The following is a 57,671-nucleotide window of genomic DNA, read 5'->3' on the forward strand; positions in this document are numbered from 1 at the left end:
TTGAAAAGGCGCAATCGGATGTGGTGAAGGCAAAGGCGAAGTACGATGCGGCGCTTGCAACATTAAAAGATTTGATGGACAAACGCGATGCGATAAAACGTGATGAACTTATCAATGCCATAATGAAAAGTGATAAATCCTATGACCAAATCCTTCAATTTATACAACCAATTGATCAAGAAAAAGAATAGGCTGAAAACAACAAAAAACTCCTACAGCGATCACTGTGCAGGAGTTTTAGTCACATTTTTTCTGGAAGTTGACGTTAACGGGTGCCAGTTGCAGAGTTGAATTCTGTCCGTCCCCAAATATATTACGGTCCGCGTCCCCGGTTAAATTACTGTCCGCGTCACCAATTCTAAATTGGTGACGCGGACAGATATTTTTTCGGTGCCAGAGCATGCGAAAACGACTTTCATTCTCGCGCCCACCCCCGCCCGAACTCAACCCACTCAGCCTTACTCCCTTATCGCCTCCTTCAGCGCCTTCACAAATGCGCCAACCGGCGCCACCGCCCCTGTGCCGTGCTTCCCAACCAGGTCCACCACGGCGCTGCCGACTATGACACCGTCGGCATAATGCGCCAGCGCCTTCGCCTGCTCCGGCGTGGAAATACCAAAGCCCACCGCTGTTGGAACCGTCGCGTGCCTCTGAATCTCCCCAAAGAACGCGTCAAAATCCGTCGCGAACCCAGCCCGCGTGCCCGTCACCCCCAGGGAAGACACGCAGTACAGGAAACCCTCGCTGTTCTGGGCAATAGCATCGATCCGGTCCCGGGACGTCGGCGCCACCAGGCTGATCAGGTGAACCCTGTGCGCCCTGGCCTCCCCGGAAATCTCCACCTGCTCCCCGTAAGGCAGATCCGGCACAATCACCCCGTCAATCCCCACACGGGCACAGGCCTCAAAAAACCGGTCCTTCCCATAATGCAAAATACAATTCAAATACATCATCAGCAGCAGCGGCGTCTCCGCCACACCTCCAGCCCGAAGCCGCGCCACCAGATCAAAAATCCCCGGCAGCGTCGCCCCCGCCTCCAAAGCCCTGGCGCTGGCCGCCTGAATGATCGGCCCCTCCGCCATGGGATCCGAAAACGGCACTCCAAGCTCTACCAAATCCGCGCCCTGAGCAATCATCTCCCACACTAAAACCTCCGTCGTCGCCATGTCCGGGTCGCCCGCCGTCACAAAGGTGATCAGCGCCTTCTCCCTGCGATGTCTGAGCGCCTCAAAAGTCACATCAATCCTATTCATGGATGTTTTCCCCCCTGTACTTCGCCACCGACTGCACGTCCTTGTCCCCGCGCCCGGACAGACAGATCACCAGAATCTCCTCCGGCCCCATCTCAGGCGCGATCTTCCTCGCCAGCGCCACCGCGTGGGCCGACTCAATGGCCGGAATGATCCCCTCCACCTTCGCCAGGTACTCGAAGGCATCCACCGCCTCCGCGTCTGTCACCGGCAAGTACTCCGCCCTGCCGATGGAAGCCAAATAAGCATGCTCAGGCCCAATACCCGGATAATCCAAACCGGCGGAGATGGAGTACACCGGCATGATCTGCCCGCCGTCATCCTGCAGAAACAGCGATTTCATCCCGTGAAAAACCCCCGTCTCCCCCATGGTCACCGTAGCCGCGTGCATCCGCGTGTCGACGCCAAGCCCCGCTGCCTCCGCGCCGACCAGCCGAACGCCCGGAGAATCAATAAAGTCGTAAAACGCCCCCATGGCATTGGACCCGCCGCCCACGCAAGCAATCACGCAATCCGGCAGCCGCCCGGATTCCACAGCAAGCTGCGCCCGAACCTCCTCGCCAATGACCTTCTGGAAATCCCGTACAATCATTGGAAACGGATGGGGCCCCATCACAGAACCAATCATGTAAAACGTCGTATCCGCCTCCCCGGCCCAGCACCTGAACGCCTCATTGACCGCGTCCTTCAGGGTCCCAGTTCCGCTGGACACCCCCGTGACCTTCGTCCCCAGGAGCTTCATCCGGTAGACGTTGAGCTGCTGGCGCTCCATGTCCTCAACACCCATGAACACCTCGCACTCCATGCCCAGGAGCGCCGCCGCCGTCGCCGCGGCGACCCCGTGCTGGCCCGCCCCCGTCTCCGCGATCAGCCTCTTCTTGCCCATCTTCTTCGCAAGGAGCGCCTGCCCCAGAACGTTGTTGATCTTGTGGGACCCCGTATGGTTCAGGTCCTCCCGCTTCAGGTAAATCTGCGCGCCCCCCAGATCCTGGGTCATCTTCCGCGCCGGATACAGCATGGACGGCCGCCCCGCGTACCCTTCCAGCAACGCCTTCAGCTCCGCCCTGAACTCCGGATCCTGAGAAAACTTCGTGTATGCCGCCTCTAACTCAATCAAAGCGTTCATCAGCGTCTCGGGGACATATTGTCCCCCAAACTCACCGTATCTTCCTGGCTTTGTCATGCTCTTTTCCCCCCGACTCGTTCAATAATTTCTATGATCCCTTCCATCTTTGACAGATCCTTAAACCCGTCCGTCTCAATGCCGCTGGACAAGTCGATCCCATAAGGCTCGACCGCCCTCATAGCCTCTTCCAGGTTCCCGGCGTTCAGCCCGCCGGCCAGGAAAAAGGGCTTCGCAAGCTGCTCTTTCACGCCGCGAATCATGTTCCAATCCGCGACCACACCCGTGCCCCCGGCCATGCCCGGCGTAAAGGCGTCCAGCAGCAGCCGGTCCACCTCCAGCCCGTCCGCCGCCAGCAGCACCGCCGCGTCTGTCGTCCTCACGGCCTTCCAAATCTCATGGCATTTGCCGATGGTTCCAGAACACACACCCGACAGCGCCTCTTTAACTGCCCGAATCTCCTCAGGACCCTCATCGCCATGCAGCTGCACCACGTCGAGTTTCGCCAGCCGCACCGCCTCAAGGATTTCCTCCAAGGGCGCGTTGACGAACACGCCGACTTTCTTCATGCCTTCCGCCAGCCCAAGCCCCAGCTGCCCCGCCAGTTCAGGACTCACCTGCCGTTTGCTCTTCGCGAAGACAAAGCCAATATAATCCGGCCGAGTCTGATTCGCGTATTCAATATCCTCAGGACGTCTAAGTCCGCAGAATTTAATTTTCATTGTATGTCAACTCACTTTCTAATGAGGGAAACCGGGGGTGATGAAACTGGGTGTCTGACACTGAGTTTCATCACCCCCGGTTTCCTTCCTTTTTATCCACGATTTCTATTACAGCCCCTTCAGTCCCTTCAGCGTCCCTTCGACGTCCTTGCTTCGCATCAAGGTCTCGCCTATCAGCACCGCGTCGGCGCCCCAGGCCCGTACCAGCTCCATGTCTGCAGCATCGCGGATGCCGCTTTCTGAGATGCAGAGGCAGTTTTTAGGGACCATCGGCAGAAGTCTTTGGGTGGTGGAGAGCTCCACATTGAAGGTTTTGAGATCCCGGTTGTTAATACCAATTAATTCAGCGCCGCAGGCAATGGCCCGTGTCATCTCCGCTTCGTCGTGAACCTCCACCAGGGCATCCAGTCCAAGGGAGGCCGCCAGGTCCATGAAGGACCGGATCTCCTCGTCGGTGAGGATCGCGACTATGAGGAGAATCGCGTCCGCGCCAATCACCCTGGCCTCGTAAATCTGGTAGTCGTCAAAGATGAAGTCCTTTCGGATGATGGGGAGGGACACCGCTTGGCGCACCTGCCTCAAATAGTCGGAGCCGCCCTGGAAATAAGCTTCCTCCGTCAACACAGAAATGGCGCTGGCGCCGCTGCGCTCATAGGCCGCCGCGACTTCCGCCGGGCGGAAATCCGGCTGGATCAGACCCTTGGAAGGGGAGGCCTTTTTGACCTCCGCAATAATGGACAGGCCGTCCGCTGCCAGCGCCTTCGCAAAGCCCTTGGTGGCCCGCAACCGGGAAGCCGTATCAGCGGTCATCTCCAGCGCCAGGCGCTTCATCTCCTCACGACCGACCGCCGAGATCTCCCGGGCCAACTGAATTTTCCGTTTTTCAACAATCTCATCCAAAATCATGGTTGTCCTCCTAGTGTATCTTATCTCCCATACTGCTGGGTCGTCTCCGCCAGCGCCTTCAGCTTCGCCAGAGCACGCCCGCTGTCTATGGAGTCTCGGGCTGCTGCTACACCTTCCTTAAAGCTTTCCACCTTACCGGAGGCTACCAAGGCTGCTGCCGCATTCATGAGCACCACATCCCGCTTCGGACCCTGCATGCCATTTAAAATGTCCAGCGTGATCCGGGCATTCTCCTCAGGCGTTCCCCCTACCAGGTTCACGAGCTCTGTCGAAGTCAGCCCGACCTCTTCCGGGGTAATTTTGTAGGTGCGGGTCTGACCCCGCCTGATCTCACAGATCGTTGTCGCGCCTGTCAGAGTGACCTCATCGAGTCCGTCGGAGCCGTGAACCACAAGGGCCCCCTGGACGCCAAGCTGAACAAGGACATTCGCCAAAACCTCAACCAACTTTTCATCGTAGACCCCAAGGAGCATATAAGGCGCCCCTGCCGGATTGGAGAGGGGGCCCAGAATATTGAAGACACTTCGCAGTCCCAGTTCCCGCCGCGGCGTCGCCGCATGGCGCATGGAGCCGTGGAACGCCGGCGCGAACATGAAGGTCACATCCGTCTTCTCCAGACAGTCCAGGGCCTGCTCCGGCGTCAGATTGAGCCGGACCCCCAGCTGCTCCAGAACGTCCGCACTGCCGGAGCGGCTGGAAACGCTGCGGTTGCCGTGCTTGGCCACCGGCTGCCCGGCACCAGCCACCACAAAGGCGGTGGTCGTCGAAATGTTGAAGGTATTGCTGAGGTCTCCGCCAGTGCCCACTATATCCACTGCCGGCACCTCGGTCTTAACCGTGGCCGCCTTGCTGATCATAGCCCTGGCAAAGCCCGTAATCTCATCCACGGATTCGCCCTTCATCCGCAGCGCCGTCATGAACGCCGCGATCTGGGCGTCCGTCGCGCCGCCGTCCATGATGCAGCCCATGGCGTTTTCCGCCTCAGAGGCACTCAGGGACTCTCCCTCCGCCACCGTCAGAAGATAGCGCTTCAGCGCCGACTTCTCTTCGCTGGACACCGGCATTTGGAGGACCTGGCTGGTAGCCTGCACCCCCGCCACCTTTGTAACAAACTTGTACAGCATGGACTTGCCATGTGGCGTCAGCACGGACTCCGGATGGAACTGAACCCCGTAAACCCGCAGTGCTTCATTTTCCGCCGCCATGATTTCACCCTTAGCGGTCTTTGCGGTCACTTTCAGGGTCTCGGGCAAGGTCAATGGATCCAGCACCAACGAGTGATAGCGTGCCACTTCAAGTTTTACCGGCAGCCCTTCAAAGAGCTTAGAAGACGGATCCACCTCAATCACACTGGACTTTCCGTGGACCTGCTCAGAGGCGTGAACCACCCGGCCTCCAAAGGCCTCACCCATGGCCTGCAGTCCCAGGCAGACGCCCAGCATTGGAATCTTGCCCGCGAAGTGCCGGATCGCCTCAATGGTAATTCCCGCGCTGGCAGGAAAGCCAGGCCCCGGCGACAGGATCAGCGCCTCAGGCCCTAAAGCTTCAATCTCCGCCAAAGTAATCTGGTCGTTGCGGACCACTTTCAAATCCGGATAAAAGGACCCGATCTCCTGGTACAGGTTGTAAGTAAACGAATCGTAGTTGTCTATGATCAAGATCATTGGAGATCCCCCGCTTCCACAATAGCTTGAACGACGGCCTTCGCCTTGTTGACCGTCTCCTCGTATTCCTTCTCAGGCACAGAGTCCGCCACAATCCCGGCTCCCGCCTGGACATAGGCCTTCCCGCCTGTAAACAGCGCCGTCCGAATGGCAATGCACGTATCCATGTCCCCATTCAGCGCCAGGTAACCCGCCGTGCCGCCATAAATCCCCCGGCGGCTGCTTTCCAAAGAATCTATAATTTCCATAGCTCTGACCTTGGGCGCTCCGGACAGCGTCCCCGCCGGCAGTACCGACTTCAGGACATCCAGGCCGCCCAGACCAGGCATCAGATTGCCTTCCACGTCGCTCACCAGGTGCATGACCTTGGAGTACCGCTCCACCTTCATCAGCGTCGTCACTTCCACGGAACCGAAGGCGGCGACCCTGCCTACATCGTTTCGTCCCAGGTCCACCAGCATCATGTGCTCCGCCCGCTCCTTGGGATCGTTCAGCAGCTGGGCCTCCAGCTGCAGGTCCTCCGCCGCGTCCAGCCCCCGGCGGATCGTGCCGGCGATAGGCCGCGTCATGATCCGCTCGTCCGTCACGCTGGCCAGCCGCTCGGGGGACGCCCCGGCAATCTCGTAAGACGGAAACTTGAAGTAATACATGTAAGGCGACGGGTTCTGCACCCTCAGCACCCTGTAAACGTCGAAGGCCGGCGGCGGGTTGTCCACCTCAAACCGCTGGGACAGCACGATCTGGAACGCGTCCCCGTCGTAAATGTGATGCTGGGCTCGCCGCACCTTCTCCATAAATGCCTCCCGCGTTGTGTCGCTGGTGGCCACAGTCTCACGCTCATGTGGCTTTCGGCCATTAAAGAACCTCTGGCCCCCTGCTCTGCCGATGGCCCCTGAAAGCCCCTCCGACAAGTCCCGCAGCCTCTGAACCGCCGCCGCGTATTCTGCCTCGAAGCCGGCGTCGCTCTGCGTTCTGACATGGGTCATCAAAATGACCTTGTGCTTCAGGTGGTCGAAGGCAATGATCTCTTCGAAATACATCAGGTGGATCTCAGGCAGACCAATCGTGTCTTCTGGACCGGGGCCCAGTGTCGTCTCCACGTATCTTGCCGCGTCATACCCGAAGACGCCCACCAGACCTCCCGTCAGAGGTGGGAGATGGAGGAGCTTGGGGCTGCGTCTCGTCGAGAGAAAGTCGCCTATGACGGCGAAAGGGTCGGTGATACGACCATCGGCCACTCTCTGTCCGTTAATGGTCATGATCCCCTCCCTGAGCAAAATCTCAGCCTCCGGACAGCGGCCTATAAAAGAGTAGCGGCCCCACTGGGCGCCGTTCTCAACACTTTCCAGCAGGAAGCAGTGGGACGCGTCGTCCTTGATGGCGTTGAAGAGCTGGATGGGGGTCATCATGTCCGCCATCAGCTCAACGGCAACCGGTACAAGGTCATAGCCCTCTGAGATGCGCTTGGCCTTTTCAAGTTCTGGGTAAATCATGGTCGTCACTCCTTGAGTAAAGTCATTTTGGTGGAAGCGGGGGTCTGAGGTTGGAAGATGGTGTCAGACACCTTCTTCCACTTTAGAGGCGCAACTCGGTGTCTGACACCAAGTTCCACCCAGATTTTCATACAAAAAAAGAGCCTATCCTCCCGGTTTGGGACGATAGACTCGTGGTGCCACCCAATTTTAAGAAATAGTGCTCTCCTTGTTTCAGATACAGCACGCGGCCTTCCCGGGTCTTTTGCTGCGACGTCCGGCTATATGTTCAACCTGTGCGATATCCTGTCCCTGTAACGCGAGACACGCGGCTATGGATACTTCAGCTGTCCATTTCAACCGGCCAATCAAACGAGCCAGACCAAAACAAACACGGTTCACCATGCTCCTCACAAACCCATTCGTACGCGGCGTCTGTGCCGGCATCCCACCACCGCCGGCTCTCTGTGACATTCGCTGATGCCTACTACTTACTTTTGCTTCAGGATCAAATATAAACAATCAAATAGTGATAATCGATTTTTAGAATTATACTGCTGAGGCCGCCGCTTTGTCAAGGCCATCTTTTTTAGTCTTTTCAAATTTTTCATAATTTTTTCTAAATCTCTCCGCAAGCGCATGTGCCGCCACATCATACTCAGCCGGATCCGCCCAAGTGGATCGTGGATCCAGAATTTCAGATGGCACCCCCGGACAAGCCTTGGGAATACTGAGCCCAAAGAACGGTTCCGTCTCAAACGCCACCGAGTCCAGCTCGCCGTTCATGGCCGCGTTGACCATAGCCCTGGTATAGGCCAGCTTGATGCGGTCCCCGGTGCCATAGGCGCCGCCCACCCAGCCGGTGTTGACCAGATAAGCTTTCGTGCCATAGGTCTCCATGCGCTTTTTAAGCAGACCCGCATAGACCATGGGGTCCCTTGGCAGAAACGGTTCACCAAACCCCGTCGAGAAGGTCGCTTCCGGCTCCGTGATGCCCCGTTCTGTGCCCGCCAGCTTGCTCGTGTAGCCCGAGAGGAAGTGGTAGAGGGCCTGTTCCGTGGTCAGCCTTGAGATTGGCGGCATGACGCCAAAGGCGTCCGCTGTCAAAAACAAAATAGTTTTTGGATGTCCGCCCCTGCCGCTAGGCACGGCCCCCGGTATGAACTCCAGCGGATACGCCGCACGGGTGTTCTCCGTCACCTGGTCCGTTGAAAAGTCGCTGATCCGCGTCAGCGGATCCATAATGACGTTCTCCAGAACTGCCCCAAAGCGCACGGCGTCGAAGATCTCCGGCTCCTTGTCTCTAGTCAGCCCTATACACTTGGCATAGCAGCCGCCCTCGAAGTTAAACACGCCGTCGTCGCTCCAGCCGTGCTCGTCATCTCCGATCAGCTGACAGTGCGGATCCGCGGACAGGGTCGTCTTGCCCGTCCCCGACAGTCCAAAGAACAGCGTGGTGTCCCCCGCGGCGTTGATGTTGGCAGAGCAGTGCATAGGAAAGACGCCGGCTTCCGGCAGCAGGTAGTTCATCACCGTAAAGACCGCCTTCTTCATTTCCCCCGCGTACCGCGTCCCGCCTATGATGACCGTCTTTTCCTTGAGGTTCAGAATGACGAATGCTTCCGAGCGGGTCCTGTCCACGTTGGTGAACGCGTTGAAGCCAGGCACACACAGCAGCGTGTACTCCGGCACATGGCTCTCCAGTTCCTCTGCCGATGGTCTCACAAACAGCTGCCGGGCAAACAGATTCTGCCACGCGTATTGATTGATGACCGAAATGGGAATCCGGTGCTTCGGATCCGTCCCGCAGTAGCCTTGGAAAATATAGAGATCCCTGTCCTCAAGATACGCCGTCAGGCGGTAATAGATCCGCCAGTACACATCCTCCGTCATGGGCTGGTTGATTTTTCCCCAGGAAATCTTGTCATGTACATCCGGTGAATCCACGATAAACCGGTCCAGCGGCGAGCGCCCCGTATATTTTCCCGTACGAATGGCCAGCGCCCCTGTGCTCGAGAGGACGCCCTCTCTGTGAATCAGCGCCTGCTCCACCAGCCTCGCTGCCGGCAGATTGTCAAACACATCCCCCACGTTGTAAATGGCCAAATTCTTTAAATATGCTGTATAGTCCATATGTACCTTCCTTCTTGTGATGCCCTTCCAGAAGGGCCCAGTTCTCTCAACATGACTATATCAGGATTATTCCCTTTCCGACAATGCAAGAAACAAGGCATTTGACTGAAAATTTTAAAACAAAAAAGGAATTACCTGCAAATGGGCATAAAAAGCTCCGAAAGACTGAAAGGCGGGGTTGATAAGCGCCAGCTCCAGACGCTCGCTCTCTTCCTATATTGAACAAAAACCATCGGCAGAGCCTCTGAAAAGCTTTGCCGATGGTTCCCAATCTCTCATCCCGCATTACGCCACCGGACGAATCGAAATCTTCCGGTTTTGACCGGTCGAAAGACTTGGAAGAAATGCGTATTCGAATTCTCTTAAACCCTTGAATAATCCGGACCAGTTTGAGCCACCATTCCGACGAGCCAGAGCCACTTGTCCGATGTTTTAGAGCCACCATTCCGATCAACGGAGCCATCCGATAGAATAGTCATGGCACAAAAATGTGACCAAATATTCTAAGGAGGTTCTAATGAAGAACATCAGAGAAATTCTACGGCTGAAAAGCCAAGGGATCAGCGAACGAAACATCGCATCAAGCCTGAAGTGCTCAAGGAATACGGTGTCCAAAGTATTGCTAAGAGCCAATGAATTAAATATCAGGTGGCCACTGGAAGTCGATTATACAAATGGAGAACTGGAAGAGCTGCTTTTTCCGAAAGAAAGTGCTCCGGCAAGTACCCATCGTCCTCCTAATGTTGAGTACATCCACTCGGAAATGAAAAAACCCTCAGTTAATTTGAGGTTGCTTTGGGTCGAGTACTGCGAAACCTGTAAACAGTCTAAGGAACTACCGTTGATGTATTCTCAGTTCTGCAATGTCTACCAGAAGTATGCACGTCGAAAACGTGCAACGATGCATATACCCAGAAAACCAACTGAAGCGATTGAAGTAGATTGGGCAGGGCAAACAGCATACATCTATGATCGCGAGACTGGTGAGGAAATAGATGTCTATCTGTTTGTTGGCGTCCTCTCGTATAGCCTATATGCTTACGCAGAAGCCTTCTATGATCAGTCAAAAGTGAGTTGGATAAACGCTCATATCAATATGTACAACTTCTATGGCGGATCAACACGGATCCTTATACCGGATAATCTAAAAGCAGGCGTTACTAAGCCTGATACTTATGATCCGGTGATCAACAAAACTTATGCAGAGATGGCAGAGTACTACAACGCTGCTGTACTACCAGCCAGGGTTAGGCGTCCCAAAGATAAGCCTGGCGTAGAAGGTGTCGTTGGGAATGTCTCAACATGGATCCTAGCCGCGCTTAGAAACGAAAAGTTCTTTTCTCTTGGAGAGTTAAACCAGGCTATCAAAGAGAAACTCTGCAAATTCAACCATAATCCATTTCAAAAGAAAGATGGCAGCAGATTCAGCTATTACCTCGAGGAAAAGGACATGCTGATTCCACTGCCAAAAGCGCCGTATGAACTAGCCGAATGGAAAAAAGCTAAAGTTCAGTACAACTACCATATTAGCATAAATCGCATGAACTATTCAGTCCCCTGTGAGTACATTGGCTATGAAGTCGATGTTAAAATAACTAGTCGTGTGATAGAAGTCTTTTACAAGAATCATAGACTTACCACACATCCACTGCTGTATGGGCGTCCTGGACAATACCATACGATTGAAGAACACATGCCTGCAAAGCATCAGGAATACAATAAATGGGACGCTAATAGATTTATTAAATGGGCTGCTACTATTGGTCCTAACACTGCCATTGTCATCAAATGCATCTTGGAATCCCATAAGATTGAACAACAGGCTTACAAGAGCTGTATGGGATTGATCAAACTATCTGAAAAGCATACCATTGCAAGATTGGAAGCTGCTTGTACCCGCGCGCTAACCTATACATCTTCACCGAGTTATAAATCAGTGAAGACGATATTGGCCACTGGACAAGATAAGGTAGATGATCAACCAGTTCAATCTAAACAATCCGCTCCTGAACACAGTTTTACACGCGGAGCCAGATTCTATGGGGGTAAATAGCGATGACAAATGAAATTACACTACAAAAGCTCAAGGAAATGAGACTTTCAGCAATGGCAGACGCCTTTTCACAGCAATTATCAGATCCTCAATTGCTCAACCTAACATTTGAGGAAAGGCTCTCACTCCTCGTTGACACCGAATACCTCAGCAGAAAGAACAACAAGGTCTACCGACTAATTCGTAATGCAACATTTGATCAGTCACACGCGTGTATTGCCGATGTTAATTACACAAACGGCAGAAATCTGAACAAATCGATGATACAGCAGTTGGCAACCTGTAAATTTATCGTGGCTAATAACAATGTCATTATTATGGGTGCCTCAGGGGCTGGGAAGTCGTACCTGGCTTGTGCAATTGGAATGGAAGCATGTAAGCACCACTTCACAGTCAGGTATATCCGAATGCCAGAGCTGCTTTTGGAGCTAGCCGTTGCACGAGGAGAAGGTATTTACCAGAAGTATTTAAAACAACTAAGGAAACTTAAACTTCTGATCATTGACGACTGGATGCTCCATACCTTAAATGAGATGGAATCACGTGACCTTCTTGAGATAATCCATGCGAGGCACAAGAGGGTATCCACCATATTTTGTTCTCAATTTACGCCTGAGGGATGGCATGCACGGATACCTGAAGCTCCATTAGCTGATGCAATACTTGATCGGATTGTCCATGATTCTTACACGGTTAAAATTGAAAGCACTAATAACGATAAATCAATGCGCGAAATATATGGGATCAACCTCTAGTCTCAACTGGCTCTCTGAGATCGGATAGGTTGCTCCCGGCCGCCGGATGGGTGGCTCACCACCCATCGGAACGGTGGCTCTTTCGAGTCGTAATAAACACCCTGTCGATACGGGCTTTCGACGACTGGTGTGCTGTATAATAAGACACTTTTTTCATCCGGCGATACCGGACGATTTGTTTTCTTCCGGTATTATAACTTGTTATTTTTCATATTAAATTAAAAACCATCGGCAAAAATATCGCCGATGGCCACTTTCCTTTCATCTTATAAATTGCGGCAATAATTAGATGCCCTGACCCCGCCGTTACACAAATCTCCGATTCCGTTCCTGTCATTCTGCATTTACGACCATTCTCCACAGTGCCTCAAGCATATCCGGCGCGTTTTCCAATGAGAAATCAGGATCAAATCCTAGCTCAGGTTCGTTCAAGCACTGGTCTCTTAAGATCTCGAGATACCTGAGCGCCTCTTTCTCATTCCTGAGCCTGAGCTGAATCTCAGCCAACTTTAAAACAGTCTCAGGTGTGGATCGACCATTCTGCATGCCCTTCGTCAAGATCAATCTAAGTGACTCTTCAGCTTTGTTTTCTTTTAGCAGCGCGTTCGCCTCCGAAAGAATCGCCATGGATTCCAGATCATCCGGCGCTAATTCCAAATACTGTGTCTTGATTTCCATAGGTTTACCATCTTGAAGGATCTTAACACTTTCATTCAGCGCGTAAACACCACCGTCTATGAGCGCTTCGAGGGCTTGATGCTTGACAGGCAGCCCCACCATATCTGATTGGAGAAGACGCTTGCCAAAATCAAAGCCCCATGGCCCTGTCTGCAGGATAAGCATTCGGGTAATTTGACTGAGTTCGTGATCCGTCGTCCCCTTCATCAAAAGCAGTTCGAGCAGTGCTAAAATAACGTCCCCGGTAAATGGTTCCTCCCTGTCATTTAACTCTAGTACCCGATCCATGGGATGTGACAAGTGGACTGCTTCCTGTTCAGAGTAAGTAATCAAAAAGTGAGGAATCTCCCCCATCGCTGCCCGCTGCGCGACAAGCGCCGCGGGATGCGTCGCCTCACCCTCTGGTGTCATCCGTGTCCAATAAGCAGCGGCCTGAGGAAAGCGCTTTAAATTAAAGGCGCTGATCCCGGCAAGTCGATGAATTTCACCAAGATCATATTTTTTTAAATGCGACCTATAAAATTCACAGACTTGTTTATGGGCCTGCGCCACCACGCCGGCTCTCATCAGCATCAACGCATATTCAGGCTCCGATCCGGCAAATTCCCCCCTATTGGTTTCCACTTCAAAACGCAGCACACCCTGTTTGAATAAACTCTGACCTTTGGCTCGTTCCCCGCAAGCGCTCTGCAGCAGAGACATCAATCCGAGGAAATATGAACTCATTGCCTTATTAACGGCGATATTAGGCTCCAGCGCCGCTTTTGCCTCAGAAAATTTGCCTTGATACACAAGCGCTGTAGCGAGGTTGTTGCGAATATAGTATTCATAGGCGCCCGGTTCATTCAGCGCTTGCACGAGAACATGGGCTGCCTGCTCAAACTGTTGTTTATAGATTAGCTGCACTCCTAAATCCAGTTGATTTCGAGCTGTTTCGTGGGATGTTGGCATGAGGCAGCACTCCTTATAGTTTTTTTGTGCAGCGGGTTTACAGTCGTGAAAAGAAATGTAACTTTAACCTGGTGTCGTTGTTATTTACTTGTGGTACGGCTCACCGTACCAAGGTCCGTACAACCGCATTGAGTCTACGGGATGCAACAAGGCTTATAAAGAACTTAATGCGATACCGTGCAACTCATGTATTTGATGTAGATTTGTGTTTTACAATTACTTTTACGGTTGAAGAGATTAACCATTTATAAAATTAATGAATTATAAAGCTATATTGTTAAAGAGGGTTAACCTGATAATCCTCTTTAATACACAAATCATCATTAATCTTGATACATATAATAATAAAAAGCTTCAGAATCAAATAATAATCTGCTTTATACTGGTTCTCATCGCTTCCATTAGTTCCGTGTAAATACCTATTTCTTATATCAAAGCCATTTGTAAATTTGGATTTATTCAGATAATAATCCAAATAATCTTGTTCATTTCTTGATAGTAAGGTGCTTTCAAATACAACGTATTTCTTTCTTTCAAAATCATCTATTAAGCTTCTAATCGCTTCACTATAATGCCAATAACTTAATACATCTTCATAGTATAATTCTTTCAGAATATAAACAGTATTAATATCAACAAGTTTAATAAAACCATCATCATTTTCAATAATCAGTTCATTATCAAACAACCACTGCATTCGTTGCAATTGGTATTCATGAAAATCGCTTTTTTTAACAAAATCATTAACCACTAAATCAACAAAATTCCTATATTTTTCTTCCTTACCTTGTATATAAAATATACGGCTTTGGTCAGAAAATAATAAATATGATGCAGTTTTATACCAACCTTCTAGTGGATAAACGTATTTGTTACAACTGAATGACTTGATTTCATTAATTTTACAACTAGATGAAGAAAGCTGAATTAACTCTTGGTCAATCTCACCGTCTTCTACTAAGGCATTGTATTGTTTAAATATCCTGTCAATTTCCGGAAGAATTGACCTGCATTTTTCAAAGAAAGGGGTAACATCTGAAGGCATCTTAACTACGAAATTCATAATTGAAAATTCATCTTTCAAATACTTCGTAAAGAACCATTCAATCATGTTCTCAATTCTGATATTAAATGTGTTCATCACCATTATATAACTATACACTTCAGCGTTAGCCATCATTTCTATGAAGTCAAATCCAAATGATGTCTTATATAAATGACTTCCTGATGGTCTAAAAACTGACTCTAACGCAGTCATACCATTTGTTTTGGATGCTAATGTTAATCTACATTTATCGTCTACAATATTAAAAAGGTATATAAAATTATTCCAAAGTGTTGGAAAATCTTGATTTTCTTCAATCCATTTACGATTGACCTTAATATCTACTTTAGTACCCGTTCTATTTATAATTATTTCCTTATCAAGGTCTTCAGGATATGCAATCGAAACACTGGATTCCATGCCAGTTCCGTTACTGAAAATTTTGTCATTTTCGATTGATTCTTGTCGTTTGGCATGTAACTTCACTTTATCTGAAATTATTAGCCCTTTATTTGTTGGAAACGTAATAATACTTCTAAGATAATTGATGTTTACCTCTGGAGACTCAATATACCTGTCTACTAATTCTACAATTTCAGCATTTGACAAAGAAGGAGGTAAAAACAATGAGGTCTCACCAAGGTATTTTGAAATAATTGTCTCAGCATTTTTAGGGTCTTCAAGAATTTTCTCTTTGATGAGAGAATCATAATACTCTGTTAGCCTTTTAAATTGTAGAACCATATAGATATGAACATATTCTTTATTTAGCAACTCTTTAAAATCGTGTTCATCAATTTTTTCGTATAATTTATAAGTCTCGATTAGTTCTAAATAATCTTCAGTTTCAATAAAGTCAATCTCGTCATACAACTTTGAATAAATAGAACCATGTACACCGAGAAAATGCCCTATCATTTTGTGTAATTTTTTCTCTAACACTTTAATATCACAATGAATTAACTCTTCAACATAGTCTGAAAACCTTTTAATACTGATGTATTTAAGGATATTATGATATTCGATTATATCTGAAATCTTGCAATCGCAATCAAAAGCATTAGCATTAATTCTATCGATAATTTTGCCTAACTCCATACCGCAAGTCATATCATGTTCAGAGTAAAACTTGACCCTATCCAAGTATTTCACCTCCGTTCTTAATCACCATCTACAAATCATACTTAATCCCATTATTCCGAAGCCACTCATTGAGACTTTCATAATCAGGTAATATCCGCTTTAACAAACTCAAACTCGTTCAAATTGTTAATATATCAAATATACAATTAACTTTCGTTTAAATTTCACTCAAACAGTTTACAGGTGCCAGTTTATAGTGGATTCCGTCCAAAAACTTAATTATAGAAACTGTAGATTTGCAAAACTTCATTAACTCAGTATCAGTTGTTGCTGGTTCGTCATTCTCAACAGAAGAAGGATTCCCATGAGAAAACATGTTTGTATAATGAATAAAAATGTAGTCTAGTTCATCTTTCCAGTTATCCTTATTTATCCCATCAACTTCAACTAAATTTGAGAATACTGAATCATCTTCCTTCTTAACTGCTTCAAATAACTCTTTCATACCTGGTGTTATACCGTATTTATCCCCTTTCAAGTATCCGAACTTAAAACTCAAATAACTTTCAAGGACAATTCTAACACTATTAGGTATAGATTTCTTTTCATCTTCAGTTATTGCATCATTTGCAATAAATTTTAAAATCAGTTGAAGTTTAGAATAGTATAATGTTGTAAAAAATGCTATATCATCAGGCAAATTCAAAATTTCAGACCCTTGATTATCTCTAATTTTATAAGAATTCAATTTTCTATTAGCAGTTTTTGGACTTCTATTATAAAACTTCAAAAAATTATTCATAATCCTTAGAAATTTAAAACTGTGACTACTTATAAACAACTGTTTAATTTCTTCAAATTCTTCATAAATCAAATTAGCAGTATTGAACATTCTATCCTCATCAATACTTGAAATTGGGTCATCTAAGTAAACAATATAGTCTTTATATTTATCTTTACCCACTTCATATGCCATTTTACTTAAGAAATAGGCAAACGCAAGTGTTGTTTTTTCGCCCTCACTTAACGAATGCTTTAAAGTATTTTTTGTAATTCCTTCTGTATAGACGATACTAAGCTTATCTTCAAGACTTACTTTAAATTTGGTGATATTTAATTTTTGAAGATAAATGTTGATATTTTCTGACTCGATTTGCATTTTTATGATTTCTTCATTAATTTTACGTAAATTCTCTTCTTTTTCTTTTTCCTTTACCGTTTGACTCTCTTTAAGCTTGTTCAATTCAGCAATTGGATTAGAAATTTTAGTATTTTTTATTACTAGCGAACTGAATTTCTCATAAAATAAATTTCTGATAATTGAATCTAGTTTAGATGAAGATATCCTGTTTAGTAAATACTTGTTCATTATCTCTTTATTTTTATTGAATTCTTCGACTTTCTGGTTATACATATCGATTGAATTTAAGACATCACTGACTATGACAGATGAGGAGTAATTATAATCATTTTTCTTTTTATCAATTTCACTTTTTAAAGTAGTCAAATAGTTTTTTAATTCATCAAGCACGGAAAACGAAATCTCATTAATTTCTTCTTCTACAACATCTTTATACTTAGAAACAAATTTATTCAAAATAATTTCATCTCTATTTTCAATGTCAGCTATCGTTTTATTTACAGCATTTAAGTGTACATCGAGTTTCGTATTTAAAATCTTAAGTGTCTCATCAAAGTATCCTTGATAATCGACTATCAAATCATCTAAGACGTAATCTATTGGAGAATTACATAGTGGGCAGGTATAATTAGCATTGTCTTTTTGCAAAATCAGTAATTTAAGACCATTATCAAACCATGTTTGGGGGTTCTCTATAGCCTTTTGAGTAATATAATTCTGTATTTTATCAATAACATTTTCTTTTGCTACTGTACTTATTACTAAATTAATATCACCTAAAACATCAGCAAAGTTGAGAGTAATTATGCCTTTATTAATAACTCGAAGTGCATCCATATCTACTGAGTAATCATCTTTTCGCATCAATTCAATTTCTTTTAAATACTTTTCAATATCTTTTTGAATTTGAGAAATTGTTCTCGGTTTTTCAACAAAGTTGTTTTCTGGTTTAACAATATTTTTCCCTTTCAATACATCTTTTGAATTCCATTCATCACGTATCAACTGCGATGAAGTTTCAATTTTTTTTGATAATTCAGTTATACTTTTTTTAATTCCACTTTTTTCTGTTTCGCCAATTTCATTAATCAATTCGATATTTCTATCCTTTAATCTTTTTATCTCAGGCGATTCAATCCTTGCAACTACACTTTCACTTGTTTTAAAACGTTTTGCATTTGAAGTATTTCCGTCATGTAAATAATTAGATACGAACAAAGAATTAAATATGTATATTTTCTCCTTTGGAAAATTTGCTTTTTTTAACTTTACTGGACTATCGTTAAAAAGAACTTCAACTACTGATTTATCAGAAAATAAGTTTGTATAAATATCTTCTTTAATCGTTGGGTCTTCCACTTCACTAAACAAAGAAATTAATTTTGATAAAACTGTTTTTCCCGACCCATTCTCGCCGTATATAATATTAAATTGATTAAACTCATTAATTGTATTGCCTTTATAATCCTTATATGATGCGACATCTTTAATTCTATTAATCCTTTTTATCATCTTTTTTCTCCCTTTATGTTTATTAAAAACTACGATTACTTTTATCACTCAGCGAATATTTTAAAATCATTTTTCCAATTATATTGCCATCTAACTGAAGAGTAAAATACGTATTACAAACATTTCGAGTGCTAAAAACATTATATCTTATTTCCAATTTTTATTCTATTTATTAACAAAACATTGAACTTCCGTATAAAAAAAACTCACAGAATGAACCGTGAGTCTTAAGTATCATATTTTGGTTGGTTACTTGATACGGTCCACCGTATCATTCTCTATACAACCGCCTTAACACATCCAGAGTCTTGTGTTATCAAGGGTTCAAAAAAGCGGTTGTACTTACTTGTGGTACGGCTCCCCCCTCATAATCCTGAACGCCCTATACACCTGCTCCAGCAGGATCACACGCATCAACTGATGGGGAAAGGTCATCTTCGAAAAGGACAGCTTGAAGTCTGCCCGCTCCAGGATGCTGTCCGCAAGCCCCAGAGAGCCGCCTATGATAAACGCCACATGGCTGTCGCCCTGAAGGCCCAGTTCAGCCAGCTTATCCGATAGGCCCTCGCTGCTCAGCATTTTGCCCTCAATGGCAAGGGGGATCACATAAGCGCCGTTTGGAAGTTTTGCCAGGATCCGCTGCGCCTCTTTGTCGAGGATTTGGGATTTCTCCCGCTCGGAGGTTTGGTCGGGGGTCTTTTCATCGGCTACCTCAATCACTTCAAGCTTTACATATTTCGAAAGGCGCTTCGAATATTCCGAAAGCGCCTCAGTATAAAACTTTTCTTTAATTTTGCCAACGGCAATCAATGTGATTCTCAAACTCTACCTCCATGGCGTCCCTGTGACGCTTGACTGATGCCGCGTCAGCGTGCCTGCCTCAGCGGCCTATGCTGTAAACGCGGCCGACCCGGTCCCTGTAGCTCAGATCAAGACACACGTCCGTTCCCACATGAATGTGGTTTTCCCTCAAAACGCCGCTGACTGTTTCAAAGGCGAGCTCCGGGAAATTGTTTTCTTTGCTGAGATGGCCCAGCAGGATATTTTGAACCCGGCCGCCCTGAACGGCCAAAGTGGCAATCTCACCGGCGTTGTCATTGGAGAGGTGGCCAATTTCAGACAGGATTCTGCGCTTCAGATAATAAGGGTAGGAGCCCATTTTGAGCATCTCAATGTCATGGTTGGATTCCAGCATCAAAAAATCGACCTGAAGCAGCTCCTGGAGGATCTCCTCTGTCACGGTACCGAGATCTGTTGCCACAGCCAGTCGGGAAATGCCGTCAGAAAAGCGGTAGGCAACAGGATCCGCAGCGTCATGGGAAACTGCTATCGATTTGACTTCCAGATCGCCAATTGAGAATGGCACCCCATTCTGGATGATCTTGACCCGCTCCGGATCCACTTTGCCTATTTTGGGCATCATGGCATCCCAGGTGCTTTGATTGGCGTAAACGTCGAGATTATAGCGCCGCATCAGCACGCCGACGCCTTGTATATGATCACTGTGCTCGTGGGTGACGAGAATGCCGCTCAGTGTCGAAATATCTTCCGAAATGCTGTCTATGGCGTTTTTTATATATTTACCGCTGAGACCAGCGTCCAGCAGCACCCGGCTTGAATTCGCCGCTATGAACTGACAGTTGCCGCTGCTTCCGCTGGCCAGGGAGCAAAATTTTAAACTCATTGGGACAACCCCTTAATGACATGATATCCATTATACCTCAAAATGACCTCGTGGTGAAAGATTATGTTGTTATGTCAACTTACTCTACCGCTTCCACAAAGATGACGCGGCCATCGGACAGCCTCATCCGCCAGTAAGGCGATGCTTCACCGGAAGTGATCTCGCTGGTCAAAGATCCTGTCTCCAGTTGATACCCCAATTCGATGGAATCGATTTTTACAGACGGCTCCGGCCCCGTACTGGTCACAGCGATTTCCTCTGCGGCTATAAACAAAGCTTTTGAAGGCTGTATGACTTTGTGAACGTTTTCCTGGGGTTGTGGCTCATTAAACCATCGGCGCTCAAAGGACACCACTTTGTCCCCGGTCAAGCGAATGCGCATGAAGGCCTCCTCCAGAAAGTAGCTGCCATACTTCTGGCGCCATTCCAGGATGACGTGATCAGGTTCAACGCTGAGCTCCCAACGCTGGCGGTCAGCCTGGTCAAAGCCGTGAGCGGCAAGAAACGCTTCGCCAACCTGCCAAGCCTCTTCTTCTTCAAGGGGATCAGAGACTATCCACTGATCTATGGGAAGCTCAAAACGGATCTCACGCTCCAGCGCAACGACCAGGAGTGCGCCGTCGCGTCCGACGAACAAACCGTTGATCTCCTCATAACCCTCTGTGAGAAGCTCTTCGGCGAGCTGAGCCGCTTCTATTTCATTGTACTCAAGATCAATTGCCCTGATGTTCAGCGGAATCGCGGGAATAATCGCGTTGATGCCTATACCGCGACCATTTAAAAGTGCTATAACTGATGGCAGCAAGGGATCCTGAGTCTGATCTCTTTGGATCAGCTTATCCAACCCGCCAGTCATGGCAAATAAAGCAATGTTGGTCAGGATCAGAGCAAAAATAAGAATGTTTTTCGATTTTTTCCAGTCCATAATTACTTCACCGCCTGTGTCGGAACGCGCTGAAGCAGCTCGCCGGTGTATAGGTCAAAATAATAGTGGTTGCTGCCAATTCCCAGGTGCCATGCAGGTAAATACGTGAGCACGTTATTGTCGTGGGAGAGGAAATAAACCAGCTCGTATTCTGTAATGTCATGCAAAATCTGATAAACAAAGCCGAAGTCATCTTTTGATGCTGCCGCTTCAGGATTCAGCGTCAGATAGTCTTTCAAAATAAGGTCAAATTGACTTTCGATCAATCTGTCCAAACTGAGAATCTGATTTGAAGACTCTGTTGTTGGCAATAGACGTTGAATGTCCTTGTAGTTCTTCATCAGGTAAGTCACCTGGTCGTTTGTAATTTCAACAGTCGCCGTATACGGCATCTCCTGATCCGACAAGTCAACTGTTAGCCCCTCGTGCCGATGGCTAAAATGAAAGGTTTTGACTCGGACGCCCGGCGCATCCTCTGTTTCAGTGAAATATCTGAGATAAAATCCCTCCGGAAATTCGCCGTATTTTCTGAGCTCAGAAACCGCTTTTGTCAGGCTGTCTTTGAAACTCAGGATTTCATCTGAGGTACTTCCACCCCGGAAACGCTCTTGATATTCCAGACGCCCTTGAGCGCCAAATCTGAGCGCCCGGTCCCCGTAGCCGTAAAGATAAACGACGGATCCGTCAACTTCCCGAACGCGCTTGACAAAGTCGAATCGAGCTCCAAAGGCAATATCTGCGTAATAGCGCTCTTGTTCCTCACTCAGGGTTTCCAAGCTGAATTCGTTTTGAACACGTACCTTTTCAAAGGTTGGCATGGCCACAATGGGTTCAATAATATGATTTTCTCTATACGCTTGACCGGACTTCTCCAAAATGGTCCTGAGGGAAAACGTGTCTTCGATCCGTTTATATTCAACCGTCTTTTCGTCCTGTTCAATTTCTGTCAGAAGCGCGGCTAAATCCTCGCTCTGTGTGATTTGAGCGGTAACGGCACCAGTAGTGGTGCCTACGCTATAACTGAAGCTGACAAATCTCGCCTCTGATCGATTCCCCAATAAGACGATGCCCGGCTCAGCGGTTGGAATAATAACCACATCGAACGCTGCTGTGCCAAGAAGATCGCGAGACACATCAGAGCCAGCGGCGACAAGAATCTGGTCCATTGTCATGGCGAAAGGCAGCTTTATTGTCACGCTGCGCTGAGTCACAGCTTCATCCCAGATAACCTGATCTGCCTCGGTGTAATCAGAAGTTTCAAGGGCACTGCGAATAAGCCCCTTGGCGCTTGACCAGAGGCTGTTTTTCAGACCGGAATCGAAGTGGCCTGAATACAAGCCACCCCCAAAGCTGACCTGATAGCCTTGGGGGTTTAAAAGGTCTTCGATATTCACACTCACCTGAACGTTTCCGCCAGCGGAACCGGCCCGAGCACTTATGGAACTGGTGTCCAGCAGGAATTGTCCTGCCAGATAGGCGCAGATGGCGAACAGCACCATCAGTATTGCGGATTTCGCTTTTTCCAGAAGCATCCGACACCCTCCATAGTTTCTCAGCTTGCTTGATACACTAAACATTTCCATGTAAAATCGACAACCCCACGTCTGCTCTGAGCGTGGGGTCATAGGCTTATTGGGACAAACTGCTCTTGATGACATTATAGGCATTGTTAGGAAGATCTTGCGCGGAGTCCATAGCGCGAACAGTAACACGCTCGACCTTGATGGTCCGGTTTACGTCATTGCGCCTGAAGTTGATCAGGTAAGTTCCAACAGCAGGCTTCTCAAGGGTCACTCTAAAGGTTGGAATAGCCCCCACTTTGATATCCTGCCAGCTGTATACCGTCACTTGCGCAATCCTTCTGAACTGATACGCCGCTGCATCATAGTCAATCATTATGGCGCTCAAATCACGGGATGCCTTGTTGCGGCGTTCCACAAGGAGGTCCATTTCGTATTGGCTGATGAACCCTGTCTTCATTTTGATCTCTTCCTGAATTCGGTTGAGATCAAACTCAGCTCGGATTCGCTTTTCGTATGCACTTACAAAAGCGTCAATCACCTGACCGCGATAGTCTGTCGTTCTGTATTCGCTCGCAAAACTGTCAGCTAACTTGACAGGCCTCAATCTTTCAAGATTTCTGACAATATCATAGCCATCCCAGCGCACAATACTCATAGAAACGTCCATGTCCTTGAGCAGGCGCACAGAAAGAAACAGATTGTCCCGAATGAAGACCTCGTTGCTGATGCCATATTTAGGTTCCAAAATTTCGATCGATCCCGCCAATTCACGATCCGTTACAGCTGTGGCATATCCTGGGACACCGACAAATGCCGCCAGCAGCACAAATACCGCTGCCGCCCTGACTATTGCCATGCCCTGTGATCTGATCGCTGGCAGGATCAGCGGAAGAACACGCATGCTCATATTTTTCACCTCAAGTGCTAAGCATTTATCCAGAAAGAAGTCCACCTTTAGATTTCCATGCACTTCAAAATCACCGGCGCACTTCGACACTTTCAACTTGGATAAATTCATTATAACGCATGCATGTTACAGTTCCATTACATCAGTTTTAAGAACTCTTTACACAATTATGACGTTAACAGCAAACTGTCCTCTTTTTCACCATGTTTAGCGCTAATCAGCTTATTAAATAAAACAGTTTATGCCGATGGTGCCGCAACCGGCAACCGAATCGTCACAGTCGTCCCAATATCAACTGTCGATTCAATGGCAATACTTCCCCCATGGGCTTCCACAAACTGCTGCGCGATTGAAAGGCCGAGTCCGGTGCCGCCAAGCGCTCTTGATCTGGCTTTATCCACTCTGTAAAATCTCTCAAAGATTCTGGACAAGTCTTTCTCAGGAATGCCCATACCGTTGTCGCAAACTCGCAAAACAAGTTCTTTAGGCAGCTTGGAAGCAAAAATCGTGATCTTGCCCTCCTCTGGTGTATACTTGACCGCATTGCCAATAACATTGATCAGCACCTGCTCCATGCGGTCATAATCAAAGGTTGAAACCATGGACTCTTCCTGGGCGTTTATTTTGATCCACTGCCTTTTCGGCTTATACGCCGTTTCGAGCTTTTTGATACTTTGACGAATCAAATGCAGCATATCGTGCTCTTCCATATGGAGGTTGGCTGTGCGTGCATCAAAATTTGACAGCTGAAGCAAGTCTCTGACCAGACGCGCCATGCGGTCCGCCTCGCCATCAATGACTCCGAGAAATTGCTGTACGGTTTCAGGGTCGTCAATACCGCCGTCCAGGAGTGTTTCGGTATAGGATTTAATGCTCGTGAGAGGCGTCTTCAGCTCGTGGGACACATTAGCCACGAAGTCCCGTCTCATACGGTCGAGCTTCTCCTGCTCCGTGACGTCCTGAAGCACGAAGACAAACCCGGACTTAATGCCCCTGACATTTTCAAAAGGCGCGTAGTTTACCCTTAAGGTGGAGCCTTTGTAATCTACGATTCTGCTGCCCGACCAGCGCATTCCGTCTTCAACAATCTGGTTCATAGTCAGATTTGGATCAATTTCCTTCAAAATCTGATCGATTCGTTCCGCACGATATGGTAATTCCAACATTTCCAGGGCTTTAGGATTTAAATGGATGATATCACCGTCCCGATCCACCGCAACCAGACCATCATCCATATAGTGTAGAATGGCTTCAAGTTTGCTCTTTTCCCGGGAGATTTCATCCATACTGGTTTTTAATTCACTGGTTAAAACGTTGAACATCTCGGCGAGTTTCCCTATTTCGTCATTGGATTTAACATCGACTTTCTGGTCAAAATCACCTGCGGCCATTTTAGCTGCCTTTTCAGTCACATCGTTAATAGGCTCCGTAATCGTACGCGCGATCATAAAGCCCAGGAGAATGGTGATCCCGAGGGCTGCCAGTGTCGCGCGGACAATGGTCGCCTTGGATTCCGAAAGGCTCTTGTAGACATCTGTAAGATCATACCTGATATAGAGAAGCCCGGCGACCGCCTGTCCCCCATTACGAACAGGTTCTACACGGTCCATGGTCCTGATCAGGTAACCTTCATCCTCAATAGTGATGCTTTTTTCAGCAGTTTTTCCGTTAAGCCCTTCAACCAGCAGCTCAAAATCCAAAAATTCCTCGGCACTTCTGCCAACATTCTGCGTACTGGTCGCCGCAATTTTATAGTCCGAGCCATTTATTACGAAAATCTCTTCCCTAAAGCCCAATTCACTCTGATTTTGAATAATCGTTCTGATTTCAGCACTGTCAAAACCCTGATCCACATAGCGCTCAATTTGAGGCTTGATCAGCTCTGTCAGATTCAGCAAGCGTCTTGAAACGTCATCCATGTGATAGCGCTCAAAGGACTCCACAATAATGACGCCCGCTATGATCATGCCAATAAAAACCAACATAAAATAAATGGTGGTAAACTTCCAACGTATGCTTTTGAACATAAGCTTTAAAACCTTTTAAAATAGTAACCGACACCGCGCTTGGTCAAAATATATTTTGGATTGCTGGAATCATCTTCAACCTTTTCTCTCAAACGGCGCACAGTGACGTCCACTGTACGGATGTCGCCAAAGTATTCATATCCCCAAACATCTTTAAGCAGCTGCTCACGGGTGAAAATCTGATTATCTTGAGTTGCCAGAAATTTCAGGAGCTCAAACTCACGCAGCGTCAGTTCAATAATCGCGGCTCTCTTGGTAACTTCATAGCGCTCAAAATCAATTTTCAGCTCACCGGCTTCAAGCATTTGATTTTGAACGGATGCCCCTGTGGCGACATCCGCCCCTGCAGGCTCCATTCGTCTCAGATTGGCTTTGACTCGCGCGATCAACTCTCTCATGCCAAACGGCTTGGTGATGTAATCATCCGCTCCGAGCTCAAGTCCAAGAACCTTATCTACTTCTTCCTCTTTCGCCGTCAGCATAATCACGGGGACTTGGCTGCCCTCTCTGATTTTCTTCAAGACCTGAAAACCGTCCAGCCGCGGAAGCATAACATCCAGCAGCACTAAATCCGGCTGTTCTGCCTTCATTTGCTGCAGCGCTTCTTCACCGTCAAAAGCGGTTATAATCTGATAACCCTCCTTGGTCAGGTTAAAACGTATGATATCCGAAATCGGTTTTTCGTCGTCTACAACTAGCACTTTGCGTGGATTCATTGGTGCCACCCCGTTTCTCTAGGATTAATATCATTCTAACGTACAAATGTTCAATTGTCCACAAGGTCAAAAAACGGACTTGGTGCATGTCGTTCCAAAGAAAAAAGCTTCCTGAAGGCGTACTCCGGGAAGCTTTCGTACAATTTTACATTCTAATATAATTTAAAGGATTCTTGGGAACGCCATTTATTCTGACTTCAAAATGAAGATGAGGTCCTGTGCTGCTTCCTGAATTGCCGCTCAGCGCGATTTGTTGGCCTTTATAGACCTTGTCGCCCTTTTTAACCTGAAGCTTTGAATTGTGTGCATACACAGTGACAACGCCGTCTCCATGACTTATGCGAATCGTATAGCCGTAGCCGCCGTCATAACCGGAAAAGGTGACCGTTCCACCATCCGCGGCCTTAATAGCTGTACCGGTAGATAGACCGATATCAATTCCGTTGTGTCTTCTGCCCCAGCGGGTGCCAAAAGGTGAAGTGACCGTACCCCTGGATACAGGTTTAGCCAAGACGCCGGAGCCTACTGTAGCTGGTCTGGGTTTGGTGCCCTTGACAACGACTTTCGTTGTAGGTTCTGCAACAACCTTTTCACTCAGAATTTCTCTGTTGACTTCTATGCCGTTTTCTCTGACGACATTGGCAACGACTTCCCGTTCACCATTTGAACCGGAAGTTGTGACTTTATTGGTCCCCTTATATGTAGAGGCGTCTTCTTTAACCACTGTCTCAAAAGGAATCTGCTCTTTATAGACAGCTTTCTCCACCGTACAAACCGTAACGAGTGAAGCCGGTACCATCAAACTGACTTTTGCGCCAATCTGAAGTTTCTCAGGTGTAATACCCGGATTAGCCTTTTCAAGATCTTCAACTGAGATCTGATACTTTTGTGAAATTGTCCAGAAGTTCTCGCCCGATTCGACGACATGGATCTTTTCCTGGTCAGTGCCCTTCATAATGTACTCAACAGATCTTTCAGGAACGCTGAAAGCTTTGAACAAACCTGCTTCTTTTCTTGTGGCCGCAACTTCGACAGTTTCTTTGAAGTAGGCTTCCACAATGTCTTTATCAGCAGTAAAGTTCGACATTAAGGTATCAATAACACTTTGTGCTTCGCTTTCTGACTTAAAAAATCCGTACTCTGCGCCGTCAATTTTGACTGCATAGCCCTCAAGCGCTGGTGCGTCAAAAGAAGCAGCCTCTTCAACGAGTTCTGAAATATCCGCAGTCGCTTTTTTCGCGCCGTCCGGAATCAGCGGCATTTTTTTGGCAACGCCCGCTTCTGAAAAAGTCGCTGCAAGCATGACCTGATTTGGTGATTGAACTTCAACGGATTGAAGGTCTGTTGACTGAGCTGTTGAAAACGAACCGGCCTCCAGCGTAAATACGCTCGAGACGGCGACAGCAAGCATGGCCGCGACCACAGACGTGGCATACCGGTTGCGCTTGAAGAAATCGACATGTTTATGAGTATCGAAATCTGCAGGGGTAACAACAGAGCTGTCAAGTTTTTTCAAGGTTTTGCCTGATGCTCGGCGCAGCATAGCTTCGCCTGATTCAAGACCCTTTGCAATCCTTTTCTGGATCTGTTTAAGCTGCATAATTCTCTCCTGTGTTCTTTAGATTTTGTTACAACAGAAATCAGAATTTAATGATTTCTTAATAAATCCTCAATCAGTATACCATAAAAATCGTTTCCAAACTAATTACAAAATCAAATTTCTTTTGTGATATAATAAAAATGCTCCAAATTAAAAAAGAACGTTGTATTTTCAATAGAAAGCAGGGAATGCCATGGGATTCCACCTACAAGAAGAAAAGGTTGATTTTGGTACTACTTCCATAGAAAATATATTTATTAACGATTTTATGCCAATGGCTAATGGAACTTTTGTAAAAGTTTACCTTTTAGGATATAAATTGGCACGAGATGCAAATTTAAGTATAAAAAGCGACCACCGTTCCATTTCTCGCCATTTAAACATACCGTTGGAAGATGTATTATCCGCTTGGGATTTTTGGGAAAAAAAGAAAATCATTGCGAAGCATTCAAAAGAAGAAGCTCACGGTATGTCTAATGATTATGATGTTGAATTTTTATCTCTGCGACAACTCTATCTCGACAATAATTTTGCTCCAAAAAATTTGGAACCAGATCACTCCAAACCTTCTTCAGGGGATTTGATCGATTCAATGAAAAACGCCGAGATAAGGGATATGTTTTACAGCATTGATCAGATCATGCGGCGGCAGCTCACGCCAAATGAGCGCACCGAAGTCTTAAGCTGGGTATTTGAATTCAATCTGTCACCTGAACTGATTATTAAAGCCTTCCTATATTCTGTCGAACAAAAGAATGTAAAGAACGTCAATTATGTCGGAGCCGTCCTGCGCAGCTGGTATGATCAGGGTATACTTAGCCCGGAGGAAGCCGAGGAACTCATGAAGTCAAGCGGTAAGGCATACGCCGCTTACAGAAAGATTTACAGGCTTCTGGGATACAGCAACAGAACGGTATCAGGCGGAGACCGTGAAATTATTGACCGTTGGATTGACAGAGACCAGCTGGATCTTGATTTTTTGTGTGAAGTCATCAAGGAAGCCAGCAAAAGAACCTCAAACGCCAATATGAATTATATGGATACGGTCGTGCGCAACCTTGTTGAAAATAAGATTGATACTATTGAAAAATATAAGACCTACATGGCGGAACGAGCCTCTGCAAAGGCCTCCGGCCCTGAGTCACAGAGCACCTCAAAGTTGAGGGAACCCATAAAAACCAGTTCTAAAAATCGATTCCATGAATTTGAACCCAAGAGAGATGACTATTCTCCGGAGGATCTCGAAAAGCTATTGCGGTCCAAAAAGTAACGAGCTCACGTCTATTAACAAGGAGGATCGGATCTGGAGCAGTGCCTCAGCAAGCCTGTTTGCCGGACATATCATATGAAAAATCGAATCCGCGACATCCAAAGCGCTTACCAAATGCGCCGTGATCGTGCCAGATACGATCAGGAACGGCGAAAAAATGAAATCTATGATAGAGTTCCACAGATTCGTGCCATAGATGAGGAAATTTCAAGAACGGGTCTAAAACTTTCTAAGTTGGTCCTTTACGGCCATCTTGATCCAGACAAAGCAGTTAAAGACTTGGAAGAAGCCCTGAAGAAACTAAAGAACGAACGGGCCTTTCTCATGACTGAGCACAATTTTCCTCTCGATTATGCGGAACTGCGCTATACCTGCCCCCTATGCTCGGACACCGGTCATCTTCCGGATGGTCGCCTTTGCAAATGTTACCGCCAGCAGCTCATTGAGTACGCTTATGATATGTCCAATCTGAAAGGCGTTCTGAGCCGCGAGAATTTTTCCACCTTTGATATGTCGCTTTTCAGTGATGAGCCTTTCAGAAGTGAAGCCCTTACACCTCGTGCAAATATGAATGAAATCCTTTCCATAAGTGAGGGTTTTGTTCACGAGTTTGGTAACAAATACGACAATCTTCTGTTTTACGGCGCAACCGGCTTGGGAAAAACCTTTTTGTGCCATGCGATTGCTAAATCTCTGCTGGATAAAGGACACACCGTGATTTACCAGACGGCGTTCGGCCTGATCAAACTTCTGGAGAAGTACACCTTCAGCGAAGCGGGCCGCTCGGAAGCAGCGGAAGCCTATCAGATGCTCTTTGAGTCTGATCTGCTGATTATTGATGATCTGGGTACAGAAATGGTGAATACCTTTACAAATACCGAGATTTTCAACCTCATCAATACACGCCTGCTCAGACAGAAGCCTATGATTCTCTCCACCAACCTGACGCCGGTTCAGCTCCGAGAAACCTATAGTGAGCGCGTCGCGTCCAGGCTGTTCGGTGAATTTCGCTTTCTCTACTTCTATGGCAAGGATCTCCGCTGGGAAGTGTGACAGATGAGTCCCATGAAATCAAAAACATTAAAAGGGAAGTTGGTGACATCCATCACCAAACTTCCCTTTTCCGTTAACTATTGATAAATTTACGCTCTGTAAATAGCCCCGCGCACAATGGTCTGGTCTCGCTTCGGGCCCACTGACACGATTTTTACCGGAATACCCATGAGTGCTTCAATACGCTCAATGTAGCGCTTTGCGTTGACCGGCAGCGCGTCGTAAGTCTCAATGGTGCTCAAATCCTCCTGCCAGCCCTCAAAGACCTCATAGACAGGCTCACAGGCTTCCAGAACGGAAAGCTTCGCCGGATACTCCGTGAGAATCTCATCCTTGTAACGGTACCCCGTACAGATCTTGATTTCTTCAAATCCTCCGAGGACGTCGAGGAGCATCAGCGCTACAGAGGTCATACCATTGATGCGCGCTGAGTACCTGAGCACTACCGCGTCCAGCCAGCCGCAGCGTCTTGCGCGTCCGGTGGTCGTACCAAACTCATTGCCTTTGATTCGGATTGCGTTGCCCACTTCGTCATCCAGCTCGGTGACGAATGGCCCCATTCCAACTCGGGTCGTATAGGCTTTAGCAATGCCCAGAACTTCCTCGATCTGGTTCGGACCTATGCCGCAACCCACGGCAAAGCCGCCGGAAACCGGATGGGAGCTCGTAACATACGGATAAGTGCCGTAGTCCACGTCCAGCATGGTCCCCTGAGCACCTTCCAAAAGTACCTTTTTGCCTTCCATAACGGCGTCGTGAACGAGAATCCCCGTATCTGCCACAAAAGGCAGAACCTGCGCTGCAAAGACCTTGTAATCTGCCACCATGGCATCCTCAGAAAGCGGTGAGCCGCCGTAAAGTTTGACAATGATGTCATTCTTTCTGCGGATATTGCTTCGGAGGTGAGCTTCAAAGCGGTCCCAGTCTTCCATGTCGCCGACCCGAAGCCCAATTCTTTCTACTTTATCCATATAGCATGGACCTATGCCCTTTTTAGTCGTGCCAATTTTCATGTCGCCCAGCGCTTCTTCAGAAAGGCGGTCGATTTCTTTATGGTATGGGAATATAAGATGCGCGCGCTCACTGACTTTGATCTTGTCCGTGGCAACACCGTCTTTTTTAAGTCCCTCAATTTCCTTCAAAAAGCCTTCCGGATCAAAAACGACGCCGTTGCCTATCAGATTCAGAGCATCCGGATTGAGCACGCCTGAAGGGATCAGGTGGAGTGCGTACTTTTTATCACCGACAACTACAGTATGGCCGGCATTATTGCCGCCCTGTGCGCGAACGACGACATCTGCTTCACGCGCAAGATAGTCGATCACTTTTCCTTTGCCTTCGTCGCCCCACTGAGCGCCTACTATGACGACTGTTGCCATTCTGGTCACCTCATTAGATTGGATATTCTTGGTTTAATTGATCACAGGCATTATCGTAACAGAGTTACGTCATAAAGTCAAACGTTTTTCGTATATTTGTTCAGCAAGAGCACTTATTGTTCGTATTATAACGAACATTATTTTTGAATATCACGTTTCTCGATCTCCATATAGAGGTAATCCATCCAAGCCAGTTCATCGTGATACTCGAACCACTCCGGCCATTGATTGACCAGCGTAAGCGGCATGGATTGATCTTCATAGGGCTCACGCTGCAGATCATACTTCACGAAGCCGGCTTTCTCATAGCAACGGATCGCCCTGGCATTAAAGGATGCCGTCTTGAGCCACACCCGCTCGAGGTCAAACCGTTCAAAAACAAGTTCAAGATATCGTTTCACCGCTTTAGTGCCAAAGCCTTTGGAGGTCCAGTCGGGATTGAAGCTGATGCCCATTTCCGCTGACTTCTGTTCTCTGTGGAACTGCTTCACGGTGATATAACCTATCAGGAGTTGATCTGCAAATACGCCGTAGACCCATTTTCTGAAGGGCTGACGCTTCATGAGGTACCAGGACAAAAAATCCGAAAAATTGCGCCCTATAAAATTGTAAGCTTGAAACCGGAGATCCTCATGCTTTCCCCATCGTGCCATTTGTGCCACGTCTCTCAGCCTCAGCGGGCGCACCTCAACATCAGGCAATCGACATACCTCCTAGAAAACCGGTTCGTCCACATAGTGGGCTTTGTCGGCGAATTTTGCGTATTGTCCCAGCCAAACCAGCTCGACATCACCCACCTCGCCGTTACGCTGCTTGGCGATAATCAGGTCAGCGATATTCTTGCGCTCTGACTCTTTGTCGTAATACTCGTCCCTATAAAGGAACATGACGACGTCCGCATCCTGCTCGATCGCGCCTGATTCTCTAAGGTCAGAGAGCATTGGACGATGGTCGGCTCGAAGTTCCGGTGCACGCGAAAGCTGGCTGAGTGCCACTACCGGGCAATCCATTTCACGGGCGATAGCCTTCAGCGACCTTGAAATGGTCGAAATCTCTTGCTGTCTCGACTCAGCGCGTCCGGAGACATTCATGAGCTGAAGGTAGTCTATCATGATCATGTCCAGACCTTTTTCCATTTTAAGACGCCGGCATTTGGCTCTAAGCTCCAAAGGTGTTATCGCCGGAGTATCATCAATATGAATCTGCGCGGCAGAGAGTTTGGACATCGCCTTTGTCAATGCCACCCAGTCATCCTCGGCCAGCTTGCCATTTCTCATGTTCTGCATGGGGATCTGGGCTTCTGAGCTCAGCATACGCTGTACCAGCTGCTCTTTGCTCATCTCGAGACTGAAGACCGCGACAGAAGCGTCGTTGCGCAGCGCAGCATTCTGGCAAAGATTCAATGCAAATGCGGTTTTCCCCATAGAAGGTCGCGCAGCAACCAAGACCAAATCCGACTTTTGCAGACCGCTCAATTTATAATCCAAATCCTTGAAGCCCGTTGACAAACCCGTAATTGAAGCTTTTGAGGCATACAGCGCTTCAATGCGCTCATAGGCCTTAATAAGAACTTCTCTTATTGGTTCGAGTCCCATCCTGTTTTTCTTTTGTGAAATATCGAAGATGGTCTGCTCGGCAAACTCAAGCAGCGTGTCCGCACCTTCGTTATCATAACCTCTCTCCAAAACTTCTGATGACGTTCGGATTAAAGTTCTGAGCATGGATTTTTCTTCAATTATTGTTGCGTAGTGACGCGCGTTGGTCGACAAGACGCCAAAACTCGTCAGGTCCGACAGGTACTCAATGCCGCCCACGGCTTCCAGCATGCCAGCTCTGGTAAGGTCGTCCGACAGTGTTACAATATCCACCGGCTCATTTCTTCCATATAGCCTTAGTATGGCGCTGAAAATCTCGCTATGGGCCTCTTTGTAGAAATCTCCGCTCTCAATGATCTCAACCACATCACTGATGGCGCCTTTATCCAGAATCATGGCGCCAAGCGCCGACTGCTCCGCCTCAATATTGTGCGGAGGCAGTTTCGGATTCAACTCCATGTTGATCTTTCCCCTTTCAAGTAAATCCAGTACAAATACCAGCATTTTTTTACCCAGTTGCGCTCCCCCTTGACAAAGTCGTCTCTAAATTGTTTTAGCGACGATGCTGTCAATTCGTCTCTGTAATTGCCATAGTAGGCATTTTCAACCCAGCCAGTAAGTTTTGAAGGGTCTATGCTCGCAGAGTGATCTGCGTTTTGACCAGGCATCTGTGAGGCACATTGATAAATGACTTCTTTCGGTGTCATTCCAGTCCAGGCGTCAAGGCCGCATTTCAGAATCAGGAGCGTCATGACGTCATCCGCCAGCTTGATAGTCAGATGAATTTCATTATGGGTGTCCAGCCACCATCGGCGAACAAAAAATGCCAAAATCAATAGAATGAGGAGCAGTGCTGTAACACTCAGCCACACAACGTAAGCAGGAAAGCGCTGAGACGGTTGACCATCTGCTTCAAAAGGGTCTTCTTCCATGTCATCTTGAGGCCGTACAGGGAGGTCGACGGTTGCATTTGGCTCCAGGACTGGCGCTGAACCATTATCCGTCGTTACGGTTTCCGCCACATATGCAGGTGTGGTTTCCATGACGGTCCACCGGCCGTCAAGATAGAGCTCGGCCCAAGCGTGCGCCCGGTCTGCGGTGACAATGTAATCACCGTCAGCATTTGGCTCATAAGGTGTGAGAAAACCCTCTACGTAGCGGGCAGGGATGCCGGCTGCCCTGGACATGACGACCATGGCACTGGCAAAGTAGGTGCAGTAGCCCTGCTGCTCTTCAAACAGGAAATGTTCCACAAAATCCACGTCATCACCAGGTACGGAAGGACTTAAGTTGTACGTCAAGGTCAGAAGGTGATCCCGAATGGCTTCTGCCTTGCCGCGTGTATCTGCTGCCTGGGCTGTCAGAGAGGCCGTCAATGACTTGACTTCATCGGAGTAATCTTCGGGAAGTTGAAAATACTCAATCCCTGATTCCAGGCGGCTGGGTTGTGGCTCAATTGTCGCGAGACGGTAACCATTTTCGAGTGACTCAATCAGCCGGTCCAAATAAATGATCCCATAGCGGTCTCGCCGCAGAATCCCGTGTGGGACGTCAATACCCGCAACGCCAAGGGGTGCGAACAAGGTTTTTGTATTTAAGTCGATTCCAAAGATCTCGAGATCATACCCAACTTCTCCAGACCCTCTGAGCGGCGCCGGCTGATCAAGATAGAAGTTTTCAATTTCGCCTGCCTCTCTCTGCCAAGACTTTCCGTCATAGATCGTCAGGACGCGTCCTCTGAGATACAAATGGCCACCGTGATCGCTGCGTACCGAAAAAACGCGGTCCCGTCTCAGGGTAACCGGGCCTCCCAGGCGATTTTCGCCAAGGGGTTCATAGATCGTATCTGAGAAACTAAAATTTCCACCTGAAAATGGTGAATATTCTGACCTCAACCAAGCGACTTGGCCGAAACGTTCGTCCAGCAGCTGGATGGTCTTTTCCACCGGAAAAACCGTATAAATGCCAATTCCAATAAGGATGGCCAGTCCAGACAGGAGTAGGCCACTGTAGCCGCGCTCACCGGAAGTGGTGAATAAATATCCCGTATAACCGGCAAAGTAAAGCATAAAGCCTGTATCAATCCTATAACCTTGAAACCAGGCGAACAGTAGCACAACCATCGGCAAAAAAAGTTTTACTCGTCTGCCTTTGGGATTCCTGAAGATCAGCCACGCCGGTAAAGCCAGCCCCCAGGCGAGCAGAGCGAAAAACAGCTGCGGTGATTGAAAAGGATATTTTTCGTAATCCAGGGCGTAATAAAAGAGACTATTGAACAGGTTTGAGAAACCACGAAATCCCATCAAAACCTGCTCAAAAGTTTGGGCCGCTTTCATTGCCTGATAGGCAGGCATGAGGGGATGAAGGCTCACCGGACTCACCAGCATCATTAAAACCAGGATCAGACTTCCAATGAGCGCCATCACTCTGAAGGCTGGAAAGCGCTCAGCACCGAAAATCGCCCCTACCGAACTGACCGTCAGCACACCAATAAAAAGGGATGACGCCTCAATTCCCGTCACAGCGCGGAGGTGCACGAGCATGCCCGCCAGCATCAATCCTGCAAGGACCAGAGGGATCCTATCGTTTTGCGGCATATAAGCTCACCTCCTGCGGCTGTGGCGCATCAACGGCAAGGTGCCGGTCATTACCCTGCGCATGGATAACGTAATTTATAACTTAGACAGCGCTGACGCTTCAGACAGTTTGAAAATCTGAAGATTTTTGACTTCTTGAACTGATTGGGTCATTTCATTGGTTTGATGCGGACCTATAGCGTCCCATTCGGGATCCAGGCTATAGCAGATCACTCTGAAATGTCGTTTCACCAAACTTCTCAGCGTCTCCAGCATCACAGGATCCAGCGGTCCGCAAATCACGATCAACTCTGCGCCTTCCTGAAAGCGTCTGGATTCACGGCTCAGAAATTCCGGAAAGGCCAAGGGGCCATCCGGCAAAAAAGCGGTGAGTTTATCCATAAACAGACCTAGATGGCGGTACTGTCTGCCGTGGGCTTCCGTTCGGTGTCGATCATTGATCAGCATCACGGTTTCAGTGCCCTCTCTCAGCAGCACGGTCAGGATGGACGCTGCCACTTCTGCGATGCCGTCGAAACGGAGCGCTGAAGCTTTCGCTTCGGAGGGACTTTCGGCGATTTGAGGGGATTCGTAACCATCGGCAAACACATAGGTCTTTTTGCTGCTGGCGTTAGAGTACTCTTTAACCTGAAGCTCCGCCATTTTCGCGGTGAGTGCCCAATGGATGCTGCGAGCGCTGTCGCCTTCGTGATACTTCCTGACGGATTTCACCGAGGTCTGGTCTTCCTTTCGCTGATCTGAGGAACGACGTGCCCCAAAGAGCTCCACTGCCTCGAGCTTAGGCTTTCGATATGGATAGACTCTGGGATAAACGGCAACCTCAATAGGCTTCAGCCTGGTCATGGTCCAGGTCATAAGCTTCAGAGGATCGCTGAGTTTGATGACAATCTCTCCTGCCGTGTAAAACCCTCTTCGATCACACGTCAGTTGGCGTTCGATTTGCTGGATTTCATAAGGCCTGAACGCATAATGTCTGAAATCAAACTCGACCTCGCCAAGTTCCTTTGAAATGACGGGTTTTACTGACAAATGAAAAATTGGAAGAATTGAATTATTCAGCAGCCGGTACTGGATTGTCAGGGTTTCACCGGCTGTCAAGACTGAGGCGCTTATGTGAAAAGTCGATACGAGAAGGAGGATATTGGTCCAGAGAATTAACCCGTCCACCAGGAAGACGCCCAACAGGAGGGCCGTTGTCAGATAGAAAAACTTGGCGCCGGTAATCAGCACCAATAGGATCGAGACTGACACCACCATCAGAATTCTTAGAAGGACGCCGCGATCAACCTCAAACACTCTGGTCATTGTTTTTTCGCCACCGGAACCATCTCGATCAATTGACGAACGACCTCGCGCTCAGTTATGCCGCGATACATGGCGTCTGGTTTAATAACAAGGCGGTGGGCCATGACGGGAAAGACCACCAGGCGAATGTCATCCGGCGTCACATAAGGTCGGTCTGCCATGAGTGCCATAAATTTCGACATTCTGACCATGGCGATCCCCGCTCTTGGACTTAATCCGTAGTGCAGATCGTGATGGTGCCTGGAAGCGTCCAGGAGCCTTTGCACGTAACTGTAGATGGCATCGCTGACTTCTATTGCCGCAACCGTCTCTCGAATCATCAGTAGATCCGTCTTGGATATGGGTTGGCTCATTGGGTATTCCTGAAGCAAAGTTTCCTTTTTCAGAATATCTATCTCTGTTTGAGCATCTGGATAGCCAATGTCAATTCTCACCATAAACCGATCCAGCTGCGCTTCAGGGAGGGGAAACGTCCCTTCGAACTCGACAGGATTTTGCGTCGCGATGACCATAAATGGTCTTTCGAGGGGATACACCTGTCCATCCATAGTAACCTGTCTCTCTTCCATTGCCTCCAGCAGACTGGACTGCGTTTTGGGTGAAGATCTGTTAATTTCGTCTGCCATCAGGATATTCGTAAAAACCGGACCGCGCTTGAAATTAAAGGTGCCGGATTTGAGGTCGAAGAGACTTACCCCTATGACATCCGAAGGCATGAGGTCCGGAGTAAATTGAATTCTTCTGAATGCCACTTCCATGCACTGAGCGAGTGTTTTAGCAAGTGTGGTTTTACCGACGCCTGGCACATCCTCCACCAGGACATGACCATCGCTGAAAAAAGCCCCAAGCACCATCTTCAGGGTCTCTTCGCGTCCCATGAAAAACCGGCGCATTGATTGCTCCATTTCTATCAGCCTGGCTCTGCAGTAAGCCTTTGGATTCTGTTCAGAAGTTGCGGCATTTCCGGGTTCAGGTACTGTGACCACAGTGAATTCACTCTCCTTCTGAAAAAACCCTGCATGAAGAAGTTCGTTCATCAGCAGGGTCGGTTAACAGTAGCTATGAGAGACGGGTGCCAGGCAAATACTTAAGCTTTACTAATTACAGTCTGCAATTTACATGGCACTTGGTCCTGATCAGCCTTCAACGACTTCAATTTTGACGTTGGCGTGAACGCCGTGAGCCAGCTTGACTTCAGCTTGCGTTGTTCCAGTGGACTTGATCGGAGCGAGCTCAAGTTTCTTCTTGTCTACCTTGATGCCATATTGTTTTTCGAGGGCTTCAGCAACGTCTTTTGTCGTAATGGAGCCAAACAGCTTTCCGCCTTCGCCAATCTTCACCGCAAATTTTAAGCTGATCGCCTCGAGCTGCCCAGCCATCGCTTTGGATTCATCCAGTTCCTTTTCTTTGCGTTTATCCGCAGACGCCTTCTGATGCTCCAGTTCGCGAACGCTGGAATCTGTAGCGGGTTTCGCCAGTCCCCTTGGAAACAAATAATTGCGAGCATGGCCATCACTTGCTTCAATAACTTGTCCTTTTTTCCCTGTTCCTTTAATGTCCTTCAATAGTATGACTTTCATGACTTATCACCTTCCTCAAAATAGTCCTTTATGGCTTTCAGCAACTGATTCGTAGCTTCCTCAAGCGAACAGCCGGAAAGCTGGGCGCCCGCTACCGTCATATGGCCGCCGCCGCCTATTTTTTCCAGGATGATCTGAACGTTGACGTCGCCGAGAGATCTGCCGCTGATGAAAATCAATTGGTCTTTGTTGACTGAAATGACAAACGAGGTTGAAATCCCCCGGATATCGAGAAGCTCATCTGCTGCCTGTGCCGCGATCAATTGGGCGTTAGGAATATCTTCCAGACAGTAAGAAATTGCAATGCCGTGGTCATACAGCTTGGCGCTGCCAACAATGGTCGACTTGGCGATAAAGGTTTCAAGATCATCCTGAAACAACTGCCGGACAACGGTTGTGTCCGCACCGAAGCGCCTGAGCAGAGAGGCTGCCTCAAACGTACGAACGCCCGTCTTGAATGTGAAGTTTTTGGTATCGACAGCAATGCCGGCCATTAGAGCTTCGGCTTCAATTTTTTCAACCGTGACTTTGTTGTCCATGTACTGCAAAATTTCAGTGACTAATTCACAAGTTGAGGACGCATAGGGTTCGTGATACTTCAACGCGGTATTTTCAACAAACTCAGTTCCTCTTCTGTGATGATCGATCAATACGACTCTTGAAATTTTTTCGAGCAATTCCGGGCATTCGGTATAACTTGGGCGATGGGTATCCACAATGACCAGAAGCGTATCTTTCTGTACCATATTTAAAGCTTGTTCCCCTGTTACAAAATGATAAACCGGATTGTCAGAAAACATTTTATGAACGCTCTTGATCGCTTCATTGGCACTCGTCAAAACGATATGCGCATCCTTGCCACGGTTGATGACCGCCCTGTAGATCCCGATCGCAGAGCCATAGCAGTCCATATCAGGGTACTTATGCCCCATAATGATGACGTTGGATGCTTCATCAATCAGAGGTCTGAGACCGTGAGCAATAATTCTCGCTTTTACTCTGTTTCTTTTTTCGACCGCTTTAGCCTTGCCGCCATAGAATTCGAAATTGCCCCTCTTCCTGACAACAGCCTGGTCGCCGCCCCTTCCAAGCGCCAGCTCCAGAGCACTGAAGGCATACTCTTCAGCTTGGTTGAGATTTCTGCCATTAACGCCTACCCCAATACTCAGGGTCATAGGAAATTTGTTGCCCACTTCAATTTCACGGATATCGTCCAAAATTGAAAACCGTTTCGCTTCGAGATTCTCAAGATACCGCTCCTCGAAGAGCACGAGATATTTGTCTGTCTGATATTTTTTGATTAGCGCATTCATGCGGGAAGCCCATAGATTGACCTTCTGGTCGATTTCCGAGGTGAGAAACGGCCGTTTGTCCTCCTTGGTTTCACTCATCACATCATCATAGTTGTCCACTTGGATTAGAGCGACCACAGGGCGCTCATCCTCGTACTGGTCCTTAAGCACTCTGAATGGCGTCGCGTCAATCCAGTATAGCATCACTATGACCCTGGAAGCATCCTTTTCGTCTGTTTTGACGACGTTGGCGTATACTTTATAATAGCGCTCACCAACCTTAACATCTGGCGACTCGTTCTTATTCAAGATCTCATCGAGGTCCAAGCTGGGGACTACGCCTTCCAGCTCTGCACCGATCAGTTCGCGTTCATCTATGATCTCGCTGAATTTGGAGTTGTACCAGGTGATTCTGCCGTCAAAGTCCACCAGTGTCAGCGGTATAGGCAAATTGAGGATCGCGTACCTGGCGGCGGAATCGATGTCGCTCGACAATTCTTCAATATACTTTTGCCAGCGTTTGTTTCTCTGCCTGCTCGACCGCCAGGCATAGACATTGAGGTAAATCAATACCAATACGCCTATAGCGCCTATATAAGGGTTATAAAACATCAGGATCAGAACGAGAACGCCTATGATGCCGAGATAGATTTTCGCATCCGGCTTAAATAATTTGAGGAATTTGGCATTTCCCATTTCATCACCTCATCATTAAACGGTTTTCATACCGTTTTCGAAAATTCAGCATGACATCTGACATTCCAAGCAGCGCCAAATAAACAGTTCCGCCGGTAAAAACCAGCATGAAGACCAGCAGCCATTTGAGTAATTTTTGGCCTGGAATGCGCTTGAAGAAATAGACAATCACCGCTGCACCCTGTAGAACAAAAGCCATGGAAAACACCATGTAGACGTTGGCCAGAAGTGCTTCCGACTGGATCAGTTTAAAGTAACCCGCCAGATAACTCATAACAATCATAATCAGCATTCCAAAAAAGACACTGCCCGGCAGCCTGAATTCCCGAAAGGGCTGCATTTCTGGCAATGCGACGCCCATACGTTTGAGAATAGCTCTGAACAGAAGATAGTTTGCAGCCGCGCTCACTAACGCGCTCATGACAATGGCTGAGGGGATGAGCAGCTTCATATTCCGCGTATAGCTCTCGAGAAGTCTGGCACTTTCTTCTGTTGCCTGAGCGTCAGCATTCATACTGTTTTGCATAACTTCCATAGTGACCTTCATTTCCGCAATCATCTGGTCCATCTGAACATTCAGATCAACACCCGTGAGCGGCAATACGACATAGTAGGATAAATAGAGCGAAAAGAGCGTTGCCAATGTTGTCACGACTATAGCCGGCCAAGCTTTAAATTGCTTTTTAACAACGATCCCTAAAAAGATGCCATTAAAGCCGCTTGAAAAAAGTGTTATCAAGGCTGAAATTGGATTCGTAGCCATGGCGACTATGACAGAGGCAATAACAGCCCCGGAGATTCCATAGGAAATCCCGTTACGTAGTGTAATTATGGCAAAAGGTATGGCAGTGAAGATTAAAAATATATTGAGAAATGGAATATAATATCCCATTATGGTGGCAACTGCCCCAATGGCGGCAACGATACCTGTTTCTGTCATGGATCTGGTTCTGGATCTTGGATTCAACAGCTCAGCTCCTCTAGTGGTTCAATGAAATGCTACCTTATATTATACAATATCCGACAGTGATTGCAAATCGAACCGCATTCAGTTTGAGCCGACATTATCTGCTTATGATGATAGACATAAAAAAAGAAGCCATCCCGTTCAGCACTTTGTCTGACCGCAACAACTTCTTTAACCTCTGATTCTATTCGTTGACGAACGGAAGCAGTGCAATGATTCTTGAGCGCTTAACCGCAACAGTCAAAGCACGTTGGTGCTTGGCGCAGTTGCCGGTAACACGTCTAGGAAGAATCTTTCCGCGATCCGTCAGATAGCGTTGAAGTTTTCTGGTATCTTTATAGTCGATTCCAGTAGCTTTTTCCTGGCAGAAGCTGCAGCCTTTGCGCTTCTTTCTTCTTTTAATAACAGCCATCTTTATTTCCCTCCTTTAACCCTAATCTAGAATGGCACCTCGTCGTCATCCAAATCCGCAGATGCGTTTGAGAAATCGCCCGGATCATAGTCCATTGATGGATCACTGTAGGATCCGTTTCGTCCGGCTGAATCAGCTTTTTCGAGGAACTCCACGTTGTTTGCCGTAACCTCAGTCGTATAGCGGGTTTCACCAGTATTCGTCTTATACGAACCCGTAGTGATTGACCCTTCTACAGCGACCATCCGACCTTTTGTAAGGTACTGGGCTGCCGTTTCTGCCTGACGTCCCCATACATTGACACGGATGAAGTCTGCAGTTGGAATGCCCTTTTGCTGATATTCCGCTTTCTTATCACGGCTCAGGTTTCGGTCGATTGCAAGTGTGAAGTTAGTGACCGCTCTTCCAGTGCTTGCGATATGACGCAGCTCAGGATCTCTTACGAGGCGGCCGATCAAAACGACATGATTCATGATTTCACTCCTCTGCCTTGGTGACTACTTGTCGTCAAGATTGACGATCATGTAACGGATAACGTCGTCAGCGATACGGTAGTTTCGCTCAAGCTCCATTGGCAGCGAAGGAGCCGCATTGAAGTTGACCAGAACGTAGTAACCGTCGCGGAATTTCTCGATTTCGTAAGCAAGCTTGCGATTGCCCCACTCTTCGATTTTCACGACTTCGCCATTCGCGGAGATGATAGAAGTGAACTTGTTGATCAGTTCTTTTCTCACTTCCTCTTCCAGAGTCGGCTTAAGGATGAAGATTGTTTCGTAGTTTCTCATTGATTTTGCACCTCCCTATGGTCTGTTTGGCCCGGTCTCTTGGGACCGGACAGAGAGTACTGGGAGCCACTGGGCTCCCGTCATACCTAGGCATTATATCACGTTGGAATTAGCGATGCAAGAAAAATATAAAACCAAGGCCAGAACCCTTTGCCTGCAAAATTGCTTGCTTAGGGTCGAGCTGACCTTGGTTAAATCCATTTATGTACTGAAAGAACTTCCTTACTGCTATTCCTTTATTTTATGGTTCTTACTGCGTCATGCAGGACTTCACCCAGCCGTTTGATCCCCTCGACGATGAGGTCTTCCGGCATGTTTGAATAATTGAGGCGCATAGTATTTTCCTGCCCGCCATTCGGGAAGAAGGAGCCTCCCGGAACAAAAGCAACATTCTTTTCAATTGCTTTAAGCATCAAGTCTCTCGCGTTAAGTTTAGGCGGCATCACTGCCCAGGTAAATAGCCCACCATTTGGATAGGTATAGGACACCTCTTCAGGAAAATATTGCTTCATGGTATCCAGCATCAGCGTTCTGCGCTTGCGATAGACCTCTTTGATCTTTTCAACATGGTCATCCAGGCTGTAGAGTTCCATAAACATGTCAAGTTCGCGCTGTGTCATAGAGTTACTCTGCAGATCTGCGCCCTGCTTGACTGTTATAAATTTATTCAGGATACTGTCCTCAGCACATACCCAGCCCACGCGAAGTCCAGGGCAAAAGGTCTTTGAGAAGGTCCCGAGGAATATCACCCGGCCATCCGTATCCATGGATTTGACGGAGGGCAGCATTTCACCTTCAAATCGAAGTTCTCCATAAGGATTATCTTCCACGACCGGCAAATCAAATTTCCTCGCAACGTCTAGAAGACCTCTTCTTCTTTCGAGACTCCAGGTTCTGCCAGTTGGATTTTGGAAATCTGGGATGACATATATCATTTTAACATTATTATGAGCGGCAATTTTTTTCTCAAGATCTTCGATCAGCATACCATCATCATCTGTTTCAATCTCAATGAATTTACATTGATAAGCTTTAAACGCATTGATAGCACCGAGGTAGCTCGGACTTTCACAAACGACAAAATCTCCAGGATTAAGGAAAACTTTTCCCGCAAAATCCAAGCCTTGCTGTGATCCGGTTGTAATCAGAATTTCGTCTGCTTTGGCTGCGACACCGACTTTCGTCATGCGGTTGGCAATCTTTTCCCTAAGTGGCGCAAAACCTTCTGTTGGACTGTACTGAAGCGCCTGACGCCCTGCCTCTTCCAGTACCTTTACAGAAACCACCTTCATCTCTTCAACCGGGAACAATTCGGGTGCAGGCAAGCCGCCGGCAAATGATATGATCTCAGGTCTTACAGTCAATTTTAATAGTTCTCTGATTTCAGAAGCTTTAATACCTTCCATTCTATCCGCGAACTTAATTGCCACAACATCGACCTCCGTTTTGTACAATAAGTAAAAATCGCCAGTGACTTGTAAATTCTAAAACTAAACAACACACAGCGATAGAATTTCGAAAGACGACGCGGTATCTCGTAATTTTATCGCTGTTGGCTATCTAGTTATAGTGTTTACACGACACTAGCCTTATTATATCATGACTCCGCCGAATGGGACTGGAAATTTACAATTTTTTAAGTTCTCATCAAAACTTTTAGTATTTTTTATTTTTTAACATCCTCCGGCTTAAGCAGACTTCCCTGTCTTTCGATTTTTCGAATTCTTTTTTCGAGATTAGTCCGGGAAATCCAGATTTGCTTGTCGCATTTCATGCAGCGTATCCTGAAGTCCATCCCAATTCTTAAGACCTCAAAACGGTTGTTGCCACAGGGATGCGGCTTCTTTGTGTCAATAATATCCCCAATCTGGATTTCGAGCGGCATCTCAATCCCTCCATTCTAACTTGACTGATTTATTCTCAGTTGAAGTCCGATCTATCCTAAACAACTTCATCCCTTCTTTTGACACACCACTCAGCGCTTCAAGCACTCTCTCGAGATTCTCATCCAAGATCCTGATAGAAAGCCCGCAGCTTGTCGAAATTTCACGGGGCGTCGGCACCATGGTGATAGGTGCTCCAACTGCTGCGAGTTTTTTTTCAGTGCTGATGGCATAATGGGTTGAATCAAATGCAATGACATAGAACTTCTTTTCCAACATAAAGACTCCTAAATTCGAATTGTATTTTTTGCTTTGTGCATGGTCTCAACGATAGCGTACATATTTCCAATTCCGCCTGCTGCCAGTTTCTCTTTAACTTGGTAATAGTCAAGGCAGGTACCACACGACAGGATCTCAACACCGTTGGATTCCAGTGCTCTCAAATACTCGAGAACCGGTGATCCCTCTGTTGTAAGATGTACCCCGCTGTTGACAAATAGGATGGATTTTGGGTACGGCTCCATTTCAGTAAGTGTGTAAAAATAACCCTTGATGAGAACTTCCCCAAGGGTTTCGTCGCCCTCTCCAAAAGTATTTTTCCCCACCAGAATGACAATCTCAGAGAGTTTAGGCTTTGTCTGAGGCAAGATCTCAGAATCATACATGACTTCCGTTTTGTAAATGTCGATGTAATAAAAACCATCTGCTTGCTTCACTTCATAACGATAATTCTGACTCTTGGCGTACTTGATGACATTTTCACGCGCGGTATCATTGTCGACTATAGTGGTCACTACTCCAGATTCGAGCTGATCCACTGCCTTCTTGGTTTGTATGACAGGTTTAGGGCACAGCAGACCCCTTGCGTCCACTTCAGTTTTATGATTCAACTTGCACTCCTCCTCGATCAAAGGTACATTGCCTGAATTTATAAGTTTAAAGAAAATTATGTCCTAACAAAATAATATAACAGATACAGCAGTAAATTGTGATTGTAAAAATTTATGGCTAATGACGATCCATTCAAGGAATTTATAAGCCATTCGCTCGCTGTCAGAGGAATCAGAAAGGTTATCACCATCATTAAGATCCATACATTGAGCAGTCCAAGTACTCCACCCAGAGCCAGTCCAGCCAGTTTGTTCGCCTGCTTGAGCAGCGGCAGCTCGGATATAGCGGAGGTTATGATCCCAAGGACCAACAGGATTAGCATAACTGCCAGGAATACGAGGATAAAAGCAAACCCCTGGGTCACCGCATTCGCGAGATTCTTTGAAAGCTCTCCAAACAAGGTGCGATTCACAACGTCTGAAGCAGACTGACCCGCTGTCATCAGCTCAGGCATTGTCAACACTTTCGCTATTGAGTCAGATGGCACCCAAGCAGCTGATGCCTGAGCAGCGAAATGTTCCGTCAATTTGTCAAAAATGCGTTGTTCAAGGGAAGCGAAAAATTCTGTTTTCAACAACAGCCAATCGGCTACACCGCTCCTAAAGTAAAGCGCTACAAGGAACGCCGCCAGAACGCCGGTCAAATTGAGCAGCATCCTGAAAAATCCCTTTCTAAAGCCATTAATGGCTGTAGCCAAAATCACGATCAGCACAATCAGATCAAGTAAATTAAAGCCCACCCAAGCGCCTCCCTTTTATGCCTTTTCATGCCTTGTCAATATTTGCAGGAATAAATTTCATAGCGATTTTCATACTCGACTCCCAAGTGGGTCTCATCCAGCCATTCCAAAGCGAGAAGGCTGTCGTCCACAACCTTGACTCCCAGTAATTTTCCTGAAAAATTCAAGATATGGAGTTTGCCGTCCCCAAGGAAGGCAATTCGATCCGGGCCCATGGCCATCAGGTCCACCACGACCTCTATTTTTCGCTCGAAGACCTTTTCCCCGGCAATATTATACATGGACAGCACATTGTTATCCCGGGTGTCATCAATAGCCTTATTTTGAATCGTCAGATTCAGAAGTGTATTCCCAAACGGGTCAAAAGCAAGTCGTGTTACTTCTCGATCAATAATTTTCTTCCAAAGCTCCTCATTTTGATCATCAAAGGCAATAATCATCTCATCTGAATATCCAATAAATCCCTCTCCGGCGTCAGAAAGCCTGTAGAGCACAGCGTTGTTGAAATTTCTTGCCCCTCTCATCTTCCCGTCAGTTCCGAACATCAGAACATTGGTATGAAAGTAATCATTCTCTACTACGAGCACGGACATGGCAATGAGCTTCATAGCTTCGGAATACCTGAGATCCAGAATGTCCTCATAAGGCACAGGGATCGTCGCAGACATCACGCCCTGCGGATTTATCAAGGCAACTTTCTTATCATTTTTCAAATAAAGCGCAGTGTAACCATCTGATCCCACCAAAAATCGTTCGACTTTTCCCAGTCCTTCTAATTTGGATAGGATCTGCCCCTTTTTATCCAGGACATAATAGTCGCCTGTAGCCTTGTCGCAAATATAAAACATGTCATTTCTTTCGTGGGCGAGAATATCACTGCCAAAGAACTCTTTTTCCCAAACAACCTCACCTCTGACCGTCAGATAGGTGAGCCGTTCATTTCCAGTCATAATAATACCGGAGACTACCGGATAAAAAAAACTTTGCTTTTTATAAGTAGGTTCAGCCGTTGTATTAATCGTATTGATTTTTTCGATTGAAATTGGACCCAGACCACTGGCTTCCCGAATCAGGGATAGGACATAACCTGCGCCAAAAACAATGGTAAACGACAGCAGCAGCATGGCCAGAGATAGTCTTCTCCGCTGTCTTCGTCTTTTTTTTATCTGATCCAGCTTCTCATGGATGCTTTCTGTCATGATGCTCACCCTTATCTTCTATCTGAATCGGAATTAAGGATCTTTGATAAATGTGCCAGGTCTTCAGCACGGTCGATATCCATCAATTCCTCTGCATATGCTATTTCGTACCCTACCACCGCCTCGGGATACTGCCGGATGATTTGTTTGCCTCCGGTGTCTCCCTTGAGCTGCATCAGCGAAGCTTTGTACTTTCTGTCGAAGATGACCGGATTTCCCGTATTGCCCCTGTAAGCGGCCAACATAATCTTTCCCTGCCCTGCGGGAAACGACTTCAGCATCCCCGAAATGGTTTGACCCCTCAAGAGCGGTTGATCAGCCGTCAGAAACATATAAGCATCCGCCTCTTTTGAAGCGGCCAGCCCTAGACGAATCGAAGCCGCCTGCCCCTCCTCTGGACTGGGATTAAAGCATGTATTGAACCCATAGGATTCCGCCAAAACCGCAATGTCCGGATCATGCCAGACCACGGTTACGTTGCCAGGTGCGCAGTCTGCTGATTTAAGCGCTTCAAAAACCCACCCTGCAAGTGGTCTGCCCTGAAAGTCTGTAGTCAGTTTGTTGCTGCCAAATCGTCTGGACAAGCCGGATGCCATGACGATCACCTTAATACCGTACCCGCGTTCATCTTCACATGCATTCGCGAGTGCCCAATGTTCTGCCACCCGCTTCATGCCCATCTTCCCCGCTCCACGACTATGACCGGCAGAACCGTATGAGACTTCAGCTTCTGAATAAAGGCTTCCTGACGTGGCTCTGCCTTGTTCACCAATATGATTTTCACCGCGTCCGCGGGGCAGGACTTAAAAAGTCCGTTTTCTGAGTGGATCAAGCCCTCCAGTGCCTCCACACTTACCAATTCTCCTTCATTTATTCCGGTGACCTCCAAAAAGAGTGCCAGCCGATGGATTCTTGCCTCAACCGCAGGCAGATCTAAGGCATCAGCCCCCAGTACACCCAAGGCAACCTGAGTTTTCCCGGGAAATCTGGGTTCACCTTCCCTTGGTGATTTAAGCGGTTTTTTATTGGCCCCATCCGCTTCAATGAGTACGAAGCTGAGGTTCTGTCCAAATACCGGACCCTCTGTCCAATGGTCAATGTCTTCAGGTTCAAAGCCATATATTTTCCCCTGCTCGTCTACGCCTCGTGCCACCATGGTAATTCCCGGGCTTAATGCACCTATCTGGGACAGATTATCTACAGAAAGAAAATGGTCGATCCTGGGTGGTTTCTCAACCATCATTCGGGTTGTTGTCAGAACCACGATCCTGCAATGCTGATCCCGCTGCTTCAGAGCCGCGGCTAAGTCAAAAATTGCGCTGGTCTTTCCGCCTGCACCGCAAAGGGACACCACCGCAGGTAATTGTCCCTTCAATAGACCTTCAATCTCTTCCAGCAGCATGCCAACGCACCTCAGTTCTAATCGTTTTGAATCTCTTCCTTTGGTCTCCTCGGTGGCCTTGGTCCAAAGTATTGATAGAAATAGCATTTGATTCTTCCGTTGTAAAGTTTTCTGTTTTTAGTGGCTTTTTTCCCAAACGATGCTTCAAAGCCTTCGTGGGCTGTAATGACATACCATGACCAGGTATCCAGCTTGCCAAAACGGTCTCCCATGACCCCGTAGAGCTTTTCAGCTTCTCTTAAGTCAGAAAGCCGCTCTCCATAAGGCGGATTAGTGAGAATGTACCCATATTTGTCCCTGGAACTCAGTTCAGCAACATCTCTGACCTGAAAGTGAATGAAGTCCGCAACCCCGGCCTTTTCAGCGTTTTCCCGGGCAATACGGATACTCCTTGGATCGAGGTCATAACCTTCAAGTTTGAAACTCGCATCCTCTGCGATTGCGTGTCTGGCTGAATTCCGCTCAAAATCCCAAACGGATGCCGGCATCCAGTTCCAGTGCTCTGAATCGAATTGCCGGTTCAGTCCTGGCGCCTGATTGCGTCCGATCATAGCCGCTTCGATCAATAAAGTTCCGCTGCCGCAAAGCGGATCGATCAAAGGAATAAACGGTTTCCACCTGCTGATTTGAACCAACGCCGCTGCCAAGGTTTCTTTGAGAGGCGCTTCATTTCCCTTCTCGCGGTAGCCTCGTTTGTGCAGACCATCACCAGATGTATCCAGCAACACCAGTACCTGATCCTTTAGAATGGAGATCAGGATACTGTATCTCGGGCCAATTTCCTTGAACCATTCTGTAGCGTAGGTTTCCTTAAGTTTCTCAACAATTGCTTTTTTTGAAATGGATTGTATGTCCGATAGGCTGAATAGGGTCGACTTGACGGATTTTGCATTAACCGGAAAAGTCCCTTCTTGCGGAATATATGCCGCCCAATCGATACGGCGGACGCCCTGAAAAAGCGCTTCAAAGGTATCGGCCTTAAATTCAGCGAGTTTGATGTAAACACGATCAGCGCTGCGCAGCCACAAGTTGGACCGCACTATACCTGATAGATCCGCATCATATTCTACTCTTCCGTTTTCCACCGCAACTTGATCAAAGCCAAGGGCTTTGACTTCATCCGCTACGACTGATTCAATTCCAAACGCTGCTGTTGCCTGAACTCTAAATCTTTTTATCATCATAAAAACTCCCATGTTATCATGTCTTATTCAAACATTATAACACAGGAGTCCTGACAGTATTCCGGTAATCTTCAAACGCGAGTGATGAAACATGTTACTGCTTTTTGAACGGCGTGATCATTTAAAAAACTTGTCCAGTGCTTTTCTAAGTGCTGACTCTTCTACGGGTTTTGACAAATGCTCGTCAAATCCATAGCTTGTCAGATAATCCCGCTCAGAGTCAATAACCTTTGCAGATATGGCTACAATGGGACATCTGAATCGATCCGCTTTTTCAATTTCATCAAAGGCTTCAAAGCCATTCATATGAGGCATCATGATGTCCATGAGCACCAGATCCGGCTTGTGTCGTATGTAGCGTTCCACTGTTTCTTTTCCCGTTCTTGCAAAATCCAGTTCATAATCTTCCTGAAGCAGCAGCTTCAGCGATACCCTGCCCATGACGTCATCTTCTGCGATTAGAATCCGGTTTCTTTGTTGAGGTTTATGAGGCTCATCCACAGCAGACCGATCCTGGACTAGTTCAATATGCTCTTCATTTCCAGCACCATTGAATTGAACATAGATGTAGACGTTAACCTCAGAGCCTCTTCCATAAGCGCTTTCAATTTCGAGCCGTCCCCCCATTTTGGAAAGCAGCGTCAGTGCTGTGACATAACCCAAGCCCGTCGAGTCACCCAAAGAGGCAAGAATATCTTCCGGTTGTGGATTTTCTGTCATTTTTTTCAGCCAGTCCAGCTTCTCTTCAGAGAACCCAATGCCTGTATCCTTCACGCAAATTCTCATTTTCAGCTTATCGTCAATAATGCTGACCTTGGCGAACTGGACCAGCACATTCCCATGCTCAGTATGCTCAAACGCATTTTCCAGAAGATTCCTCACAATATTTCCCAGGCGTACGGGATCGCCAATCAGCTCAACAGGTAAATTCTCATCCACTTGTATCGTAAAATCCACATTTCTCTTTTTCGACAAAAATCTGAACCGATGATAGAGGTCATCCACAAAATTTGCGAGTGAAAACGCCTCAATATTAAAGACCAGCTGACCTTCCTCAATAGCATAAATCTCATGCAGATTGCTTATTTTTCTAAAAGCCTTGTCGGATTGATTCATCAGCCGTTCAATAGTATCCCGCTCATCCCTGTAAAGCTCAATGACTCTAAGTCTGTCAATATCGTTATTGATCGTCTCAAAAATGTCTTTAAGCGATTCGACCATGTCATAAAACAGTGATCTATTCTTATCTTCTCTGTTTCTCACCTTCATTATGTCAAGGTCGGCCTCTGGCATATACTTTTCGAGCGGTTCCAATGTACCCTTCGAATCTTTCGCAATGACGACGGCTCCGGTGATAATCCCATCTGAATTTCGGACAGGCTCAGCATACTTGGTCCAAATCCCACCTACGGAATCCGGATTTTCTTTTGGGACCGCGCCCTCCGCTGCTGCTCCGTCTCTGATTGCCCTAACACATGGGCAATTCAGACACCCTAATTCAGAAGACTGAAAGACCTCAAAACATTTTTTGCCGATGGCTTCTGTATCCATTCTGAGCACTGCTTTGTTAGCCCATTCAATAGTGTAGTCAAGGTCCAGCCGTACAACCAAATCAGGTATGCTGTCAAGAATCTCCATAAAATATGGCGCCTTGTCTATTCTCAAGTCTGTATCACCTTTTGTAAGCATACCTTCCAACTTCGTCAACCCTCTTTCTGTCCCGTCGGCTTCTTTTTAATAATCTGAAATGTATGTGTGGATTTAATTCGACATAGTTCCAGAATCTCCTTCTTTTCGCCTCGCAGAATCAGAAAGACAGGCTGGGTCATTGTCATGTCTGAGGGTTTCAGATCCTGGCCAAGAATGCCGCTGATCCTCATAGTGTTGAAATGAATCATGCTTTCTTCTCCTCTAATGCCTACCAGGTCGATTTCTTCGCCAACGAAAAGGTGGTATGCCACCGCATCCTGAGGCTCCATTTTGAGAGCGACCTCCGCATAATCCTGAATCGGTTCCTGGCTGATTCCTTCCCGCGTCAAAAGTTCCCCTTTTCTGATCAAACGAGAAGACCAGGCCGGCAACACCAATTCAGAAGGCTTGATCATCCACGGCTCAAAGGATGATTCCGATACTTTGACTATTGAAAATGTGTCTGCAGTTAGAGTTTCGTTGGGATGCACTTCCACTTTGGCAATTAAAACCTCATGAAACTGTTCAGAGGCTGTGGCCACTCTCATCAAACTGATTTGAAGCGCCATAGTTACAATCATGAGCCCAAACGTCCATATGATCAGCCTTTTTTTCAATTCCTCGCCCTCCTTCACCGATCTATTTCTATTTCGCGGTCCAGATGAATTTTGATAGCCGTTGCTGAGAACCCCATTTCTTTCGCCAACTGTTCCATCAAAAACGAGGGTTGATGAGGAAACGCGACAACCAAATGGAGGATGGGGTCGTCGCGCATTGTTCCAGAAGGACACAAACCGGAGGGATGCCATGAAATAGCCTGAATTTCAACCGCGCTGTCAAACTGGGCAGCAATTTCTTCTGCCATAACACTCTCCAATTCTTCGCCAAAAGCAGCTACAGCTCCGGACGCATAATTATTGTCGAGCTCTGTTTGAATCCTCTCAGAGGCGCTTTTCAGCGCACTCTCAGATTGGCTGAAGCGTATGTAAAACAAGTAAAATTCAAAAGCAGCCACAAAAACAAGGATCAGGATGAGAACCATCAGCATGGATAGCGACAAAACCTCCAGCCCTATGAAGCCCTCGCGGTTCAGTTTAAAATTTTTCTGCATATGACAAATCTTTCGAATCGGTAAGCATAGCGATGGTCATTAAAAGCAATCCAGGTATTCAGCAACCTTCCTTTTATTTCACCGGTGACCACAAAACGTGCCCGATCCCCGCGTTTCATAGTTGTCATAGGCTCTGCCTCGACTTCTGCAGTGATTAAGCCCGCATCACTCAACAACTGGACCAATTCCGCCTCCTCTGAAGCGTTAAAGGATTGACTGAGCGCCATCTGTTCGCTGAAAGACGCGCAGATCGTGTCCAACCGGGCTTTTGTCACCACTGGCATCAGCATCTCAAACAGCGCCATGCCTGTCCCAAGGACAAATACCAGGCAAAATCCAACTAAAATTAGTCCGCCCTCTCGCATATAAGATTACGGAGTTGTGGACGTCACAAATACTGTTGCCTCAATTGTGCTCCACCAAGTGGACAGTGATGCTACCATGTCTTCAACCAATGTTTCCATGCTTGGCATAACAATAACAGCCGCCAGCACAATAGAAACAACGATCCCGATTACCATATCCACCGCGAACTGTCCCCTGTCATTGTTGAGATTTCCGCCAATGACCGCTTTTAGACTTAAAAATGCTTTCATGATTTCAACGTTCAAATGAATGCCTCCTTTAAATAGTTGTCTCACTTTTTCTTGCTGAGCTTCTTTACCTGATTAAATAAATAGTGACTCCAGCGCTTCCTTCATCTGAAGCACCAGTGGGATCGCAATCACTGCAAAAGCAACACTTCCTGATGCAGCAATCAACAGGATCAGATTGAACTGAATCCGTTCCTGTTCTAATGCCACTGATTCCAAGTATCTTTGGATCATCACCTCCTCCTGTCTTTGAATGAGCTCCACCGACTCTCCGGACTCAATACCCTGTCTGAGAATGGTAAGCAGTGTCTCTGAAGCCTTTACCGGATAACGCTGGGTCAATTCCTTTGACGCGCGTTCAAAATCCAAGGTCCTGAAATATACGCCGGTGAAAGCATTCAGCGCATTCCTCATCTCCTTATCCGGCGCAGCCAGATGTACATGTCTCAGAATTTCTACGGCTGAATGGCCCGCAAGCAGCTGAGTGCACAGAAAACGGTAAATTTTATACAGGTTCATATTGAACCTGGCTTCAAACTCTCTCTTGAACTGCCTAAGCCGACCCCTTCGGATCAGCTCGACCAGGATCCATACAGGCAAAGCTCTAACCGGATTAATGACTGCTGCAAAGGCTGGCAGTACTACGTTTATTATTCCATAACCATAAACCAGTTTTTTTGCCTCTTCCACGGAATAACCCGCTTGTTGGTAGAGGCTCATAGTTTTAATCACCCAACGTCTGAAAGGATTTTCCGGGCTTCTGGCATTGCCATGTTTCTCTGAAACAGATCCAATCATCGCCACCTTCTTGTACCACTGTTTTTTTAAGGCCCATTCAGCCAGCATATAAGCCGTTATTAGATCCCAGCAAGTCAAGGCAATAGTCGTCGTCACGAGGAACACTTTGTTCATCTCTTTGTCCCCCTTTTAGATCCCGAAAAAATGGCGAAGCATGCGGTTAGTAAAATCATGCCGAATAAACCCGCTGTAATATTAAGCCCTGCTGAGCTTTCCAAATAAAACTTTCTGACGTGGGGCTGTTCTGAGATCATCATCAGAAATAAGGCAATACCTGTAACATCGAGTAGAAATATTGTCATTTTAAACTTTCTGTTCTCCAGTCGATTTTTGTTTCGTTCTATGAAAAGTCTGTATGACTCCTTCTCGAAGCTGTCAAAAAGTTTTACCAGATCGCCGCGGTTTCGCGCAGAGAACTTAAGGTGGATCATAAAATCCCTGAAAATTGGGATGTCCAGAGCCAGTGAAAAATCATCAAAGGCTTTTTCGAGCGCCATCCCATGTTGAATAGATTGAAGCAGACGTTTCAATGCTAACTTCAAAGCAGGGGTCAGCGGCTCCTCAGAGACCCTCGACAAGCACTGGATCAAATCAGGATGAATGGACGCCCAGCGCTTCAACATACCGAACATCAAGGATAAGGAGGCTTCCTGGTCTGCAACAATTTTCTGTATGACAAGTTCAACAGAAAGTATGGGGAGCGCCACTCCTGCCAAAAACCCCACACTCCCTATTAAGTGACTGTCAGTTATCCCTCGAAGACTTACGTAACCAATACCTCCGGACAAAAATGTCGTCGCTGCCAGACTGTGTGCGTTAGCCCAAGGTGCGTCAAAAACAATCCTAATGGGCATTCCATAACGTCTGTCGATTTTTTGGAGCCAATTAAAATTGGAAACGCCACCCATTCCAGTTATCATCATTCCACAGCTTAGAGCCAGCATAAGAACCGGTAAATAGTAGACAGACAGTATTTACGACCTTCTTTCATAGAGGATTTTAAAATTTGGAACCGCATCTGTACCATAATCCGGCCGTAAAACCTCTGCTATGCGCTCCACCTTGAAATTTCTCATATAGATGACTCGGTCCAGACTGGAGGTAATAACATTCATGGCAGTTTTTTCAGAGATCCCTCTTTGTGACAAATCAGAGAGCATCATGATTCTGATAGGGGTTTCTTCTATCCCGCCACAGTGAAGGGTCCCCATAATTCTATGGTCGGTATATCCCGCTTTGATGAATTCCCATGCCTCAGGACCCGTCAACTCACCCACAACATAACCGTCCAAACTCATGGTCAAACCATCACGTACAAGGTGCTCCAGCGTCACCCTAAAGTCTGGCTGGCGATGCCTGACAATTCTCTGTACGACAAATGTGGGACTTTCAGGAAAAAGTTCCGTTTCAGATTCACAGATCAACAGACGCTGAGTTTCACCTATGTTGTTTAAAAGCGCTCTCAACAAAGTTGTCTTCCCCGACCCGCCCTTTCCAACTATGACGAACCTAAGATCCGACTGTGCCAGCCGAGTCATTATTTCATATGAAGCGGGATCGAGCATCCCCATAGTCATCAGCGTCTGCAAGTCGTAACTGGAGAATCTGTGCTTGCGAATGCTTAGAGACGGCCCGCCCTGACTTCTTGGCGCAATGGTCGCATTAATTCTCAACCTCAATCCGTCATCTGAAACCCTGGCATGGCTGTCCGTTTCGTTTAAAAGGCCACCATTCCGAATGATTATCAGCTTGCAATAGTTTTCAAATTCGCGGGCGGATTCAAATTTCAAGGGCAATCTGAATGCTTCGCCCGACCGCTTCACATAAAGGTGATCGTATCTCGTCACGATCAAATCTGAAACGGACTCATCCTCCAAAGTACTTTGGAGAATGCCATAACCAAACATATGATCCATAATCTGTTTGATCATTTTATCTCGTCGGGCCAGGTTTCCAAGTCGATCTACAATCCTGACCACTTCCGTTTCGAGGACACGTCTTTCAACACGCTTTCCTTCCACATCAGCCAGTAGATCCGAATGATGCTCGACCAACTCCTCAATGACACTAATAATCTCACGGTCAAATCTGCGTCCGGATTCAGAAGCTAGCGGCTCAATTAATGGTTCGTGAAAGCTTTTTAAAACCCCCATTACTTTTATCCCCTCATTTCATGAAATAGTTTGAGAATAACCTTTTCATGTGCTTCTGCTACAGAACGGTCCATCATCGGACCGTACATCCTGCCTTCCATGCGCGCTTTATCCCGCTTAAAACTGGAAGGTATTTTGCCCAGAAAACGCGACCCTGTCAAAGCATCATAATCTTCAGTTGATAAACTGTGATTCTCGTTTGAATCAAACGCAACAAACTGATGCTTCAAACGATCAATTCTTTGTCGTTCAGTAACATACGCTGCAGAAGAAGCTGCTGATCTTAAAGCAAGAACACCACCTGAGACTGGAACCAGATTTTTATCGGACATCAATAGGCTGACAGCAGTAAAGGCATCATAGATAAAGGCATTGACCAGCAAAATCACCACTTCAAAACATGAGTCAATCCGCTCCAAAAGCTTCATAAAATCGTCTTTGTCATAGTACTCATAATCATTGAGGTTGTAACTGCCGGTTAATGCATACAAGTCCTGGTTGCCCTTGATCCTGGCACATGTCCCAAGAATCTTCTCTGACGTCAGGCAATTTTTTCTGATTGCATCCAGCAGTACATTGAGTCCCGTCGATTGGTAGGTATCATAACCCTCAAGTGAATCCGAAAGGGCTTTTCGCACTTCCAGAAGTAAGTCCAAGGATGGAGACAGTCTGTCCGCATCAATGATTAAAGTTCTTTTCTTAAACCTTTTCGAAAAAATCCAACCAAGTTCACTCCCGTATTCGCTATTTCCAAAAACACACAGCTTTAACCTCTGGTTTAAAAAATCAGGTCGTTTTTCAGCGGCCTTAAAGATGCCCTCAAATCGTTTAAGCAGTTTTTTCTTTTCGGTGATGTGTATGCCGCGCATCAGGGATTCTGCCTCATAACGCTTAAGATCTGGTGCCTCAACTATTATTCGACTAATCTCGTCAATACGCTCAAAATCAACAATACCCTCTAGGCCTAGAGCATCAGATCGCTCATAGACACTTCTTGTGCGATATAGCCTTTCAACAAATCTTCCTGCTTCGAGGGCGCTTAACTCAATAAACTCATCAAAGCCTGACAATATCAGCTGTCCATCAAATTCAGAATTCGGCAGAAGTGCAATCCACTTCACCTCAGACCACTTCAGACGAAGCGTTTGAATAGATGGCCATAGACTTGCCAATCGTTCTTGGGTCACCTCAAACAGCACTGTTCGTACAGGTGCACACTCCAGAAGTG

At 47.0% G+C, this 57,671-nt stretch carries 53 protein-coding genes (2 of these 53 cut by a window edge); 5 read left to right on the forward strand and 48 right to left on the reverse strand.

Features of this window, described 5'->3' with window-relative positions; translation table 11 throughout:
* Positions 1-191 carry the 3' portion of a hypothetical protein gene (locus tag AC4PHM_RS12370; protein ID WP_492017489.1) on the forward strand. 40 nt of this gene lie to the left of the window's left edge, so only the last 191 of its 231 coding nucleotides appear in the window; the start codon falls outside the window, past its left edge; it ends in the stop codon at positions 189-191.
* Positions 192-458: 267 nt separating this feature from the next.
* On the opposite strand, the gene trpA is transcribed toward AC4PHM_RS12370, so the two are convergent.
* From trpA to pckA, 7 genes are all read right to left on the reverse strand, one after another.
* Positions 459-1,253: a tryptophan synthase subunit alpha gene (gene trpA, locus AC4PHM_RS12375; protein WP_492018068.1), complete on the reverse strand. Its 795-nt coding sequence runs from the start codon at positions 1,251-1,253 to the stop codon at positions 459-461.
* Positions 1,246-2,433 carry a tryptophan synthase subunit beta gene (trpB, locus tag AC4PHM_RS12380; protein ID WP_492018069.1) on the reverse strand — a complete coding sequence of 396 codons (1,188 nt, stop codon included), beginning with the start codon at positions 2,431-2,433 and terminating at the stop codon, positions 1,246-1,248. Before trpB ends, trpA begins: the two co-directional genes overlap by 8 nt.
* Positions 2,430-3,095 (reverse strand): phosphoribosylanthranilate isomerase, encoded by a 666-nt coding sequence (locus AC4PHM_RS12385; protein WP_492018070.1) that lies wholly within the window; start codon positions 3,093-3,095, stop codon positions 2,430-2,432. Before AC4PHM_RS12385 ends, trpB begins: the two co-directional genes overlap by 4 nt.
* A gap of 108 nt (positions 3,096-3,203) precedes the next feature.
* Positions 3,204-4,001: an indole-3-glycerol phosphate synthase TrpC gene (gene trpC / locus AC4PHM_RS12390; RefSeq protein ID WP_492018071.1), complete on the reverse strand. Its 798-nt coding sequence runs from the start codon at positions 3,999-4,001 to the stop codon at positions 3,204-3,206.
* Positions 4,002-4,021: 20 nt separating this feature from the next.
* Positions 4,022-5,665 carry an anthranilate phosphoribosyltransferase gene (trpD, locus tag AC4PHM_RS12395; RefSeq protein ID WP_492018072.1) on the reverse strand — a complete coding sequence of 548 codons (1,644 nt, stop codon included), beginning with the start codon at positions 5,663-5,665 and terminating at the stop codon, positions 4,022-4,024.
* Complete coding sequence (trpE, locus tag AC4PHM_RS12400; protein ID WP_492018073.1) at positions 5,662-7,158, reverse strand: anthranilate synthase component I; 1,497 nt, start codon at positions 7,156-7,158, stop codon at positions 5,662-5,664. The genes trpD and trpE overlap by 4 nt, the downstream gene beginning before the upstream one ends.
* A gap of 528 nt (positions 7,159-7,686) precedes the next feature.
* Positions 7,687-9,270 carry a phosphoenolpyruvate carboxykinase (ATP) gene (pckA, locus tag AC4PHM_RS12405; RefSeq protein WP_492018074.1) on the reverse strand — a complete coding sequence of 528 codons (1,584 nt, stop codon included), beginning with the start codon at positions 9,268-9,270 and terminating at the stop codon, positions 7,687-7,689.
* Between the two features lie 517 nt (positions 9,271-9,787).
* Here pckA and istA point away from each other — a divergent pair.
* Both istA and istB read left to right on the forward strand, forming a co-directional pair.
* Complete coding sequence (gene istA, locus AC4PHM_RS12410) at positions 9,788-11,323, forward strand: IS21 family transposase (protein WP_492018075.1); 1,536 nt, start codon at positions 9,788-9,790, stop codon at positions 11,321-11,323.
* Between the two features lie 2 nt (positions 11,324-11,325).
* Positions 11,326-12,078 carry an IS21-like element helper ATPase IstB gene (gene istB, locus AC4PHM_RS12415; protein WP_492018076.1) on the forward strand — a complete coding sequence of 251 codons (753 nt, stop codon included), beginning with the start codon at positions 11,326-11,328 and terminating at the stop codon, positions 12,076-12,078.
* A 333-nt stretch (positions 12,079-12,411) separates the two neighbouring features.
* On the opposite strand, the gene AC4PHM_RS12420 is transcribed toward istB, so the two are convergent.
* The 11 genes from AC4PHM_RS12420 to AC4PHM_RS12470 form a co-directional block, all read right to left on the reverse strand.
* Positions 12,412-13,707 (reverse strand): hypothetical protein, encoded by a 1,296-nt coding sequence (locus tag AC4PHM_RS12420; protein ID WP_492018077.1) that lies wholly within the window; start codon positions 13,705-13,707, stop codon positions 12,412-12,414.
* Positions 13,708-13,984: 277 nt separating this feature from the next.
* A complete protein-coding gene (locus AC4PHM_RS12425) occupies positions 13,985-15,895 on the reverse strand; it encodes a hypothetical protein (protein WP_492018078.1) in 1,911 nt (636 codons plus the stop codon).
* A 157-nt stretch (positions 15,896-16,052) separates the two neighbouring features.
* Positions 16,053-18,488 carry an AAA family ATPase gene (locus AC4PHM_RS12430; RefSeq protein WP_492018079.1) on the reverse strand — a complete coding sequence of 812 codons (2,436 nt, stop codon included), beginning with the start codon at positions 18,486-18,488 and terminating at the stop codon, positions 16,053-16,055.
* 342 nt (positions 18,489-18,830) lie between these two features.
* Complete coding sequence (rlmH, locus tag AC4PHM_RS12435; RefSeq protein ID WP_492018080.1) at positions 18,831-19,310, reverse strand: 23S rRNA (pseudouridine(1915)-N(3))-methyltransferase RlmH; 480 nt, start codon at positions 19,308-19,310, stop codon at positions 18,831-18,833.
* Between the two features lie 58 nt (positions 19,311-19,368).
* The gene (locus tag AC4PHM_RS12440) at positions 19,369-20,172 is read right to left on the reverse strand and encodes an MBL fold metallo-hydrolase (RefSeq protein ID WP_492018081.1); all 804 of its coding nucleotides are present in this window, start codon (positions 20,170-20,172) and stop codon (positions 19,369-19,371) included.
* Between the two features lie 79 nt (positions 20,173-20,251).
* Positions 20,252-21,097, reverse strand: coding sequence for a two-component system regulatory protein YycI (locus tag AC4PHM_RS12445; RefSeq protein ID WP_492018082.1), 846 nt, complete (start codon positions 21,095-21,097; stop codon positions 20,252-20,254).
* A 2-nt stretch (positions 21,098-21,099) separates the two neighbouring features.
* Complete coding sequence (locus AC4PHM_RS12450) at positions 21,100-22,629, reverse strand: hypothetical protein (RefSeq protein ID WP_492018084.1); 1,530 nt, start codon at positions 22,627-22,629, stop codon at positions 21,100-21,102.
* 97 nt (positions 22,630-22,726) lie between these two features.
* Positions 22,727-23,527, reverse strand: a complete 801-nt coding sequence (locus AC4PHM_RS12455; protein ID WP_492018085.1) for a hypothetical protein — start codon at positions 23,525-23,527, stop codon at positions 22,727-22,729.
* 239 nt (positions 23,528-23,766) lie between these two features.
* Complete coding sequence (locus AC4PHM_RS12460; protein WP_492018086.1) at positions 23,767-25,554, reverse strand: sensor histidine kinase; 1,788 nt, start codon at positions 25,552-25,554, stop codon at positions 23,767-23,769.
* Positions 25,555-25,559: 5 nt separating this feature from the next.
* On the reverse strand, positions 25,560-26,270 hold the full coding sequence (gene yycF / locus AC4PHM_RS12465) for a response regulator YycF (protein ID WP_492018087.1): 711 nt from the start codon (positions 26,268-26,270) through the stop codon (positions 25,560-25,562).
* A gap of 145 nt (positions 26,271-26,415) precedes the next feature.
* Entirely contained in the window at positions 26,416-27,870 is a 1,455-nt protein-coding gene (locus AC4PHM_RS12470) for a peptidoglycan DD-metalloendopeptidase family protein (protein WP_492018088.1), read from the reverse strand.
* A 193-nt stretch (positions 27,871-28,063) separates the two neighbouring features.
* Between AC4PHM_RS12470 and AC4PHM_RS12475 the strand changes: the two genes are divergently transcribed.
* Together AC4PHM_RS12475 and AC4PHM_RS12480 are read left to right on the forward strand one after the other, a co-directional pair.
* A complete protein-coding gene (locus AC4PHM_RS12475; RefSeq protein ID WP_492018089.1) occupies positions 28,064-29,140 on the forward strand; it encodes a DnaD domain-containing protein in 1,077 nt (358 codons plus the stop codon).
* Between the two features lie 75 nt (positions 29,141-29,215).
* Positions 29,216-30,193, forward strand: a complete 978-nt coding sequence (locus tag AC4PHM_RS12480; protein ID WP_492018090.1) for an ATP-binding protein — start codon at positions 29,216-29,218, stop codon at positions 30,191-30,193.
* Positions 30,194-30,282: 89 nt separating this feature from the next.
* On the opposite strand, the gene AC4PHM_RS12485 is transcribed toward AC4PHM_RS12480, so the two are convergent.
* From AC4PHM_RS12485 to AC4PHM_RS12630, 30 genes are all read right to left on the reverse strand, one after another.
* Positions 30,283-31,572 carry an adenylosuccinate synthase gene (locus AC4PHM_RS12485; protein WP_492018091.1) on the reverse strand — a complete coding sequence of 430 codons (1,290 nt, stop codon included), beginning with the start codon at positions 31,570-31,572 and terminating at the stop codon, positions 30,283-30,285.
* Between the two features lie 137 nt (positions 31,573-31,709).
* Positions 31,710-32,273: a GNAT family N-acetyltransferase gene (locus AC4PHM_RS12490; RefSeq protein ID WP_492018092.1), complete on the reverse strand. Its 564-nt coding sequence runs from the start codon at positions 32,271-32,273 to the stop codon at positions 31,710-31,712.
* A 12-nt stretch (positions 32,274-32,285) separates the two neighbouring features.
* Positions 32,286-33,626: a replicative DNA helicase gene (gene dnaB / locus AC4PHM_RS12495; RefSeq protein ID WP_492018093.1), complete on the reverse strand. Its 1,341-nt coding sequence runs from the start codon at positions 33,624-33,626 to the stop codon at positions 32,286-32,288.
* Positions 33,617-35,764 carry a transglutaminase TgpA family protein gene (locus AC4PHM_RS12500; RefSeq protein WP_492018094.1) on the reverse strand — a complete coding sequence of 716 codons (2,148 nt, stop codon included), beginning with the start codon at positions 35,762-35,764 and terminating at the stop codon, positions 33,617-33,619. The genes dnaB and AC4PHM_RS12500 overlap by 10 nt, the downstream gene beginning before the upstream one ends.
* A 75-nt stretch (positions 35,765-35,839) precedes the next feature.
* Positions 35,840-37,069, reverse strand: coding sequence for a DUF58 domain-containing protein (locus AC4PHM_RS12505; protein WP_492018095.1), 1,230 nt, complete (start codon positions 37,067-37,069; stop codon positions 35,840-35,842).
* Positions 37,066-38,055 (reverse strand): AAA family ATPase, encoded by a 990-nt coding sequence (locus AC4PHM_RS12510; RefSeq protein ID WP_492018096.1) that lies wholly within the window; start codon positions 38,053-38,055, stop codon positions 37,066-37,068. The genes AC4PHM_RS12505 and AC4PHM_RS12510 overlap by 4 nt, the downstream gene beginning before the upstream one ends.
* A gap of 150 nt (positions 38,056-38,205) precedes the next feature.
* Positions 38,206-38,649: a 50S ribosomal protein L9 gene (gene rplI, locus AC4PHM_RS12515; RefSeq protein WP_492018097.1), complete on the reverse strand. Its 444-nt coding sequence runs from the start codon at positions 38,647-38,649 to the stop codon at positions 38,206-38,208.
* Complete coding sequence (locus AC4PHM_RS12520; RefSeq protein WP_492018098.1) at positions 38,646-40,637, reverse strand: DHH family phosphoesterase; 1,992 nt, start codon at positions 40,635-40,637, stop codon at positions 38,646-38,648. Before AC4PHM_RS12520 ends, rplI begins: the two co-directional genes overlap by 4 nt.
* Positions 40,638-40,641: 4 nt before the next feature.
* The gene (locus AC4PHM_RS12525; RefSeq protein WP_492018099.1) at positions 40,642-41,604 is read right to left on the reverse strand and encodes a YybS family protein; all 963 of its coding nucleotides are present in this window, start codon (positions 41,602-41,604) and stop codon (positions 40,642-40,644) included.
* A gap of 184 nt (positions 41,605-41,788) precedes the next feature.
* Positions 41,789-42,016 (reverse strand): 30S ribosomal protein S18, encoded by a 228-nt coding sequence (rpsR, locus tag AC4PHM_RS12530; protein WP_291404527.1) that lies wholly within the window; start codon positions 42,014-42,016, stop codon positions 41,789-41,791.
* 26 nt (positions 42,017-42,042) lie between these two features.
* Entirely contained in the window at positions 42,043-42,489 is a 447-nt protein-coding gene (locus AC4PHM_RS12535) for a single-stranded DNA-binding protein (protein WP_492018100.1), read from the reverse strand.
* Positions 42,490-42,513: 24 nt separating this feature from the next.
* Positions 42,514-42,801, reverse strand: a complete 288-nt coding sequence (gene rpsF, locus AC4PHM_RS12540) for a 30S ribosomal protein S6 (RefSeq protein ID WP_291404525.1) — start codon at positions 42,799-42,801, stop codon at positions 42,514-42,516.
* Positions 42,802-43,037: 236 nt separating this feature from the next.
* Complete coding sequence (locus AC4PHM_RS12545; RefSeq protein ID WP_492018101.1) at positions 43,038-44,231, reverse strand: aminotransferase-like domain-containing protein; 1,194 nt, start codon at positions 44,229-44,231, stop codon at positions 43,038-43,040.
* A gap of 236 nt (positions 44,232-44,467) precedes the next feature.
* Positions 44,468-44,686, reverse strand: coding sequence for a DUF951 domain-containing protein (locus AC4PHM_RS12550; RefSeq protein ID WP_291404523.1), 219 nt, complete (start codon positions 44,684-44,686; stop codon positions 44,468-44,470).
* A 1-nt stretch (position 44,687) separates the two neighbouring features.
* The gene (locus AC4PHM_RS12555) at positions 44,688-44,963 is read right to left on the reverse strand and encodes a putative Se/S carrier protein (protein WP_492018102.1); all 276 of its coding nucleotides are present in this window, start codon (positions 44,961-44,963) and stop codon (positions 44,688-44,690) included.
* Between the two features lie 8 nt (positions 44,964-44,971).
* Positions 44,972-45,574, reverse strand: a complete 603-nt coding sequence (gene yedF / locus AC4PHM_RS12560) for a sulfurtransferase-like selenium metabolism protein YedF (RefSeq protein ID WP_492018103.1) — start codon at positions 45,572-45,574, stop codon at positions 44,972-44,974.
* Positions 45,575-45,630: 56 nt separating this feature from the next.
* On the reverse strand, positions 45,631-46,314 hold the full coding sequence (locus AC4PHM_RS12565; protein WP_492018104.1) for a CvpA family protein: 684 nt from the start codon (positions 46,312-46,314) through the stop codon (positions 45,631-45,633).
* Positions 46,315-46,349: 35 nt separating this feature from the next.
* Positions 46,350-47,513, reverse strand: a complete 1,164-nt coding sequence (locus AC4PHM_RS12570) for a DUF5711 family protein (protein WP_492018105.1) — start codon at positions 47,511-47,513, stop codon at positions 46,350-46,352.
* 11 nt (positions 47,514-47,524) lie between these two features.
* Complete coding sequence (locus tag AC4PHM_RS12575) at positions 47,525-48,193, reverse strand: nucleotidyltransferase family protein (RefSeq protein WP_492018106.1); 669 nt, start codon at positions 48,191-48,193, stop codon at positions 47,525-47,527.
* Positions 48,184-48,915 carry a selenium cofactor biosynthesis protein YqeC gene (yqeC, locus tag AC4PHM_RS12580; RefSeq protein WP_492018107.1) on the reverse strand — a complete coding sequence of 244 codons (732 nt, stop codon included), beginning with the start codon at positions 48,913-48,915 and terminating at the stop codon, positions 48,184-48,186. The genes AC4PHM_RS12575 and yqeC overlap by 10 nt, the downstream gene beginning before the upstream one ends.
* Positions 48,916-48,932: 17 nt before the next feature.
* The gene (locus AC4PHM_RS12585; RefSeq protein ID WP_492018108.1) at positions 48,933-50,096 is read right to left on the reverse strand and encodes a THUMP domain-containing class I SAM-dependent RNA methyltransferase; all 1,164 of its coding nucleotides are present in this window, start codon (positions 50,094-50,096) and stop codon (positions 48,933-48,935) included.
* A gap of 120 nt (positions 50,097-50,216) precedes the next feature.
* A complete protein-coding gene (locus AC4PHM_RS12590) occupies positions 50,217-51,764 on the reverse strand; it encodes a hybrid sensor histidine kinase/response regulator (protein ID WP_492018109.1) in 1,548 nt (515 codons plus the stop codon).
* A 38-nt stretch (positions 51,765-51,802) separates the two neighbouring features.
* Entirely contained in the window at positions 51,803-52,405 is a 603-nt protein-coding gene (locus tag AC4PHM_RS12595) for a CpaB family protein (protein WP_492018110.1), read from the reverse strand.
* Positions 52,406-52,419: 14 nt separating this feature from the next.
* Positions 52,420-52,899 (reverse strand): hypothetical protein, encoded by a 480-nt coding sequence (locus AC4PHM_RS12600; protein WP_492018111.1) that lies wholly within the window; start codon positions 52,897-52,899, stop codon positions 52,420-52,422.
* Entirely contained in the window at positions 52,878-53,204 is a 327-nt protein-coding gene (locus AC4PHM_RS12605; RefSeq protein WP_492018112.1) for a hypothetical protein, read from the reverse strand. The genes AC4PHM_RS12600 and AC4PHM_RS12605 overlap by 22 nt, the downstream gene beginning before the upstream one ends.
* A 66-nt stretch (positions 53,205-53,270) precedes the next feature.
* On the reverse strand, positions 53,271-53,510 hold the full coding sequence (locus AC4PHM_RS12610) for a hypothetical protein (protein WP_492018113.1): 240 nt from the start codon (positions 53,508-53,510) through the stop codon (positions 53,271-53,273).
* Between the two features lie 57 nt (positions 53,511-53,567).
* Entirely contained in the window at positions 53,568-54,404 is an 837-nt protein-coding gene (locus AC4PHM_RS12615) for a hypothetical protein (RefSeq protein ID WP_492018114.1), read from the reverse strand.
* Entirely contained in the window at positions 54,401-54,997 is a 597-nt protein-coding gene (locus AC4PHM_RS12620; protein ID WP_492020511.1) for a type II secretion system F family protein, read from the reverse strand. The genes AC4PHM_RS12615 and AC4PHM_RS12620 overlap by 4 nt, the downstream gene beginning before the upstream one ends.
* A 267-nt stretch (positions 54,998-55,264) precedes the next feature.
* Positions 55,265-56,443, reverse strand: coding sequence for an ATPase, T2SS/T4P/T4SS family (locus AC4PHM_RS12625; RefSeq protein ID WP_492018115.1), 1,179 nt, complete (start codon positions 56,441-56,443; stop codon positions 55,265-55,267).
* A 5-nt stretch (positions 56,444-56,448) separates the two neighbouring features.
* On the reverse strand, positions 56,449-57,671 hold the 3' portion of the coding sequence (locus AC4PHM_RS12630) for a hypothetical protein (RefSeq protein WP_492018116.1). It continues 121 nt past the right edge of the window; only the last 1,223 of its 1,344 coding nucleotides appear in the window; its start codon lies off the right edge, out of view — the gene reads right to left on this strand; the stop codon is at positions 56,449-56,451.

The sequence above is a fragment of the Acidaminobacter sp. QWL-03 genome, from assembly GCF_058683855.1.

Bases quoted from the DNA above. Each gene is read 5' to 3' on its own strand.
- trpA (WP_492018068.1), bottom strand. From the start codon at position 1,253: ATGAATAGGATTGATGTGACTTTTGAGGCGCTCAGACATCGCAGGGAG.
- trpB (WP_492018069.1), bottom strand. From the start codon at position 2,433: ATGACAAAGCCAGGAAGATACGGTGAGTTTGGGGGACAATATGTCCCC.
- AC4PHM_RS12385 (WP_492018070.1), bottom strand. From the start codon at position 3,095: ATGAAAATTAAATTCTGCGGACTTAGACGTCCTGAGGATATTGAATAC.
- trpC (WP_492018071.1), bottom strand. From the start codon at position 4,001: ATGATTTTGGATGAGATTGTTGAAAAACGGAAAATTCAGTTGGCCCGG.
- trpD (WP_492018072.1), bottom strand. From the start codon at position 5,665: ATGATCTTGATCATAGACAACTACGATTCGTTTACTTACAACCTGTAC.
- trpE (WP_492018073.1), bottom strand. From the start codon at position 7,158: ATGATTTACCCAGAACTTGAAAAGGCCAAGCGCATCTCAGAGGGCTAT.
- pckA (WP_492018074.1), bottom strand. From the start codon at position 9,270: ATGGACTATACAGCATATTTAAAGAATTTGGCCATTTACAACGTGGGG.
- istA (WP_492018075.1), top strand. From the start codon at position 9,788: ATGAAGAACATCAGAGAAATTCTACGGCTGAAAAGCCAAGGGATCAGC.
- istB (WP_492018076.1), top strand. From the start codon at position 11,326: ATGACAAATGAAATTACACTACAAAAGCTCAAGGAAATGAGACTTTCA.
- AC4PHM_RS12420 (WP_492018077.1), bottom strand. From the start codon at position 13,707: ATGCCAACATCCCACGAAACAGCTCGAAATCAACTGGATTTAGGAGTG.
- AC4PHM_RS12430 (WP_492018079.1), bottom strand. From the start codon at position 18,488: ATGATAAAAAGGATTAATAGAATTAAAGATGTCGCATCATATAAGGAT.
- AC4PHM_RS12440 (WP_492018081.1), bottom strand. From the start codon at position 20,172: ATGAGTTTAAAATTTTGCTCCCTGGCCAGCGGAAGCAGCGGCAACTGT.
- AC4PHM_RS12445 (WP_492018082.1), bottom strand. From the start codon at position 21,097: ATGGACTGGAAAAAATCGAAAAACATTCTTATTTTTGCTCTGATCCTG.
- AC4PHM_RS12450 (WP_492018084.1), bottom strand. From the start codon at position 22,629: ATGCTTCTGGAAAAAGCGAAATCCGCAATACTGATGGTGCTGTTCGCC.
- AC4PHM_RS12455 (WP_492018085.1), bottom strand. From the start codon at position 23,527: ATGAGCATGCGTGTTCTTCCGCTGATCCTGCCAGCGATCAGATCACAG.
- AC4PHM_RS12460 (WP_492018086.1), bottom strand. From the start codon at position 25,554: ATGTTCAAAAGCATACGTTGGAAGTTTACCACCATTTATTTTATGTTG.
- yycF (WP_492018087.1), bottom strand. From the start codon at position 26,270: ATGAATCCACGCAAAGTGCTAGTTGTAGACGACGAAAAACCGATTTCG.
- AC4PHM_RS12470 (WP_492018088.1), bottom strand. From the start codon at position 27,870: ATGCAGCTTAAACAGATCCAGAAAAGGATTGCAAAGGGTCTTGAATCA.
- AC4PHM_RS12475 (WP_492018089.1), top strand. From the start codon at position 28,064: ATGGGATTCCACCTACAAGAAGAAAAGGTTGATTTTGGTACTACTTCC.
- AC4PHM_RS12480 (WP_492018090.1), top strand. From the start codon at position 29,216: ATGAAAAATCGAATCCGCGACATCCAAAGCGCTTACCAAATGCGCCGT.
- AC4PHM_RS12485 (WP_492018091.1), bottom strand. From the start codon at position 31,572: ATGGCAACAGTCGTCATAGTAGGCGCTCAGTGGGGCGACGAAGGCAAA.
- dnaB (WP_492018093.1), bottom strand. From the start codon at position 33,626: ATGGAGTTGAATCCGAAACTGCCTCCGCACAATATTGAGGCGGAGCAG.
- AC4PHM_RS12500 (WP_492018094.1), bottom strand. From the start codon at position 35,764: ATGCCGCAAAACGATAGGATCCCTCTGGTCCTTGCAGGATTGATGCTG.
- AC4PHM_RS12505 (WP_492018095.1), bottom strand. From the start codon at position 37,069: ATGACCAGAGTGTTTGAGGTTGATCGCGGCGTCCTTCTAAGAATTCTG.
- rplI (WP_492018097.1), bottom strand. From the start codon at position 38,649: ATGAAAGTCATACTATTGAAGGACATTAAAGGAACAGGGAAAAAAGGA.
- AC4PHM_RS12520 (WP_492018098.1), bottom strand. From the start codon at position 40,637: ATGGGAAATGCCAAATTCCTCAAATTATTTAAGCCGGATGCGAAAATC.
- rpsR (WP_291404527.1), bottom strand. From the start codon at position 42,016: ATGGCTGTTATTAAAAGAAGAAAGAAGCGCAAAGGCTGCAGCTTCTGC.
- AC4PHM_RS12535 (WP_492018100.1), bottom strand. From the start codon at position 42,489: ATGAATCATGTCGTTTTGATCGGCCGCCTCGTAAGAGATCCTGAGCTG.
- rpsF (WP_291404525.1), bottom strand. From the start codon at position 42,801: ATGAGAAACTACGAAACAATCTTCATCCTTAAGCCGACTCTGGAAGAG.
- AC4PHM_RS12550 (WP_291404523.1), bottom strand. From the start codon at position 44,686: ATGCCGCTCGAAATCCAGATTGGGGATATTATTGACACAAAGAAGCCG.
- AC4PHM_RS12555 (WP_492018102.1), bottom strand. From the start codon at position 44,963: ATGTTGGAAAAGAAGTTCTATGTCATTGCATTTGATTCAACCCATTAT.
- AC4PHM_RS12570 (WP_492018105.1), bottom strand. From the start codon at position 47,513: ATGACAGAAAGCATCCATGAGAAGCTGGATCAGATAAAAAAAAGACGA.
- AC4PHM_RS12575 (WP_492018106.1), bottom strand. From the start codon at position 48,193: ATGGGCATGAAGCGGGTGGCAGAACATTGGGCACTCGCGAATGCATGT.
- yqeC (WP_492018107.1), bottom strand. From the start codon at position 48,915: ATGCTGCTGGAAGAGATTGAAGGTCTATTGAAGGGACAATTACCTGCG.
- AC4PHM_RS12585 (WP_492018108.1), bottom strand. From the start codon at position 50,096: ATGATAAAAAGATTTAGAGTTCAGGCAACAGCAGCGTTTGGAATTGAA.
- AC4PHM_RS12600 (WP_492018111.1), bottom strand. From the start codon at position 52,899: ATGCAGAAAAATTTTAAACTGAACCGCGAGGGCTTCATAGGGCTGGAG.
- AC4PHM_RS12605 (WP_492018112.1), bottom strand. From the start codon at position 53,204: ATGGCGCTGTTTGAGATGCTGATGCCAGTGGTGACAAAAGCCCGGTTG.
- AC4PHM_RS12615 (WP_492018114.1), bottom strand. From the start codon at position 54,404: ATGAACAAAGTGTTCCTCGTGACGACGACTATTGCCTTGACTTGCTGG.
- AC4PHM_RS12625 (WP_492018115.1), bottom strand. From the start codon at position 56,443: ATGGGGGTTTTAAAAAGCTTTCACGAACCATTAATTGAGCCGCTAGCT.